This window comes from Micromonospora sp. NPDC049060 (assembly GCF_040649055.1).
GTDB lineage: Bacteria > Actinomycetota > Actinomycetes > Mycobacteriales > Micromonosporaceae > Micromonospora > Micromonospora reichwaldensis.
This window is the reverse complement of the sequence record NZ_JBEZEV010000052.1, coordinates 1-42,372: the sequence shown is the minus strand read 5'-3', so window position 1 is coordinate 42,372 and position 42,372 is coordinate 1. Positions and strand designations below refer to the sequence as shown.

Here is a 42,372-nt window from a genome sequence, read left to right as displayed (position 1 = left end):
CTCCTCGTCGCCGGCCAGTCGTTCCAGCTCCTCCGGCTCGGTCGCGGCGAACGCGGCCTCCAGCCGGTCCAGCTCGGCCAGCAGGCCCGCTTCCCCGACGCACTCGTCGTGCAGGGCGGACCAGGGTTCGCCGAGGACCTGCTCGGCCGCCCGGTCCACCGGCGTGCGCTCGTGCACCACGGCCGCGAAGAAGGCGAGCAGCCGCTCCGGGCCGAACCGGTCGACCAGGTGCCGGACCGCCAGGTAGGAGATGCCGTAGCTGCCGCTGACCCGGTCGGCCGGGGCGTCGTCGGCCGGGCTGAGGCTGTCGAGCCGGCCGTCCCAGCCGCCGCCGAGCAGGCGCCGCACCTCGTCCAGTCCCGCGTACCGGTCGATCGGCTCGCCGTCGGCGCCCGCGTACTCGGCCAGCCCCTCCACCAGCCACCAGGTGCCCTTGCCCGGGTAGCCCCGCTCGGGCAGGGACGCGGCGTGGGTCAGCTCGTGCCGGAGCAGGTCGTCCACCCCGCCGGGGACGAGCCCGTCGGCGTTGAGCACCACCTCGTGGTGGCCGCCGCCGACCGTGACCGCGTACCCGCCCGTCCACTTCGGCCGGCCGCCGCCGTACCAGCGCTGCCACTCGCCCCGGCCCGCGTAGAAGATCCGGTACCGGTCCGGCGTGCGGCCGCCCACGGCGTACGTGTCGGCGACCCGGGCGGCGGCCTCCGCCTGGGCCAGCAGGTCGGGCAGTTCCTTGCGCAGGGCGGGAGTGGTGGCCACGAGCGTACGCCGACCGACGGCCACGGCCAGTTCGCTGACCTCCCACGGCCGGGTGCCGGTCTCGGCGGACCGGGACGGCTCCACGGCGAGCAGCCGGGGCCGCTCCCCCGCCCGCCACCGGGTGCCGGTCAGCACACGACTGGTGCGGCAGTCCGGCGTGACGAAGCAGTAGCGGAACTCGACAAGCAACCGCCACTCGCCGGGCCTGCCCTCGACCGGCGTGGGCAGGCCGTTGGCGTCGGCCTGCCAGGCGGTCACCCGCAGCGCGCGCAGCGCGGCGTACCGGCGGCGCAGGTCCGGATGCGCGACCGGCTCCGCGACCGCCAGGAACCCGGCGCGGTCCCCGCCGAGCAGGGCGGCGGACTGCCGGGCCAGTTCCGCCGTCATCCGCTCGCCGAGCCGCCGGGCGGCCGCGGTGGCGGGGTCGTCGGCCGGTGCGGCGGACGCCCCCGGCCCCGGCGGGTCACCGGCGCGCACCAGGCCGGCCACCAGCGCCGCGGGCAGGCCGCAGGCCAGCAGCAGTACGACCACCGCCAGCGCCACCCCGAGCGGCCGGATCCGCCGCGACGGCCGCACGGTGCCCGCTGCCACCGGAACGGCCGACGCGGCCGGCTCGATCGTCCCGGCGGGGCCAGCGGGCTCGGCCCTCCCAGTGGGCGCGGCTTCCTCGGCGGGCTCGGCCCTCTCTACGGGCGCGGCCCTCTCGGCGGGCTCGGCGGGGCCAGCCGGCTCGGCCCTCCCGGCGGGCTCAGCCTCAACCTCGGACTCGGCCTCGACAATGGACTCGGCGCCGTCAGCCGGCTCGGCCTCGACCGTGGGCTCGGGGCCGTCAGCGGGCTCGGCGCCGTCAGCCGGCTCGACCTCGACCGTGGGGCCATCGCCGTCAGCGGACTCGGCGCCGCCAGTCGGCCCGGCCTCAACCGTGGGCCCGGCCCCGTCAGTGGGCTCAGCGCCGCCAGTGGGCTCGGCGCCGTCAACGGGCCCGGCGCCGTCAGCCGGCTCGGCCTCTTCTGTCGCGGCGGCCGGCGTGCCGTCCGTCACCGGTCGGCCGTCCGTTCCGGGCTGCCCGTCAGTCACCCGCCGAAGGGTACGACCATCGGGCCGGCCGGGCGACCACGGCCCGGCGAGCCGCGCCGCCTGGCAGGCCGGAGCGCGGCGGCGAACGGCGGCACGGCGACGGCGGCGCCCACCCGGACGGGCGTCGCCGCGTCCAGGGACCAGCCCCCCGGCCGCCGACGGCCGGCACGGCCAGGTCCAGCGGGAAGAGCGGCGGCAGGCCCAGGGCCGTCAGCTGCCGTCCGCGCGGGGCCAGGACCGGAACGCGCCGTCCAGCGCGGCGACCAGGTTGTCGAACGTGGCGCCTACGGCGCGGGGCATGCCGAAGCCGCCGGTCGCCTCCAGCGAGACGAACCCGTGCAGGGTGCTACGCAGCATCCGGGTCGCGTCGACGGCGTCGTCGCCGTCGAGCCCGTAGCCCCGCAGGGTGGCCCGGATCGCCCCGACGGCCCGCTCGCCGGCGGCGACGTGTTCCGGGTCGGCCGGGTCCGGCACCCGCTGGGTGGCCGGGTAGCGACCGGGGTGCCGGTGCGCGTACGCCCGGTAGGCGGCGGCGACGGCCCGCAGCGCGTCCCCGCCGGCCCGGCCCGCGGCGGCGGCGGTCAGTTCGTCGGCGAGCTCGGCGGTGGCCAGCGCGGAGAGCTTCTGAGCGAGCGCGTCGGCCCCCCGCACGTGCTTGTAGAGGCTCGGCAGCGCGACACCGAGCCGGTTGGCCAGCGCGGCGAGGGTGAGCTGGTCGGCGCCGACCTCGTCGGCGAGGCGGGCCGCCTCGCGCACCACGCTCGCCTGGGTCAGCCCGGCCCTAGGCACCGGTGACCGCCAGGAACTCGGCGAGCTGGGCGGCGGTGCGCGCCGGCTGGTCGGCGTGCGGGTAGTGGCCGGAGTCGTCGATCATCCGTGCCTCGGCGGTGGCGAAGAGCCGGCGGGCCGCCCGCGCCCCGGCACCCGGGTCGCGGAAGTCCGGGTCCTTCGTGCCCATCAGCACCAGCACCGGCTGCCGGACCTCGCGGGCGCGGGCCGTCCAGTGCGGGTCGGCCGGCGCGATCACGCCGCGCATCGCCGCCATCCGGCCGGGCTCGCGCAGGGTGGCGACCATCGCCCTGCGGTACGCGGCGTCGTCGGCCGGCCGCTCGCACGGAAAGAGCGTGCGGTGGAAGAGCCCGAACAGCCGGGGGCTGCGCAGCACGGCGGCCAGGGCCACCCGCATGAACGGGTTGAGCTTCGGCTCCTCGGCGAACGGGGCGAGCTGGACGACGCCGTTGACCAGCGCGGGATCGTCGGCGGCGGCGAAGACCACTGCCGCCGCGCTGGACGAGCTGCCGACGAGGGTGGCCGGTCCGCCGCCGAGGTCGCGGACCACCGCGAGCAGGTCGGCACCGACCTCCGCCGGGGCGTACGACGGCCAGCCGGCGCTGGACGCGCCGTGCCCCCGGACGTCCACCGCCGCCACCCGGTGCCCGGCCGCGACGAGCAGCGGGACCAGGTGGCGGAAGGAGCCGCGGTTCTCCCCCATGCCGTGCGAGAGGACGACGAGCGGCCCCTGCCCGTGCACCTCGTAGGCGATCCGCCCGCCGTCCCGCTCCACATAGCTAACTGTCATAACCTATAAGCTAATGCAGTTAGCCAACGCCGTCAAGGGCTTGATCTCACGCCGGGTTCAGGTCGCACGATCGGGTCATTCGCCCGCCCCCACGCGACGGGCTGGTCCGGGAACTGGAACGGGCCGGCGGGACGAGGGTCTCCGCCGGCCCGTACTGGGACCGCTGGGGGTGACGGTGGCCGATCCGGACGGCTACCGCCTGGTGCTGAGCACCCGGGGCTGGTCGAACGGCTGACCTACTTCTTCGACAGCACGGCCCGGCCGAAGAACATCAGGTTGGCCGGGCGCTCGGCGAGCCGGCGCATCAGGTAGCCGTACCAGTCCTCGCCGTAGGGCAGGTAGGTGCGCACGGTGTAGCCCTCGCCGGCCAGCCGGGCCTGCTCCTCCGGGCGGATGCCGTAGAGCATCTGGAACTCGAAGCGCTCGGGGCCACGGTCGAACCAGCGGGCCCGGTCCTCCCCGATGGCGATCAGGCGGGGGTCGTGGGTGGCCAGCATCGGGTAGCCGTCGCCGGACATGAGGATGTTCATGCACCGCACGTAGGATTTGTCCACCTCGCGCGCGGACTGGTAGGCCACCGACTCCGGCTCCTTGTACGCGCCCTTGCACAGCCGGACCCGGGAACCGGCCGTGGCCAGCTCGCGGCAGTCCGACTCCGTCCGCCGCAGGTACGCCTGGAGCACGGCCCCGGTCGACGGGTGGTCCTTGCGCAGCTTGGCGAGGATGTCGAGCGTCGAGTCGGTGGTGGTGTGGTCCTCCATGTCCAGGGTGACCGTGGTGCCCGCCTCCTCGGCGGCGGCGCAGATCGCCCGCGCGTTGTCGTAGGCGAGCTGCTCGTCGAACATCTGGCCCAGCGCCGACAGCTTGACGCTCACCTCGGCGGCCGGGGTGAGCCCCGCCTCGGCGAGCCGCCGGAGCAGCCCGACGTACTCGTCGCGGGTGGCGGTGGCCTGCTCGGGGGTGACGGTGTCCTCGCCGAGGTTGTCGAGGGTGACCGCGAGACCGTCGTCGACGAGTTCGCGGGTCGCGCGCAACGCGTCGTCGGTCTTGGCGCCGGCGACGAACCGGCGGACGAGGTCCCGCGTGAACGGGGCCGTCGCGACGAGCCGCTCGACCTGGGGTGACCGGGAGGCGGCGAGGATGACGGTACGGAGCATGGACCGAGCGTAACGCCCGCCGGTGGCCCCGCGCGGGGCAGCGGGCGCAGCCTCGGTCGCCAGGTCCCAACACCGTCACAGGCACCGACCGGGGGCGGACGGCGGTGGCCCCCATCGGTTACAACGATGACGTGGAACAACGCCCCCGCCGCCGACTCCGGTCGGCCTCCGTGCAGCTCGGCGCGCTCACCGTCCTCGCGCTCACCCTCTCCGGCTGCAACATGTCCTCGGACGACGACGATGACGACTGCGCCCTCGGCCCCGTGGGCGGCGGCGAGACGGTGGCCCTGGCGCTGCGGGCGCCCACGGTGACCGCCGGGCGCACCGCGCCGGAGCCGGCCGCCGCGGCGGTGCCCGACCGGGGCGGCTTCGGCACCCACCTCGCCTCCTGCGGCGGCTGAGGTGCGCCGGGAGTCGGTCACCCCCCGCCCGGACTGGGACGCCACGATCCGCTCCCAGGGCCTGGTGTACGTCGACACCGAGCTGCCCGACGGCGGCATCATGTCGTACTGGGACGAGACCGCCGCGTACGCGTTCGAGCTCGACGAGGTGCTGCGGCTGGAGGAGGCGACCGAGGAGCTGCACCGGATGTCGGTCGCCGCCGCCGAGCACGTCGTCGCGCGCAACCGCTACGCCGAGTTCGGCATCCCCGCCTGGGCGGCCGAGGCCGTGGCCCGGTCGCTGCGCGAGGCGCCGCCCACCCTCTACGGGCGCTTCGACCTCGCCTACGACGGCAGCTGGCCGCCGAAGATGCTGGAATACAACGCCGACACCCCCACCGCGCTGGTCGAGGCGAGCATCATCCAGTGGTACTGGCTGGAGCACACCCGGCCGGAGCTGGACCAGTGGAACAGCCTGCACGAGCGCCTCGTCGAGGCCTGGGCGAAGATCGGCGCGGGGCTGCACGACCGCCGGGTGCACGTGCTCTGGTCCAACGAGGAGGAGTCCGGCGAGGACCACATGACCGCCGGCTACCTCGCCGAGACCGCCCGCCAGGCCGGGCTGGAGGTCACGCTCCAGCCGATCCAGCGGCTCGGCTGGGACGGCCGCCGCTTCGTCGACGCGGCCGACCAGCCGGTCACCACCTGCTTCAAGCTCTACCCCTGGGAGTGGATGCTCGCCGAGCCGTACGGGCCGCTGGCGCTGGAGCCGGGCACCCCGACGACCTGGATCGAGCCGGCGTGGAAGCTGCTGCTGTCGAACAAGGCGCTGCTCGCCGTGCTCTGGGAGCTCTACCCCGGCCACGAGCTGCTGCTGCCGGCGTACCTCGACTCGCCGCGCGGCATGACCGAGTACGTGGCCAAGCCGCTGCTCGGCCGCGAGGGCGGCTCGGTGCGGATCGTCACCGGCGACACCGAGATCACCAACCCGGGGATCTACGGCGACGAGGGCTGGTGCTACCAGGAGTTCCGGGCGCTGCCGGAGTTCGCCGGCAACCGGGTGGTGCTGGGCAGCTGGATCGTCGACGGCGAGTCTGCCGGGGTGGGGGTGCGGGAGAGCGCGAGCCTCATCACCGACGGCTACGCGCGGTTCCTGCCGCACTACATCGACGCGCCACGGGTCCCCTGAGTCGTCTACGGTTGTGGGCGTGAACTTCGACGCGTACGCCCGGACCGGCGTTGACCTCGTCAACGCCCGCCTGGACGACCTCGACGACCTCCGGGCCCTCTTCCCCGACGACAACGCGTGGATGCGCGACGAGGTGGCGGAACGGGACCTCGCGACATTCCGGCGGGCGCAGAAGCGCTTGCGCGACGTCTTCGAGTACGGCACATCCGGGCGGGACGCCCAGGCGGTGACCGAGCTCAACGCGCTGCTGGAGGCGTTCCCGGTGCAGCCCCGCATCTCCGGGCACGACTCCAGCGACTGGCACATGCACGTGACCAGCCGGGGCGCCTCGGTGAGTGCCGAATACCTGGCCGGCGCCGCCTGGGGGCTGTCGGTCTGGCTCTGCGAGTACGGCAGCGCCCGGTTCGGGGTGTGTGCCGACGACCGCTGCGGCAACGTCTACCTGGACACCTCGTCCAACTGCTGCCGGCGGTTCTGCTCGGAACGCTGCGCCACCCGCTCGCACGTGGCCGCCCACCGCGCCCGCAAGCGCGCGGCCATCGGCGAGCAGGCCGGCGTGAGCAGCAAGGAATCGCTCAGCACGACCGTCTGACGCCGTACCCGGCCGGCGCCCTCGCGCCGGCCGGGCGCGGCGCGGCGGCACTCCGGGCGGCCACCGGGCACGGCGCGGCCTTCAGGCGTCTACCCGGCGCGGCGCGGCGTTCAGGCGTCTACCTGGCGCGGCGGTCAGGCGTCGACCGGGGACGGGGTGCCGAGGTGCTGGCGGGCGAACGCCAGCGACTCCCGTAGGTCGGCCTCCCGCACGGCGCGGCTCTTCGCGCCCCGGGTGGTGACCTCCACGGCGACCGAGCCGGTGAAGCCGCGCCCGGCCAGCGAGGAGAGCAGCTCGCCGCAGGGCTGGGTGCCGCGCCCCGGCACCAGGTGCTCGTCGCGGCCCTCGCCGGTGCCGTCGCCGAGGTGCACGTGGGCCAGGTTGGCCCCCATCCGGTCGGCCATCGCCAGCGAGTCGGTGTGCGAGGCGGCGCAGTGCGACAGGTCGAGCGTGTAGGAGTCGTACCCCGTCTCGGTCGGGTCCCAGCCCGGGACGTACGGCACGAACTGCCGCCCCGCCATCCGGACCGGGTACATGTTCTCGACCGGGAAGCGCAGGTCGGGGTGGTCGGCGGCGATCGCGGCGAGCCCGTCGGCGAAGTTGCGCGCGTAGTCCCGCTGCCAGGTGAACGGCGGGTGCACCACCACGGTGGGCGCCCCGAGCGTCGCCGCCAGCTCCGCGGAGCGGCGCAGCCGCTCCCACGGGTCGGGGCTCCACACCCGCTGCGTGACCAGCAGGCAGGGCGCGTGGACGGAGAGCACCGGGACGCCGTAGTGCTCGGCGAGCCCGCGCAGCGCGCCGGCGTCCTGGCTGACGGCGTCGGTCCAGACCATCACCTCGACGCCGTCGTAGCCGAGCGCGGCGGCCAACTGGAACGCCGCCGCGGTCCGCTCAGGGAAGACCGAGGACGTGGACAGGAGCACGGGGACGCGGGAAGTCACACCATCGAGGGTAGCCGGGGTCGATCGACACCTCGTGACGAGAGACCGCAAACCGCCCAGATCACACCGGACTGGCTATCGTTCGCGACTGCGGGGCTCGCAAGCTCACTCCTCGCGCTCACACCGAGCCGGCTTTCGTTCGCGACTGCGGGGCTCGCAAGCTCACTCCTCGCGCTCACACCGAGCCGCCTCTTACACCGGGCCGAGCTGGTCCAGGTGGCGCAGGATCACGCCCTCGCGCAGCGCCCAGGGGCAGATGTCCAGCGCGTCCACGTCCAGCTGGCGCAGCACGGCCTCGGCGACGACCGCCCCGGCGAGCAGCTGGTGGGCCCGGCCGGCGCTGACCCCCTCCAGCTCGACGAGCTGGGCCGGCGGGATGTGCCGGATGAAGCCGAGCACCTGGCGCAGCCCGGCGCGGGTGAGCCTGCGGGGCGCCCACAGTCCGGCGCCGGAGGGCGCCGCGCCGGCCAGCCGGGCCAGCGTCCGGAACGTCTTCGAGGTGGCCACCGGCCGCTCCCAGCCCACCGCGGTCAGCTGCGCGACGACCGGTTCCAGCAGCCCGTCGACGTACGCCCGCAGCTCGTCGACCGCCTCGGCCGGCGGCGGCGCCGCGCTGTCGGGGGCCACCCGGAGCCGGTCCCGGGTGAGCCGGCCGGCGCCGAGCGGCAGGGAGACCGCCACGGCCGGGTCCTCGTCGATGCCGGCCGCGAGCTCCAGCGAGCCGCCGCCGATGTCCAGCACCAGCAGCCGGCCCGCCGACCAGCCGAACCAGCGCCGCACCGCGAGGAAGGTCAGCCGCGCCTCGTCCGCACCCGGCAGCACCTCCAGGCGTACGTCGGTCTCGTCGCGCACCCGCGCCAGCACCTCGGCGGCGTTTGTGGCGTCGCGGACGGCGGAGGTGGCGAACGCGATCAGGTCCTCGGCTCCCAGCCCGGCGGCGGCCGCCTTGGCCATGCCGACCGCCTTGACCAGGCCGTCCGCGCCGGCCTCGGTGAGCGCGCCGTCCGGGCCGATCTGCTCGGCCAGCCGCAGCACGACCTTCTCCGAGTGCGCCGGCCAGGGGTGCGCCCCGTGATGGGCGTCGACCACCAGCAGATGCACCGTGTTGGAACCGACGTCGAGGACACCCAGTCGCATGCTGAAGACACTAGGGCCAACCGGATTGCGCGGCTCGGCGGACCGGCGGGGGCCCCGGGCGTACGCTGGGCCGGGTGACAGGCCAGATCGAACTCCGTGTGCTGGTGGACGACCCGGACGACCCCCGCAGCCGCGAGGTGCCCCTGGACTTTCCCCGGGAGTGGATCGAGTTCGCCGACCCGGCGGACGACAACCATCTCATCCGGGCCGACCTGACGTGGCTGCTCTCCCGCTGGACGTGCGTCTTCGGGCGGGGCTGCCACGGCATCGTCGCCGGTCGGGCCGCCGACGGCTGCTGCTCGCACGGCGCGTTCTTCACCGACTCCGACGACGAGCAGCGGGTCCGGGCCGCGGTGAAGCGGCTGACCCCGGCGACGTGGCAGCACTTCCGGCGCGGGTTCAAGAACTGGACCGAGAACGACACGATCGACGGCAAGAACTCCGCCCGCCGCACCGCCACCCAGGAGGCGGACGGGCCGTGCGTCTTCCTCAACGACGCCGGCTTCCCGGGCGGCGCCGGCTGCGCCCTGCACGCGCAGGCGCTGCGCGACGGGGTGCACCCGCTGGAATACAAGCCCGACGTCTGCTGGCAGCTGCCGATCCGCCGCGACCAGGAGTGGGTCAAGCGGCCGGACAACACGAAGGTGCTGGTCTCCACGCTCTCCGAGTTCGACCGGCGGGGCTGGGGTGCCGGCGGGCACGACCTGGACTGGTGGTGCACGTCCTCCACCGACGCGCACGTCGGCAGCGAGCCGATGTACGTCTCGTACGGCCCGGAGCTGACCGCACTCGTGGGCGCCCCCGCGTACGCGAAGCTGGCCGAGGTGTGCGGGGCACGCAGGCGGCAGGGCATGGTCGCCCCGCACCCCGCCGACGGCGCCTGACCGACCGACGACGACGGGGCCCGCGCGCGGCGCGGGCCCCGTCGTGCGTACGCCGGTCAGGGCTCGAACTTGTAGCCCAGACCCCGCACGGTGACGATGAAGCGCGGCGCGGACGGCTCCGGCTCGACCTTGGAGCGCAGCCGCTTGACGTGCACGTCGAGGGTCTTGGTGTCGCCGACGTAGTCGGCCCCCCAGACCCGGTCGATGAGCTGGCCCCGGGTGAGCACCCGGCCCGCGTTGCGCAGCAGCAGCTCCAGCAGCTCGAACTCCTTGAGCGGCAGCTGGACCGGGGCGCCGTCGACGGTCACCACGTGCCGTTCGATGTCCATCCGGACCGGGCCGGCGGCCAACGTCGGCCCGCCCGCCTCGGCGGCCTCGGCGCTCTGCCGCCGCAGCACCGCCCGGATCCGGGCGACCAGCTCCCGGGGCGAGTACGGCTTGGTCACGTAGTCGTCGGCGCCGATCTCCAGGCCGACCACCTTGTCGATCTCACTGTCCCGGGCGGTGACCATGATGATCGGCACGTGCGAGCGCTGCCGGAGCTGCCGGCACACCTCGGTGCCGGACATCTCGGGCAGCATCAGGTCGAGCAGCACGATGTCGGCGCCGGTCCGGTCGAACTCGGTGAGGGCGGCGGTCCCCGTCGCGGCGACGGACACCTCGAAACCCTCCTTGCGGAGCATGTACGACAGGGCGTCGGAGAACGACTCCTCGTCCTCGACCACCAGTACGCGGCTCAACGGGACTTCCTTTCCATGTGCTGTCAGGCCTGCCGGAGCTCGGCCGGACCGGCCTCGATCCCAGCGGGCGGCGGTGTCGCCAGGCCCTCGTCGGGGGGACGGGTGGGCAGCCGGAGGGTGAACGTCGATCCACCACCAAGAGTGCTCGACACCTCCACCCTTCCGCCATGGTTGCCGGCGATGTGTTTCACGATGGCCAGCCCGAGGCCGGTGCCGCCGGTCGACCGGGACCGGGCCTGGTCGGCCCGGTAGAACCGCTCGAAGATCCGGTCGACGTCGGTCGGGGCGATCCCGATGCCCTGGTCGGCGACGGAGATCTCCACGTGTTCGTCGGCGGCGCGGGCGGTGATCCGGACGGTGGTGTCCTCGCCCGAGTAGTTGACGGCGTTCTCCACCAGGTTCGACACGGCCGTGGCGAGCTGGGTGTCGCTGCCGTGGACGGTCAGGCCCCGTTCGGCGTCGACGGCCACCTCGATCCGGCGGGCGGCGGCGGAGGTGCGGGTCCGGTCGATCACCTCGGCGATCACCCAGTCGATCGCGACCGGCTCCGGGGGCGGCTGCGGCTCAGCGCCCTGGAGGCGGGTCAGCTCCAGCAACTCCTGCACCAGGCGGCCCAGCCGGGTCGACTCGTGCTGGATGCGCTCGGCGAACCGACGCGCGGCGACCAGGTCCTCGGAGAGGTCGGGCGCGCCCGCCCCGGCGGGCTCGGTGGCGTCCAGCAGCGCCTCGGCGAGGAGTTGCAGGGCCCCGATGGGGGTCTTGAGCTCGTGGCTGACGTTGGCGACGAAGTCGCGGCGGACCCGGGCCAGCCGGTGCGACTCGGTCACGTCCGAGGCCTCGACGGCGATGAAGCCCGCCCCGATCCCCATCGCCCGCAGGTGCACCCCGAGCGGGTTCACCCCGGCGTTGTCGCGGCCCCGCGGCAGGTCCAGCTCGATCTCGCGCCGCACGCCGGTGCGGCGGACCTGCCCGGCGAGCGTACGGATCAGCGGGTGGGCGGCGATCGAGCCCTGGGTGGCGCCGGTGCGGAGCAGCCCCATCGCGCGGGCGGCCGGGTTGACCAGGACGGGCAGGTCGTCGGGGTCGAGCACGACCACGCCGGCCCGCAGGGAGTCGATGGTCCGGCGGCCGATGCCGGACTGCGGATCCTCGGCTATCGGGAGCCTCCCGGAGGTGTGGGGGTAGCCGGACCGGCTCCCCGCCCGCGTGGCGCGTTCGCGCAGCGCCGGAACGAGCCGGGGCAGCAGCACCCCGGCGACCAGTCCGACCGCCAGCCCCACGGCCACCGCGACCGTCACCGCCCATTCCACCCGGCGATCGTAGGGTCATTGTTAACCTGGCAACCACCACAAATAGGATGAATCACCTTCGCTTCCGGCAAAGTTCACTCCCGCGTCCGGCGTCGTTCACCGAGGTTCACCTCGGGTCTCCCCACCCGACCTACCGTGGGCGGCGTACCTGCTCCCGGCCGGTCCGGGGGCGGCGCACCTGCTCCCGCCGGCCCGGGCCGGCGACCAGCGACCCTCGCATGCGCCACGGAGCCGGCGACCGTTGCGCCGGCCCCGGGCGGGGCGACCGACAACCAGCGACCACAGGACGTGACAATGCGCGACGAGTTCCGGGCTGACCTCCAGATCGTCAGCCAACTGCTGGTGGACATGGCGGAAGGGGTCCGGGCCGCGATGCGGCAGGCCACCCACGCCCTGCTCACCGCGGACCGCCGGGCGGCCGAGACGGTGATCGAGCGGGACGCCGAGATCGACGAGCTCTACCGGCACGTCGAGGAGCGGGTCTGCGACCTGCTCGCCCGGCAGGCCCCCGTCGCCTCCGACCTGCGCGCGATGATCACCGCGCTGCACGTCGCGGCCGACCTGGAGCGGATGGGCGACCTGGCCGACCACGTCGCCAAGACCGCCCTGCGCCGGCACCCCTCGCCGGCCGTTCCGGCGGAGCTGCGGCCGACCTTCACCGACATGGCCGCCATCGCCGACCGGATGGCCATCAAGATCGGCTCGGTGCTCGCCAAGCCCGACGCCGACCTCGCCGCCGAACTCGACGGCGACGACGACGCCATGGACGACCTGCACCGCAGCCTGTTCGGGCTGTTGCTCGGTGAGGACTGGCCGTACGGGGTGGAGACCGCCATCGACGCCACCCTGCTCGGCCGCTTCTACGAGCGCTTCGCCGACCACGCCGTCAACGCCGGCGAACACGTGGTCTACCTGATCACCGGCCAGACCACCCCCACAGCGGGCTGAGCGCACGGAAAGGGCCCCTTCCCACGCGCGTCGCGCCGGGAAGGGGCCCTTTCCGTGGCTACGTCAGCGGCCCTGGTTGGCCACCGCGGCGGCGGCTGCCTTGGCGGCGGTCGGGTCCAGGTACGTGCCGCCCAGGGTGAGCGGGCGCAGCTGCGGGTCCAGGTCGTAGCGCAGCGGGATGCCGGTGGGGATGTTCAGCTTGGCGATCGCCTCGTCGGAGATCTGGTCCAGGTGCTTCACCAGGGCGCGCAACGAGTTGCCGTGCGCGGCCACCAGCACCGTACGGCCGGCCAGGATGTCCGGCACTATCGAGTCGTACCAGTACGGCAGCATCCGCTCGACGACGTCCTTGAGACATTCGGTACGCGGCATCAGCTCGCCCGGCAGCAGCGCGTAACGCGGGTCGCCGACCTGCGAGAACTCGTCGTCGTCCGCGATCGGCGGCGGCGGGGTGTCGTACGAACGGCGCCAGAGCATGAACTGCTCCTCGCCGTACTCCTCCAGGGTCTGCTTCTTGTTCTTGCCCTGGAGGGCGCCGTAGTGCCGCTCGTTGAGCCGCCACGACCGGCGCACGGCGATCCAGTGCCGGTCGGCGGCGTTGAGCGCCAGCTCGGCGGTGCGGATCGCGCGGCGCATCACGCTGGTGTGCACCACGTCCGGCAGCAGGTCGTGCTCGCGCAGCAGTTCGCCGCCGCGGCGCGCCTCGGTCTCGCCCTTCTCGGTCAGGTCGACGTCGACCCAGCCGGTGAAGAGGTTCTTGGCGTTCCAGTCGCTCTCGCCGTGCCGCAGCAGGACCAGCGTCCCGACGGTGGGCCCCTCGCTAGCAGTCATGCCGATCATCCTGCCGCACGCCGCCGGGCGACGCGCGGGCGGTGGTCGTGACGACCACCACGTGGAAAATGCGCTGCCCGGAGATCCGGCCTGACACTAGGTTGTAAGGTGCAACAATCAAGACGGTCATTACGGGCGGGGACGCCGACGTGCGGACGATGCGGGGTTGGTTCCGGGACACCACCGGCGGCCTGCCAGTCAGCTTCTGGTACCTGTGGGCCGGCACCCTGATCAACCGGCTCGGCTCGTTCGTCCTGGTCTTCCTGGCCATCTACCTGACCCAGGAGCGCGGCTTCTCCGCGTCGCAGGCGGGGCTGGTGCTCGGCCTGTGGGGCGTCGGCGGCGCGCTCGGCACCACCGCCGGCGGCACGCTGAGCGACCGCTGGGGCCGCCGGCCCACCCTGCTCACCGCGCATCTCGGCGCGGCCGCCATGATGCTCGCCCTCGGCTTCGCCCGGGAACTGTGGGCCGTGGCGCTCGGCGCCCTACTGCTCGGCATGTTCGCCGAGGCGGCCCGACCCGCGTTCGGCGCGATGGTGATCGACGTGGTGCCGGAGAAGGACCGGCTGCGCGCCTTCTCGCTGAACTACTGGGCGATCAACCTCGGCTTCGCCAGCGCGGCGATCCTCGCCGGCCTCGCCGCCGAGGCCGGCTTCCTGCTGCTCTTCGTGGTCGACGCGACCACCACCGTGATCACCGCACTGGTCATCTTCCTCAAGGTCGGCGAGACCCGGCGGGCCCCCGCCGTCGGGGGCGGCCACCGGGGCGCCGGCGCCCCGGTCGGGGCGTTGCGCACCATCCTGCGCGACCGGGTCTTCCTCGGCTTCGTGACGCTCAACCTGTTCGCCGCGCTGGTCTTCCTCCAGCACATCTCGATGCTGCCGATCGCCATGGGCGACTCCGGGCTCAGCCCCACCACCTACGGCTCGGTCATCGCGCTCAACGGGGTGCTGATCGTGGTCGGCCAACTCTTCGTACCCCGGCTGATCAGGGGCCGGAGCCGGTCACACGTGCTCGCCCTGGCCTCGGTGGTGATGGGCGTCGGGTTCGGGCTCACCGCCTTCGCCGACACCGCCTGGTTCTACGGCCTGACCGTGCTGGTCTGGACCGTCGGCGAGATGCTCAACTCGCCGTCCAACGCCACCCTGATCGCCGAACTCTCCCCCGCCGAGCTGCGCGGCCGCTACCAGGGCGTCTTCTCGCTCTCCTGGCAGGGGGCCGCCGCGGTCGCGCCGGTCCTCGGCGGCCTGGTCCGGGAGCAGGCCGGCAACGCCCAGCTCTGGTTCGGCTGCGCCGCCATCGGCGGGCTGATGGCGCTCGCCCACCTGATCTCCGGCCCGGCCCGGGAGCGGCGGGCCACGCTGTTGCGGGCCACCACCGGTCCCGTCGTGCCGGTGGTGGCGATCCGCCCGCCCGCCCCGCAGGCCGCCGAGGCGGCGGCGACAGCCCCCGCCGAGCAGGCGGCGACGGCCCCCGCCGAGCCGGTCGGTCCGGCAGGGGGCGACGGCCTGCCGGACAAGGGCCCGCGACGGCCGGTCGACCCGGCACAGGGCGACGGCCTGCCGGACAGGGGCCCTGGGCGGCCGGTCGACCCGGCACAGGGCGACGGCCTGCCGGACAGGGGCCCTGGGCGGGCGCCGGAGCCGACGGGAGCGCGGTGACCAGCGACACGCTGGCGCGGCAGCCCTCGGGTTCCTACGGTCGAGGACGCTTCGGTTAGGAAACAGAACTGTCAGGAGGACGGGTGCGGGCCCTGCGCCGCTGGCTGGACGACACCGCAGGCGGGCTGCCCGCCACCTTCTGGTACCTCTGGGCCGGCCTGCTGATCAACCGGCCGGCGCGTTCGCGATGCTCTTCCTGTCGCTCTATTTGACCGCGGCGCGGGGAGCGAGCGAGGCGCTCGCCGGGACGGTCGTCGGGGCGTACGGGCTGGGCGGGGCGGGCGGCGTGCTGCTCGGCGGGGTGCTGGCCGACCGGTGGGGGCGGCGGTCCACCCTGCTCGCCGCCCACCTGGCCACCGCCGGACTGATGGTCGGGCTGGCCTTCAGCCGGCACCTGGTGATGATCGCGGCGCTCGCCGCCCTGGTCGGGGTGGCCCACTCGATGCCCAGCCCCGCCTTCGTGGCGGCGATCGTCGACGTGGTGCCCGAGCGGCGGCGCTCCCGCGCCTTCAACCTCCAGTTCTGGGCGTTCAACCTGGGCATGGCCGTCGCCTCGCTGCTGGCCGGCCTGCTCGCCGAGGCGAGCTTCGTCGCGCTCTTCCTGGTCGACGCCGCCGCCACCGCGCTCGCGGCGGCGGTCATCGCCTGGAAGGTCCCGGAGACACTCCCCCGCCGCGCCGCCAAGGCTCCCCCGATCTTGGACACTTCCCGCTCCGAGCGGACGGAAAGTGTCCAAGATCCTCGGCTGGCACCGGTCCACGACAGCGGAGCGGTGACGCGGCGGGCGGGGCGAGGGCAGCGCATGGGGCGGGAGCGGCAGCCGGGGTTGCACACGGCGCTGACCGACCGCACCTTCCTCACCTTCGTGGGCCTGACCTTCGTGTTGGCCGTGCTGACCATGCAGACGTCGACGATCATGCCCCTGGCGATGCGGTCGGACGGCCTGCGCCCGTCGGCGTACGGCACGGTGGTGGCGCTCGGCGGAGTCCTGATCGTGCTCGGGCAGCTCTTCGTGCCGCGGCTGATCGAACGGCACCGCAAGGACCGCGTCCTGGCCGTCTCCACCGCGCTGCTGGCGCTCGGCTTCGCCACCCTCGCGTTCGCCGACGACGTGGCGGTCTACCTGGCCGCGGCGGTGGTCTGGACGGTCGGCCAGATGCTCGCCGCGCCGCCCAACGCGCAGATCAACGCCGACCTCGCCCCGCTCGAGCTGCGGGCCCGCTACCAGTCGGTGTTCTACCTGGCCTTCCCGGCGGCGTCGTTCGTGGCGCCCACCCTGGGCGGGGTCAGCCTCCAGTACCTCGGGGACCGGCACTGGCTCATCGTCGGCGGGCTCGGGCTGCTGGCCGCCGGCTGCCATCTGCTCGCCGGCCCACCCCGCGAACGCCGCGTAGCCGCCCTCCGCCAGCTCTCCACGCCCCTTCCCCCATCCCCGACCTCCACCGTGTCCTCGGTGCGGTGATCATCAGGTTGGCGGTGCCCTTGGGAGATCGACATCGCCGCCGACATCATGATCAACGCCGGCGGCGTGCGGGGAGGGGTGGCAGGGGGTGGGACAGCAGAACGCCCACCGCGACTCGTGATCGCGATGGGCGTTCGCACCGTATGACCGGCGGCGGCGGGCGAAGCCCACCCCCGTAGGCGTCGCCCGCTCGCGCCGCCGGTCCAAACAGGTGGCCACCGTCCCCCAACGGTGTTGTTCCACCCGTCCCCTGCGCCTCACTCGGTGCACGGATCTGATCGATCCACCGCTCCCCCGAACGGTTCCAAGCGTGGCGCGGTGCAATAAAGTTAGTTCGCCCGGGATTACGAAGACAACCTGGAGGGGCTGTCTCGCCGGTCACAGCTCCGGTGTCCCACCGGGAGTACCGTCACTTCGGGCCTCGGTGGTGGCCAACAGCGCTTACCCGTCGCCCATTCCCCCAAACACGTCAGGCGTCCTCACGATCGGGCGACTCCGTACGGAAGAAGTTGCTCGGCCGGCCGTCACGTAGCTGCTCCTGGTAGATCAGGTTCAGCTTCCGCTCGTCGAAGGTCCGGAACCACTCGTCCCAGGTGATCTCACGTACCCGGCTGCTCTCGCGGTAACCGGGCATGTTGAAGGTGAGCACGCCGACCCGCCCCTCCCGCTCGGTCCCCGCGATCGTCGCCGGTGCGGCGCCGCGCTCCTGCGCCCAGTTGCGGATCACGTCGTGGTTGGTGGTCACCAGGCTTCGGCCGGGGCGCTCCGGCCGGTCGGCGGTGGACGAGATGAGCTGCGAGGAGCGCACCGACCGCGAGGTGCTCCGCCCGGTCCGGACACCGGTCGCCGTACCGCCGCGCGTCGTGCCCGCCCGCGACGACGCCGACGCGGACGCGCGGGCCGCCGTGGACTTCCGGGCCGCCGACGTGGTCTTCTTCGCCGGGGCCGCCTTCGCGGCGGCCTTCCTGGCCGGAGCCCGCTTCGCCGACGGAGCCGTCTTCCTCGCCGCCGTCTTCTTCGCCGCCGGAGCCCTCTTCGCCGCAGCCGTCTTCTTCGCCGCCGGGGCCGTCTTCTTCGCCGCAGGTGCCTTCTTCGCCGCCGGGGCCGTCTTCTTCGCCGCAGGTGCCTTCTTCGCCGCCGGGGCCGTCTTCTTCGCCGCTGCCTTCTTCGCAGCCGCCTTCTTCGCCGGAGCGGCCTTGTTCGCCGCCCGGCCCGACGCCGACTTCTTCGTGGCGGCGGCCCGTCCGGCGGACGCCCGCGTCCCCGTCGCCCGACCGGCGGGCCCGGTGCTGCGACGCGCGGCACCGCCCGAGGGGCGCTCCGCCCGCAGGGTCTTCGCCAGCGTCTTCACCAGTTCCGGCTTGCGCAGGGCGGAGATGCCGGAGACCCCGCGCTTGCGCAGTTGCCCCCGGATCTCGTCCACCTTCATCCCGGAGATCTCGGATTCGGAGATCGACGGGGTGTTCGGGGTCTGGTTGCCCGGCTGCCGTTTCGTCCTGGTCGCAGTCCCGCCGCGACCTGAGCTGTTCCGCTGAGCCATGGGACGCTCACGCTCCTCGACAGTTGGTCCTCGGCGCGCGGCGGGTCCCAGTGCCGCACCGCGCGGTGCGGCATACCCGTCAGGACCGGTCCGAACCTCCGACCGGGGCACCCGTGGTCCAGGCCCGGGCGATGAGCGCGGCCAGGACCATCCCGGCGAGCACGACCCGAGGCGGTCGCCGGCGACACTCCCGGTCGGCCCGGCGGCACCGGTACGGCCCGACGGCCTCCGACTGCCCGACGGTACCCAGGCTGCCCGACGGCATCCAACTGCCGACGGCACCGGGCTGCCCGGCAGCGCCCGACTGCCGACGACGTCCGAAAGCCCGACGGCGCCCGACTGCCCGACGGCGCTCCACTACCCGTCCGCGCCCGACTGCCCGACGGCGCTCCACTACCCGGCCGCGCCCGACTGCCGACGGCATCGGAAAGCCCGACGGCGCTCGACTACCCAGCAGCGCCCGACTGCCCGGCTGCCCGGCAGCGCCCGACTACCCGGCAGCGCCCGGCTGCCCGGCCGTGCCCGACTGCCCGGCCGTGCCCGGGGACGGCTCGAAGAGGTGGGCGAACGCCGCGAGGTTGGCGGTGGACTCGCCCCGCTTGACCCGCCACTCCCACTCCCGCCGGATCGAGCTGCCGAAGCCGATCTCCAGCATCGTGTCGAAGGACTCGTCGGCGTACGTCAGCACCGCGCCCAGGAGCCGGTCCAGCTCGTCGGCGTCGATCCCGGCCGGGTTGACGCGACCGGTCAGGTAGACGTCGCCGACCGCGTCGACGGAGAACGACACGCCGTACATGCGGGCGTTGCGCTGCAACAGCCAGGCCCACAGCTCCTCGCGCCGCTCGTCCGGCTGGCGCATCACGAACGCCTCGATCCGCAGCGCGTGCTCGCCGAGGATGAGGTTGCAGACCGTCTTCAGCTTGTGGGTGCCCGGCAGCGTGACCGCGTACGAGCCCGGGCCGGTCGACTCCCAGGCCAGCTCCCGTTCGTCGCAGACCGACTCGATCAGGGCCGCAAGATCACTCTTCCCGCTCATCGGATCCACTCTACGGCCGGCACCGCCCCGGCACCGGACGACGACGGTCGGCACGACAGCAGCCGGCACGACAGCAACCGGCACCAGGCAACGACGGCCGGCGACAACGGCCAACGCGACAACGGCGGGCACCAGGCAACAGCGGCGGGCACCAGGCGACAGCGGCCGGCGACGACGGCCGGCACGAGAGCGGCCCGAACCAGGCGACGACGGCTAGCACGAGAGCGGCTGCCCAGGCGACGACGGCCGGCACCAGGCAATGGGGGTCGGCGCGCGACCGCGGGCCGGCAGGCAGGCGCGCGAGCGGTCACCAGGAGCAGGACATCGCCGGGCCGCAGGCCAGCTCGGAGGCGAGCCGGGCCCGGTGCGCGGCGATCGCCTCGCCGTAGACGGTGAGCAGCCCGGAGGCGGTGCGGTGCCAGGAGAAGTTGCGGGCGTGCCGCGCGGCGCCCCGGGCCAGCTCGGCGCGGTGGGGCCGGTCCGGCAGCAGGCGGCCCAGCGTACGGGCCCAGTCGGCCGGGTCGTGGCCGTCGATCAGCACGCCGCTGACCTGGTCCCGCACGGCGGTCACGAGGCCGCCGACGGCGGCGGCCACCACCGGCGTACCGCAGGCCTGTGCCTCCAGCGCGACCAGGCCGAAGGACTCGTTGTACGACGGCACCGCGACCAGGTCGGCGGCCCGGTACAGGGCGGGCAGGTCGTCACCGGTCTGCGGGGGCAGGAAACACACCCGGTCGGCGACGCCGAGCGTGCCGGCCAGCTCCATCAGGGCGGTCGGCCGGTCCAGCCCGCTGCCGCTGGGGCCCCCGCAGATCACCACGGTCACCTCGTCGGCGAGGACCGGGTCGCGCTCGCGCAGCGCGGCCACCGCGCGGATGAGCACGTCCGGGGCCTTCAGCGGCTGGATGCGGCCGACGAAGGCCACCACGTAGCCGGTGGCGGGCAGCCCGAGCCGGCGGCGGGCCTCGACGGTGACGCGGTCGCGGTTGCCCGGGGCCGGGCGGAACCGGTCCAGGTCCACGCCGGGCTCGACCACGGCGACGCGGGCCGGATCGGCGTCGTACCGGTCGATGAGGTCACGGGCCTCGACCGTCGTGTTGGCGACCAGCCGGTCGGCCTCGCTGACCACCTGTTCCTCGCCGATGACGCGGGCCTTCGGTTCGGGCCGGTCCCCGGCGGCGAGCTGGGCGTTCTTGACCTTCGCCAGCGTGTGCGCGGTGTGTACCAGCGGCACCCCCCAGCGCTCCTTGGCCAGCCAGCCGACCTGGCCGGAGAGCCAGTAGTGGGAGTGGATCAGGTCGTAGTGGCCCGGGGGCCGGGACGCCTCGGTGCGGAGCACGCCGGCGGTGAAGGCGCAGAGCTGCCCCGGCAGCTCCTCCTTGGTGAGCCCTTCGAGGGGGCCGGAGGTGACGTGCCGGACGTGCACGCCGGGCGCCGTCTCGACCACCGGGGGCAGGTCGCCGGAGGTGGCCCGGGTGAAGATCTCCACCTCGACGTCCGCCTCGGCCAGCCGCCGGGCGACCTCCAGGATGTAGACGTTCATGCCGCCGGCGTCGCCGGTGCCCGGCTGGTGCAGGGGGGAGGTGTGCACCGAGAGCGTCGCGATCCGTCGGGGGCGGGGCCACGGGCGCGCACCGCGCTGACGACCCACACCGGTGTGCAACTCCGCCACGTCCGCTCCCCTTTGTCACGGTTTATGCCGTCCGCACGCCCGGCGCCCTTCGGACAACGTCCCCGGCCGATGTCATCTTCCCCATCGGGCACCCGAAATGCGCCGGGGCGGCGCCCGGGCGTGACGGACCTCATCACCACGCCGCCGGCACCCGCCCCGGTGGCCCGGGGGAGAATGGCCGGATGACCTCTGTCGCCGTCGTCACCGGAGCTTCCAGCGGAATCGGGGCGGCCACCGCCCGCCGGCTCGCCGCCGAGGGGTTCCACGTCCTCGCCGCCGCGCGGCGTACCGACCGGTTGGCCGCCCTGGTGGCCGAGATCGAGGCCGCGGGGGGCGCGGCCACCGCCGTGGCCTGCGACGTCACCTCCGACGAGTCGGTGGCCGGCCTGGCCGGTGCGGCGGCGGCCCTGGGCCCGGTCACCCTCCTGGTCAACAACGCCGGCGGCGCGCGCGGCCTGGACCCGGTCGAGTCCGGGTCGGTCGGCGACTGGCAGTGGATGTACGACGTCAACGTGCTCGGCACGCTGCGCGTCACCCAGGCGCTGCTGCCCGCCCTGGAGGCGTCCGGGGCCGGCACCATCGTGGTCGTCTCCTCGACCGCCGGCTTCACGGTGTACGAGGGCGGGGGCGGCTACGCCGCGGCGAAGCACGCGCAGACGGCGATCGCCGGCACGCTGCGGCTGGAACTCTGCGGTCGACCCGTGCGCGTGATCGAGATCGACCCGGGCATGGTCCGCACCGACGAGTTCGGGCTGGTCCGCTTCGCGGGGGACGCCGAGCGGGCGGCGGCGGTCTACGCCGGGGTCGCCGAGCCGCTGGTCGCCGAGGACGTCGCCGACTGCGTCGCCTGGTGCGCGACGCGCCCGCAGCACGTCAACGTGGACCGCCTCGTCGTACGGCCGCTGGCCCAGGCCGCCCAGCACAAGGTGCACCGGGTCGGCTGAGCCGGCCCCAACGGTCGCGGACGATGGCGGGCACGGCGCGGCACCGGCCGCTGGGCGTGGTGACCCGGGGGACGACGAACCCGAACCGGCTCCGCCGGGTGGACAACTGGATCGTCGAGACCTGCGGGGAGGCGCTGCGCGAGGCGGCCGACCCGCTGGTGGTGGACCTCGGCTACGGCGCCAGCCCGGTGACCGCCGTCGAACTGCGCGCCCGGCTCGCCACCGCGGTCCGCCCCGACGTGCGGGTCGTCGGGCTGGAGATCGATCCGGTACGCGTCGCCGCCGCCCAGCCGTCCGCCGACCCGCCCCGGCTCACCTTCGCCCGGGGCGGGTTCGAGCTGGCCGGGCTGCGGCCCGCCCTGGTCCGCGCGTTCAACGTCCTGCGCCAGTACGACGAGCGCGAGGTCACCGACGCCTGGCGCACCATGACCGCCGGGCTGGCCCCGGGCGGGCTGCTGGTCGAGGGCACCTGCGACGAGTTGGGGCGGCTCGGCGGCTGGCTGCTGATCGACGCCGACGGCCCCCGTACGCTCACCCTCGCCGCGAAGCTCACCACCCTGGACACCCCGGCGGAGCTGGCCGAGCGGCTGCCCAAGGCGCTGATCCACCGCAACGTCCCCGGCGAGCGGATCCACGACCTAATCCGGGCGCTCGACGACGCCTGGCACGCCGCCGCCGGCTACGCCCCGTACGGCCCGCGCCAACGCTGGCTGCGCGCGGTCGCCGCGGTGCGTGCGGCAGGTTGGCCGGTCCTGGACGGCCCCCGCCGCTGGCGCCACGGCGAACTCACCCTCCCCTGGCCCGAGATCGCCCCCACCTGACGGCTGCCCGGCGGCGGGTCAGATGGTGCAGTTGACGAGGACCGGTTCGGGGTGCAGGGTCACGCCGAAGCGGTCGTGGACGCCGTCGCGGATCTCCCGGGCCAGCTCGACCAGGGACGCGGTGCTGGCGGTGCCGCTGCGGTTGGTCAGGGCGAGGGTGTGCTTGCTGGAGATGGCGACGCCCTCGGGCCCCGGGTGGCCCTTGCCGAAGCCGGCCCGGTCGATCAGCCAGGCGGCGCTGACCTTGACCATGTCCCCGGGGCAGGGCCAGGACGGCGGCTCGCCGAGGTCGGCGGCGCGCTCGCGCAGCAGCTCGTACGCGGCGGCGTCGAGCACGGGGTTGGTGAAGAACGAGCCGACGGAGCGGGTGTCCGGGTCGGTCGCGTCGAGCACCATGCCCTTGCCGGCGCGCAGCCGCAGGACCGTGGCCCGGGCGTCGGCCAGCGGCACCCGCTCCCCCACCTGCACCCCGAGCGACCGGGCCAGTTCCGCGTAGCGCACGGGGCCGGACAGCGGCGAGCGGGCGAGCCGGAAGTCGACGGAGAGCACCACCCAGCGGTCGCTGTACTTGAAGATGCTGGACCGGTACGCGAACCCGCAGTCGGCGGCGTCGATCCGCCCGACGGTCCCCTCGACCCGGTCGTGGACTCCGACGCCGACGATGGTCTCGGCGACCTCCTGGCCGTACGCGCCGACGTTCTGGATGGGGGTGGCGCCGGTCGAGCCGGGGATGCCGGAGAGGCACTCCAGGCCGGACCAGCCGTTGGCGACGGTGGTGGCGACCAGCTCGTCCCAGGGCTCGCCGGCCTCGACGCGTACGGTGACGGCGTCGGCGTCCTCGGCGACCACCCGCACGCCCCGGGAGCGCACCAGGACGACGGTGCCGGGGAAGCCCGCGTCCCCGATCACGACGTTGCTGCCCCCGGCGAGGAGCAGGACCTGCTCGTCGCGGCCGGCCGCCTCCCGCACGGCCCGCACGATCGCGTCGGCGTCGGTGCCGGCGACGACACGGCCGGCGGGACCGCCCAGGCGTAGGGTGGTGTATCGCGCCAGGTCGCACGTCGTGGCGGGTTCGGTTCCGGTTGTCGGCTGGGCGTAGACGTCTGACACGCCTTTCACCCTAGGCTGAGGGGTAGCCGTGGCGCCCACTGGTGGCCCGGTCACCCCCGGGAGGATGGCGATGAGCAGACTGCACGCAACGAAGGACTTCTGGTTGGGAGCGCTCCGGGCGGAGGGCCCGGCGTTCGCCGCCGCCGTGGCGGAAGCCCCGCCGGAGACACCGGTGCTGTCCTGTCCCGGCTGGACGGTCGCCGACCTGACCCTGCACCTCACCTCCCTCTACCGCTGGGTGCACTCGGTCGCGGGCACCGGCGCGGCCACCCCGTCGCCCGGCGGGTCCGAGCCGGTCGAGCTGGAGCCGGGCGTCACCCCGCTCCAACTCTGGCAGCAGGCGTACGACCGGCTGATGACCCTCTTCGACGGCCTCGACCCGGAGGCCCCGGCGTGGAACTGGGCGCCGCAGCCGAAGAAGGCGGGCTTCTGGCCGCGCCGGATGGCGCACGAGACCGCGGTGCATCGGTGGGACGCCCAGCTCGCCATCGCGGCGGGCGAGCCGGTCGAGGCGAAGCTCGCCGCCGACGGGGTGAGCGAGATCCTGGACACCTGGCTGCCGGCCGGTCGGCGCCGCACGGCTGGCCAGTGGCGCGGGGTGGTGCAGATCTCCGCGGTCGACGCCGGTCAGGAGTGGTTCCTGCGGCTGCGCGGCGAGGGCGTGGCGCTGCTCGACACGGCCACCATCTTCGACCACGACGACCACCACGCGCGGGCGCAGGTCAGCGGCACCGCGAGCGACCTGCTGCTGGCGCTCTGGGGCCGGGTCGGCCTCGACACGCTTGACGTGGCCGGCGACCGGGCCCTGCTGGAGGGCCTCCGCGTCGGCTGATCCACCGCCGCGCGGAGCCGGGCCCCGAGGGCTCCGCGCAGTCCCACCGCACGTGAGAGCGCAGTCCCACCGCACGTGAGAAGAGAGTGGCCGCCCCGGCACAGGCGGCCACTCTCTTTGCGTCCGATCTCGATCGGCAACCAGCGGAGAGCGCTCTCTTGACACCGGACCGGACCAACCACCACCCTGTCGTGAGAGCGCTCTCTCAGCTCTGCTCCACCACCTGCCTCACCACCTCAGACGACCTGAGAGGGGTCCGACCGATATGGGTGTCTTTCCGCGCCGCCGCCTGGCGGCGGTGGCCCTCGTCGCCGCCACCGCGCTGTTCGCCACCGCCGGCTGCGCCGGCGACGAACCCGCCAAGGACGGCAAGATCACGTTGACCGTGGACGTGTTCAGCCAGTTCGGCTATGAAGAGCTCTACAAGGAGTACATGGCCAGCCACCCGAACGTGAAGATCGTCGAGCGTGGCACCGGCACCAATCTCGACGACTACTCGCCGAAGCTGACCCAGTGGCTCGCCGCCGGCAAGGGCGCGGGCGACGTCGTCGCCATCGAAGAGGGGTTGATGGTCGAGTACAAGGCCAACCCCGACAACTTCGTCAACCTGCTCGACCACGGCGGGGCCGAACTCCAGGGCAACTTCCTGGAGTGGAAGTGGAAGGGCGGGATGACCCAGGACGGCAAGCTGATCGGCCTGGGCACCGACGTCGGCGGCATGGCCATGTGCTACCGCACGGACCTGTTCGCCAAGGCCGGCCTGCCCACCGACCGCGAGGCCGTGTCGAAGCTCTGGCCGACCTGGCAGGACTACGTCAAGGTCGGTGAGCAGTTCAAGGCGAAGAACACCGGCGCCTCGTTCCTGGACGCCGCGACCAACATCTTCAACACGATCGTGCTCCAGACGGCCGGCAACGCGCAGGGCTACCACTACTACGACACCAGCGGAAACCTGGTGGTGGACAGCAACCCGGCGGTCCGGCAGGCCTGGGACACCACCATGGACATCATCGACTCCGGCCTCTCCGGCAAGTACGGCTCCTGGTCCGAGGAGTGGGTGTCCGCCTTCAAGCAGGCCAAGTTCGCCACCATCGCCTGCCCGGCCTGGATGACGGGCGTCATCGAGGGCAACGCCGGCGCCGAGGCCAAGGGCAAGTGGGACATCGCCCGGGTGCCCGGCAACGGCGGCAACTGGGGCGGCTCGTGGCTCGCCGTGCCGACCCAGAGCAAGCACCGCGCCGAGGCGATCGAGCTGGCGAAGTTCCTGACCAGCGCCAAGGGCCAGATCGGGGCGTTCAAGGCCAAGGGCCCGCTGCCCTCCTCGCCGCAGGCGCTGGCCGACCCCGCGATCGTCGACGCCAAGAACGCGTACTTCTCCGACGCCCCCGTCGGGCAGATCTTCGGCGAGGGCGCCAAGACGCTGAAGCCCGTCTACATGGGGCCGAAGAACCAGGCCGTCCGCACCGAGGTCGAGAACGCCGTCCGGACGGTGGAACTGGGTCAGCGCAAGCCCGAACAGGGCTGGACGGACGCGGTCAACAACGCGAAGAAGGCCGCCGCCAAGTAGCCCGAGCCGGAGTGCGGGCGGGAGGGCGCCGGGGGCGCCGGTCCCGCCCGCACCCGGGAAAGGAGTGGTCCGGGCATGACCGTCCAGCTCGACCCGCGCCCGCCGGTCGCACCGGCGCCCCGCACCGGTCGACGCACACCGGCGATGCGGTTCAGCCGCCTCGACACGAAGTACTCGCCCTACCTGTTCATCGCCCCGTTCTTCGTGCTCTTCGGGGTGTTCGGGGCGTACCCGCTGATCTACACGTTCTGGGTCTCCCTGCACGACTGGGACCTGCTCGGCAGCAACCACCCGTTCGTCGGGCTGGAGAACTACAGCCGGCTGCTGGAGGACCCCGACTTCTGGCACTCCGTCGTCAACACCCTCGGCATCTTCGTCATCTCCACCGTCCCGCAGCTGCTGGCCGCGCTCTGGCTGGCCAACCTGCTCAACCGGCAACTGCGGGCCCGGACGACGTTCCGGATGGCGGTGCTGATCCCGAACATCACGTCGACGGCGGCGGTCGCGATCGTCTTCGGGGTGCTCTTCGGCCGCGAGTTCGGCATGGTCAACTGGCTGCTCGACCTGGTCGGGATCGACGCGATCGAGTGGAAGTCGAACCGGTTCGCGTCCTGGGTGGCCATCTCCACGATGGTCGACTGGCGGTGGACCGGCTACAACGCGCTGATCTTCCTGGCCGCGATGCAGGCCATCCCGCGCGACCTCTACGAGTCGGCCGCCATCGACGGGGCCGGCCGGGCCCGCCAGTTCTGGTCGATCACCGTGCCGCTGCTCAAGCCGACGATCATCTTCACCGTCATCATCTCCACCATCGGCGGGCTCCAGCTCTTCACCGAGCCCCGGCTGTTCCACTCCGGAACCAACCCGATCCGGGGCGGCACGCTACGGGAGTCGCAGACCGTGACCATGTACATGTTCGAGAACGCCTTCGCGCCCCACTACAACTTCGGCTACGGCTCGGCGGTGGCGTGGCTGCTCTTCGCCCTGATCGCGGTCGTCGCGGCGATCAACGTGCTGCTCCTGCGCCGGCTCGGCGACGCGAAGCCCCCGAAGGATCACGCGAAGTCGAAGGAGGGAGCGCGATGAGCCGCCTCTGGGCCGCCAGCCGGCTCACCTACGCCGCGCTGATCGCCGCCGGGGTCCTGTCGATCTTCCCGATCTACTGGATGTTCGTGGTGGCGAGCCGCTCCAACGACGCGATGGGCCAACTGCCACCACCGGTCACCCCCGGCGGCAACTTCGGCGCGAACGTGTCCCGGCTGCTGAACAACACCGACGCGTACTTCGTCGCCGGCCTGGTCAACTCGGCGATCGTGGCGGTCACGGTCACCGTCTCGGTGGTCTTCTTCTCCACGCTGGCCGGGTTCGCCTTCGCCAAGCTGCGGTTCCGGGGTCGCAACGCGCTGCTCATGGTGATCATCGCGACGATGATGGTGCCCACCCAGCTCGGCGTCATCCCGCTCTACCTGCTGATGACGAAGCTCAACTGGAACGACCGGCTGCCGGCGGTGATCGTACCGGCCCTGGTCACCGGCTTCGGGGTGTTCATGATGCGGCAGTACGCGGGCCAGGCGGTCAGCAACGAGCTGATCGAGGCGGCCCGGGTGGACGGCTGCAACACCGCGCGGATCTACTGGAACGTCGTGCTGCCGGCACTGCGCCCGGCCGCCGCCGTGCTGGGTCTGCTCACGTTCATGACCACCTGGAACGACTTCCTGTGGCCGTACGCTGTCCTCAACGACCCGGAGAATCCCACCGTGCAGCTCGCCCTGCGCACGCTGTCCGACGGGTACTACACGGACATGTCCCAGGTGTTCACGGGAACGGCCATCGCCACCCTCCCGCTGTTGCTGGTCTTCGTCCTGTTCGGCCGCCAGATCATCGGCGGCATCATGGAAGGTGCGGTCAAGGCGTGAGCACTCTGCGATTCCCCGACAACTTCGTCTGGGGGGCGGCCACCGCCGCGTACCAGATCGAGGGCGCGGCCACCGACGACGGTCGCGGCCCGTCGATCTGGGACACCTTCAGCCGTACGCCGGGCAAGGTCCACCACGGCCACACCGGCGACGTCGCCTGCGACCACTACCACCGGTACGCCGACGACGTGGCGCTGATGGCGGAGCTGGGGCTGAAGGCGTACCGCTTCTCGGTGGCCTGGCCCCGCATCCAGCCGGACGGCACCGGCCCGGTCAACCCGCGCGGCCTGGACTTCTACGACCGGCTGACCGACACGCTGCTGGCCCGGGGCATCGACCCGATCGTCACCCTCTACCACTGGGACCTCCCCCAGGCCCTCCAGGACCGGGGCGGCTGGACCAACCGCGAGACCGCCGAGCACTTCGCCACGTACGCCACGGCGGTGCACACCCGGCTCGGCGACCGGATCCGCACCTGGACGACCCTCAACGAGCCGTGGTGCTCGGCCTACCTCGGCTACGGCAACGGGGTGCACGCCCCCGGCGAGCAGGACGCGGGCGCGGCCTTCACCGCCGTACACCATCTGCTGCTCGGGCACGGCCTGGCGGCCCGGGCGCTGCGCGCGGCCGGCGCGCAGACCGTCGGGATCACGGTCAACCCGGCCGACGTACGCGCAGCCGACCCGGACAGCACCGCGGACGCGGCGGCGGTCCGCCTCGTCGACGGCCTGCACAACCGGATCTTCCTCGACCCGCTGCTGCGTGCGGCCTACCCCGACGACGTGCTGGAGCACGTGGCCCGCATCGTCGAGCCGACGTTCATCCGCGACGGCGACGAGAAGCTGATCGCCGCCCCGATCGACCTGCTCGGCGTCAACTACTACGCCCCCACCTACGTCGCCGGCCGGCCGGACGGCGGGGGCGGCAGCGCCTACCCGGGCACCGAGGGCGCGGTGGAGTTCCTCCCGCCGACCGGGCCGCTGACCGACATGGGGTGGATGATCGAACCGGCCGGGCTGACCCGGCTGCTGGAACGCATCGCCACGGACTACCCCGGCGTGCCGCTGATGGTCACCGAGAACGGCGCGGCGTTCCCCGACAAGGCCGACGCCGACGGTGCCGGGCAGGTGATGGACGCGGACCGCATCGCCTACCTCGACGGGCACCTGCGCGCCGTGCACGAAGCGATCTCCCGGGGCGTGGACCTCCGGGGCTATCTCGTATGGTCGTTACTGGACAACTTCGAGTGGGCCGAGGGCTACCGTCGACGGTTCGGGATCATCCACGTCGACTACCTGACCCAGCGCCGCACACCGAAGTCCAGCGCCCGGTGGTACCAGGAGGTGATCTCCCGGAACGGGCTGTGACGAGGCGGTGGTAACGGGGATGACGACGGCGCAGCGGCCGACGCTGGAGGCGGTGGCCCGGCGGGCGGGGGTCTCACGGGCGACCGTGTCCCGGGTGGTGAACGGCTCCACCACGGTCGCCGAGCCCATCCGGGACGCGGTCCGCCGGGCGGTGGCCGAGCTGGGGTACGTGCCGAACCTGGCCGCCCGCAGCCTGGTCACCCAGCGGACCGACTCCATCGCCCTGGTGATGCCGGAGGCCGCCACCCGGGTCTTCTCCGACGACCAGGTCTTCCCCGGCATCATCCGGGGCGCGGCGCAGGAGTTGGAGGCGGCCGACAAGCAGCTCGTGCTGATGTTGGCCGGCTCCCCCGCCGGGCACGACCGGGTCGAGCGCTACACGACCGGCCGGCACGTCGACGGGGTGCTCTTCGCCTCCCTGCACGGCGAGGACCCGCTGCCCGGCCGGCTCGCCCGGCTGGGCATTCCCGTCGTGTGCAGCGGCCGGCCGCTCGACGGCGGCGACGTGCCCTACGTCGACGTCGACCACGTCGGCGGGGTGGCCACGGCGATCCGGCATCTGCTGGACACCGGGCGCCGACGCATCGCCACCATCGCCGGCCCACAGGACATGGTGGGCGGCATCGAGCGCCTCGTCGGCTACCGGAACACGATCGCCGAGGCCGGGCTGCCGGAGCTGGTGGCGACCGGCGACTTCACCCGCGAGTCCGGGGCGACGGCGATGCGGCAGCTCCTCGCCGAGCACCCCGACCTGGACGCGGTCTTCGCCGCCTCCGACCTGATGGCGCACGCAGCCCTGCGTACGCTGCGCGAGGCGGGGCGGCGGGTGCCGGACGACGTGGCGGTGATCGGCTTCGACGACATCGAGACGGCCGCGTACACCGACCCGCCGCTGACCACCGTCCGCCAGCCGATCGTGCAGCTGGGCCGGCAGATGACCCGGCTGCTGCTGCGGCTGGCCGCCGGCGAGGCGATCGAACCCCTGGTGCTCCCCACCGAACTGATCGTCCGCGAGTCGGCCTAAGGTGTAAGGAAGGGCCCCTTCCTAACGCCTCCCGACGGGTGCCGGAGTTAATCCGTGGAGGCGCGGTGCGGGCGCCGGTAGCGTCGCGCGCGTGACCGTGAACCTGATCCGCGTGCCCGCCCTCTCCGACGCCGCCGAGTACGCGTACGCGGCCACGGTCGAGCCACCGGCCCGGCTCGTTTACACCGCCGGCGCCTGCCCGCTCGACGCCGACGGCCGGACGGTCTCGCCCGGCGACCCCGTCGGCCAGGCCCGGCAGGTGATGGCCAACCTGGAGACCGCCCTCGCGGCGGCCGGCGCCCGGCTCACCGACGTCGTCAAGACCACCGTGTACGTGGCGTCGTCCCGCCAGGAGGACCTGGTGGCCGCGTGGGAGGTGGTCCGCGACGCGTTCGGCGATTACGACCCGCCCAGCACCCTGCTCGGGGTGGCCGTGCTGGGCTACTCCGACCAGCTCGTCGAGGTCGAGGCCGTCGCCGCCGTACGCGGGGAGGTCTGACATGCGGATCCGGACCGCCCGCCCCGACGACGCGCCCGCCGTGGTGGCGCTGCGCGCGCTCGTGTACCCCTACCTGGTGCGCGGCGTCGAGTCGACCCGGAAGATGATCGCCCAGCCCCCGCCCGGCGAGCAGTGGACCGCGTACGTGGTCGAGGTGGACGACACGGTGGTCGGCTGGGTGTCGGCGTACCGCAACGACCAGACCTCCGAGCGCGACGTCGGGGAGGTCGCCATCCTGCACGTGCACCCGGAGCACCGGGGCCGGGGCGCCGGCACCGCGCTGCTGGCCGCCGCGCTGGAGCACCTGCGCGACATCGGGGTGCGCCGGGTGCGTACCTGGGCGCTGCCGGAGTCGCTGCCGTTCGCCCGCCGGCACGGGTTCACGCCGAGCCGGGAGCTGCGCTACTCGGCGCTCGACCTGCGGCCGGCCCCGCCGATGCCGGGGCCACCGCCGGGCGTACGTCTGCTCCCGCTGACCGACGTCGAGCCGCGCCGGGTCTACCTGGTCAACCTGGCGGCGGCGGCCGACGAGCCGGGGGACGTGCCCGTCGACTCGATGAGCTACGAGACCTGGCGCTCCGAGGTCTGGGACAACCTGGGCCTGGACCGCGCGGCAAGCATGGTGGCGGAGTCCGGCGGCGAGCTGGTGGCCCTCAGCCTCGTCAAGCGCGACGGCGACCGGATGTGGTCGGACTACACCGGCACGCTGCCGACGCACCGGGGGCGAGGGCTGGCCCGCCTGGTCAAGACGGCGGCGCTGCACCGGGCCGCTGCCGGCGGGGTACGCACCGCCTACACCTCGAACGACGAGGCGAACGCGCCGATGCTGGCGATCAACGTCGGGCTCGGCTACCGCCCGGTCGGTTCGAGCTGGTCCTGCCTGCGCGAGCTCGCCTGACGGTTCGGGGTCAGCCGGCGGCCCGCCCCGAGGTCCAGGGTCAGCCGGCGGCCCGCACCCGCTGGGCGACCGCCAGGGTCTCGGCGCCGAAGAGCACCAGCCGGGCCTCGGTGACGTGCGCCGGGGTGGCCGAGCTGAGCACCGACAGGGCCTGCCGGACGGCGTCCTCGACCGGCCAGCCGTAGACGCCGGCCGAGATCAGCGGAAACGCCACGCTCGTCGCGCCCAGCTCGTCGGCGACCCGCAGGCTGTTCGCGTAGCAGTCGTGCAGCAGCGGCGAGCGGTCCTCGTCGGTCGACCAGACCGGCCCGACCGTGTGCACGACCCAGCGGGCCGGCAGGTCGCCCGCGGTGGTGGCCACCGCCTGGCCGGTCGGCAGGCCGCGGCCGTACCGGGAGGCGCGCAGCGCCCGGCACTCGTCGAGGATGGCCGGCCCGCCCCGCCGGTGGATGGCGCCGTCCACTCCCCCGCCGCCGAGCAGCGACGAGTTGGCGGCGTTGACGATCACGTCCACCCGCTGCGTCGTGATGTCGCCCCCGACCAGGGTTATCTCCACGTCAGCCCTCCGTGACGGACTGGCCGAGCGAGCGGCGGGCCAGCAGGGTCGCCCCGGCGACGGCAGCCGGCATGACGAGCACCGCGCCGAGCGGGATCAGGAAGCAGACGAAGACCGCCACGCCGAAGCCGAGCGTGGTCGGCCGGTCCGCCTTGAGGTGCGCCCGCCGCTCCGGCAGCCGCATCCCGCGCCGGTAGAAGGGGGCGCCGACCAGTTCCACGGCGAGCAGCCAGCCCCCGACCGCCGCGCCGATCACCGGCACCACGGTCTGGCCGACCACCGGGATGAAGCCGGCGGCGAAGAGCGGGATGCCGAAGAGGATCGACAAGCCCACCAGCCGTACGGAGTCGGCGAGGCTGCGCCGCAGCGACGGCCAGAACGGCACGTCGACCGCGCCGGGCGTGCCACCGAGACGCTCCTCGACCCGTTCGGAGATCTTCTCGTAGAACGGGTCGCCGATGACCAGGGTGACGGCGGTGAAGGTGACCACCGCGAGCAGGCCGCCGATGCCGAGGAAGGCCAGTCCGGCGACCACTCGGACGAGGCTGCGCGAGGTGGTCGACCAGTCGTCGGCGAACGGGGTGACCAGTGCGGCCAGGTCCTCGACGAAGTACGCCAGGGTGGCGAACGCGGTCACGAAGAGCGCGCCCGAGATCAACGCCGGGATGACGCCGAGCAGCATCAGCCCGGGGCTGCGGACGTAGAGACCGAGGCCGCGCAGGAGCAGGCCCACGCCGGTGAAGAACCGGCTGGCGGCACCGGTCACGGGCGCGGCGATGGCGGGTGCGTTCACGACCGCAGAGCCTAGTGGGCACGGGCGACCGGGCAGGATGGACGGGTGCGGGCGGCCCGGTTGATCTCGTTGGTCCTGCTGCTCCAGGCGCGGGAGACGATGACCGCGGCGGAGCTGGCGCGGGAGCTGGAGGTCTCCGAGCGGACCGTCTACCGGGACGTGCTGGCGCTCTCCGCCGCCGGGGTGCCGGTCTACGCCGACCGGGGCCGCGCCGGCGGCTACCGGCTGCTCGGCGGCTACCGGACCCGGCTGACCGGGCTGACCCGCGACGAGGCGGAGGCGCTCTTCCTGGCCGGGCTGCCCGGGCCGGCGGGCGACATGGGGCTCGCCGACGCGGTGGCCTCGGCCGAGCTGAAGGTGCTCGCCGCGCTCCCACCGAGCCTGCGCGACGCGCCGGTGCGCACCGGGCAGCGCTTCCACCTGGACGTGCCGGGCTGGTTCCGGGAGGCCGGGCCACCGCCGTGGCTGGCCGAGCTGGCCGGCGCGGTGTGGCGGGACCGGACCGTCGAGCTGCGCTACCGGCGCGGCGACCGCGAGGTCGAACGCGAGGCGCACCCGTACGGGCTGGTCCTCAAGAGCGGGGTCTGGTATCTCGTCGGCCGGGTCGGCGGCGCGTACCGCACGTACCGGGTCGACCGGGTCACCCACGTCGGGGTCCAGACCGCGACCTTCGACCGGGACGCCGGCTTCGACCTGGCCGGCTACTGGCGGGAGCAGGCCGAGGAGTTCCTGCGCGGCATGCTCCGGGCCGAGGTCACGGTGCGGCTGAGCCCCGTCGGCCTGCGCCGGCTCCGCTTCGTCGCCGACGCCCCCTTCGCGTACGAGGAGGCGCTCGCCGCGGCCGGCGAGCCCGACGGGCAGGGGTGGGTGGTGACCCGCCTGCCCGTCGAGTCCGTCGACGTCGCGTACCCCCAGTTGCTGTCTCTGGGGCCGGAGGTGGAGGTGCTCGACCCGCCGGACCTGCGGGAGCTGATGGTCGACGCCGCCAGGCGGTCCGCCGCGGTCTACCGGGTGGCGCCCGGTCAGCGGTAGCCGGTCACGTCGGCCGGTCTGTCCTTCTCCACCACCTCGGTGATGTAGCGGAACCCGTCCGGCCGGCTGCCGTCGACGTCGGTGAACCCGTACACCTGGGACAGCGCGCCGGCCGAGACGGACGCCTGGTTCCAGCGGGCCCGGTCCTCGTCGGCGGCGAGCGCGGCGACCGCGCGCCCGACGAAGGCCGGGGTCTCCGAGATGAGGAAGTGCGGATCCTTGGCGGCGCCGTCGCGCCAGTTCTCCTCGGTGACCCCGAAGTGCTCCAGCATCGCCTCGGACCGGATCCAGCCCGGTGTCAGCGCCACGGCGGTGCCGCCGTGCGGCTTCAGCTCGTGCCCCCAGACGTACGCGAGCCGGTTGACCGACGTCTTCGCGAGGTCGTAGAAGACCGACAGCCGGTAGTGGTCGTCGTTGTACGCCTTCGTGCCGTCGCCGACCTCGACGACCAGCCCGCCGGGGCGGCGGACCATCAGCGGCAGCGCGAAGTGCGCGGTGACGATGTGCGTGTCGATCGCCAGGCGCAGGCTGCGGAAGCCGGCCTCCAGCGGCTGCTCCCAGACCGGCTTCTCCCAGGTGGTCAGGGGGTCGCCGCCCCAGATGTCGTTGACCAGCACGTCGAGTCGGCCCTGCTCGGCGTCGATCCTGGCGACGAGGTCGCGGACCTGCTCGGGGACGAGGTGGTCGACCCGGACCGCGATGCCGGTGCCGCCGGCGGCGGTGACCAGCTCGGCGGTCTCCTCGATGGTCTCCGGGCGGTCCATCTCGGAGCGGCCGGCCCGGCTGCTGCGGCCGGTGGCGTAGACCGTGGCGCCGGCGGCGCCGAGCTGCACCGCGATCTGCCGGCCGGCGCCCCGTGTCGCCCCGGCGACGAGCGCGATCTTTCCTGTCAGCGGTTTCGTCATGCGGCGAGCCTGTCAGCGATACCTGACAGCCGAAGTCCGGTTTCGCGAAGCCGTGTCGTCCGGCATGCTCGCCGGCATGCACCTGCTGCTCTCCGGGATCGTCGGCTCGGTCGCGTACGGGCTGGCCGGGCCGGGCTCCGACGTCGACCGGATCGGCGTCTTCGCCGCGCCCACCGTCGCCTTCCACGGGCTGCGCCCGCCCCGCGAGTCGGTGGTGACCACCGATCCCGACATCACCCTGCACGAGGCGGCGAAGTGGTGCCGCCTGGCGCTGAGCGGCAACCCGACCGCCACCGAGCTGGCCTGGTTGCCGGAGGACTGCTACGAGACCCGTACGGATTTCGGCGACCGGCTGGTCGCCATCCGCTCGGCGTTCCTCAGCGCGCCCCGCGTCCGCGACGCCTACCTGGGCTACGCCGGCCAGCAGTTCCGCAAGCTGGAGTCCCGGGGCGACGGCACGTTCTCGGCCGACACCCGGCGGCGCACCGCCAAGCACGCCCGGCACCTGGCGCGGCTGGTGCACCAGGGCCGGCTGCTCTACGCCACCGGCGTGCTGGAGATCCGGCTCGCCGACCCGCAGTGGTTCCGCAGCTTCGGCGAGCGGGTGGCCGGCGGCGCGTTGGCCGAGGCACGGGCCCTGATCGCCGAGGCGGAACGCGACTTCGACCGGATCCGTACCCCGCTGCCGGACCGCCCGGACGAGGCGGCCGTGGAACGCTGGCTGCTCGACGTGCGCGCCGCCCACCTGCCGCCAGGTCCCGCCACGCCCTGACCCACCCGCCCCCGGTCCGGGTCACTGCACGTCGAACTCGTTGCCCTCCGGGTCGGCCATCGTGGTGTGCACGCTGCCGAAGTCGGCCACCTCGCGCAGCACGGTGGCGCCGAGGCCCTCCAGCCGCCTCACCGTCGCCTCCCGCTCGGCGGGGCCGACGTGCAGGTCGACGTGGAGCCGGTTCTTGACCTGCTTGCGCTCGGGAACGTGGTGGAACAGCAGCCGGCGGCCCAGCCCGGTGCCGCTGGCCGGATCGACCGGGTCGTCGGGGTGGCGCACGGCGGCCAACTGCCGCCACGCCTTGCGGCCGTCGATCTCGAGGTACGCCTCCGGCCCGATCGCGCCGCCGGCTAGCAGGCGCTCGATCAGCACGCCGTTGTCCTCGATCGCGTAATCCAGGGCGGTGGCCCAGAACCGGGCCTGCGCGTTCGGGTCGGCGCAGTCGACGACGAGCTTCCATTCCACGGCCATGGCGTCCTCCTCGGTGTCCGGCGACCGCGAGCGCGGCCCGCCTCCGTAACCAGTTATAGTGGTTACGTGATCGACGCCGCAAGCGGACTCACCCTGACCTCGCCGGAGGGCACCCGCTACCTCTTCGACCCCGGTGCGCTCTGCCTGGAGTTCCTGACCACCGGCGGCCCGGGCGCGCTGGCCCGTTACGACGTGCTGCACCGCCCCGGCGACCTCGCCGACTGGCTGGCGCTGTCCCGGTTGCGCCTCGACCCGGCGCGGGTGGAGGTGACCGCCGACGAGTTGGCCGCCGCCCGACGGCTACGGGACGCGCTGTGGCGGCTGGTCTGCGTACGCACCGGGGCCCGGCCACCGGCCGCCGATCCGGCCGACTTCGACGCCACGCCCGACGACCTCGCCACCCTCAACCGGCTGGCGGCCGGCGCCCCGCTGGCACCGCAGCTCACCGCCGACGGGACCCGCCGCTGGGCGCTGCCGGCCCGCGGCGGGCAGGCCCTCGCCACCATCGCCCGGGACGCCGTCGACCTCTTCACCGGCCCGCACCGCGACCGCGTCCGCGAATGCGCCACGCACGACTGCTACCTGGTCTTCGTGGACACCTCGCGCCCCGGCCGGCGGCGCTGGTGCGCGATGGAGCGCTGCGGCAACCGGCACAAGGTCCGCTCGCTGCGGGCCCGCCGCGCCGCCGACTGACCCCGCGCGGGGCTCAGTCCGCCAGGCGTACGCGGACCCGACGGTTGGCCCGCCCCTTGCTCTCCACCTTGACCACCTGCACCTTGCCGATCTGCGCGGTGGAGGCGACGTGCGTGCCGCCGTCGGCCTGGACGTCCAGCCCGACGATGTCGACGATCCGCACCTCCTGCTCCTCCGGCGGGATCAGGTTCGACTGGGTACGGATGATGTCGGGCAGGGCGAGCGCCTCGTCGCGGGGCAGCACCCGCACGGCCACCGCCCGGTCGGCGGCGACCTCGGCGTTGACCAGCTCCTCGATGCGGCTCTTGAAGTCGGACGGCACCTCGGGCAGGTTGAAGTCCATCCGGGCCTCGCCCGGTTCCATGTTGCCGCCCGTGACGAGCGCGCCGAAGTCGCGGAACACCACCCCGCAGAGCACGTGCAGCCCGGAGTGGGTCCGCATCAGCCGGGTGCGCCGGTCGTCCTCGACCGCGCCGGTGACCGCCGTGCCGGCTGGCGGCAACGGGTCGCCCTCGACCGGGATCAGCCAGAGGTCGTCGCCCTTGCGGGTGCCGGCGATCCGGGTCTGCACCCCCTGCCAGAGCAGTACGCCGTGGTCCGGCGGCTGCCCGCCGCCGCCCGGATAGAACGCCGACCGGTCCAGCACGATGCCCCGCTCGGGATCGGCGTGCAGCACCGTGCACTCCCACTCCCGCAGTGTCGGATCGGCGAGGTCCAACCGGTGCGTACGACCGTGGTGTGTGACGCCCATGTCAGGGCACGTTACTCGTTGAGGAAGGCGGATATCCGGCTTCGCAGGTCGGCGCGTTCCGTCCAGAGGACGCCGGGCCGGTCGTACACGTGCAGGGTGGCCCGGGGCAGCGCGGCGGCGAGCTGCTCGGCGACCTCGACCGGGTGCAGGTCGTCGCCGGCACAGCCGATCACCAGGGCCGGCGCGGTGACGGCGGCCAGCGCACCGGCGTCGCGCAGGGGTGCCTGCTCGGGCAGGCTCGCCAGTCCCGGGGCGAGCCCGTCGCGCAGGAGCTGGTCGAGGCGCTGGCGCAGGTAGGCCCAGCCGGCAGGCGTGTTGCGTACGGCGGGCGGCAGCTCGGCCTGGACCACGTCGGCCACGGCGGCGGCGTCGCCGCTCTCCACGGCCTCGAACAGCGCGGTCAGCCGGGCCCGGGCGACCTCGCCGCGCGGCCGGTCGAGCGCCGCGGGCAGGAAGACGACGAGTCGCTCGAAGCGTTCGGGGCTCTCGGCGAGCAGCCGGCAGAGCGCGCCCGCGCCGAGGCTGGCACCGAAGGCCCGGGTGGCGCCGCCGAGGTCGGCGACCGCGCGCAGGTCGCGGGCGAGGTCCAGGTAGCTCCACGGGCCGGGCGGCGCGTCGGAGCGGCCGTGCCCGCGGAACTGGAAGAACAGCTTGCGGCCCGTCACCCCGCTGCCGAAGGGCCGGGTGGTGGCGATGCCGTTGCCCAGCCCGTGGGCGAACACCGTGACCGGGTCACCCGCGCCGGTGACGAGCTGCTCCAGGCGTACGCCGTGCGGCGTGGCGACCAGCTCGGTGTCCGGCTCCGGCAGGGCCGGTCGGCCGGTACGCGGGGCGCCCGGACCCGGCCCCCAGGTGCGGGGCCCGCCGTCCGGTGGGGGCGGCCAGCGGAAACCCCTCACCAGAAGCCTTTGCCGTCGCTCAGGTCGCGCAGCCCCACCCGGACGTCGAGCAGGTAGATCAGGCCGGCGGCGATGCCGACGAGCCCGAAGAGACTGATCGGGCCGAAGCCGAGCAGGGTCAGCACCAGGCAGACGGCGAGGATCGCGATCCAGCCGCCCTTGGGCAGGGTGCCGATGGCGGAGAAGGCGTCGGAACGCTGGGTGATGGCGTGCACCAGGGCGATGCCCTGCACGATCAACGCGAAGACGAGCAGGATCAGCTCGATCACGTAGCGAACATCGAAGGCGAAGAGCGGCGCGGCGTAGGCCATGTCGGCAAGCTTATGCCGGTGACCCCGGATACGTCCGACAGGACGCATCCGGGGTCACCGGCGGAACGAACTACTCGGCGGCCGGGCGGGTCCGCTTGGTGGCCCGGGGCAGCTTCGCCGACGGGGTGGCGGCCGGCTCGGCGGCGGCCTTGGCGGCCTTGGTGGCCCGGGTCGTCGCCTTCTTCGCGGCGGCCGGCTTGGCCTCCAGCACCTCGGCCACGTCGGCCGGGGTCGGCACCTCGTCGGTCACGGCCGGGGCCGGCACGTCGGTGGTGACGGACCGCACGGTGGCCGGCTTCGCGACGGCCTCGGCCGGCTCGGTCTCGGCCCCGGTCGCCTCGATGTCGGCGTTCACGGTCTCGGCGGCCTCCAGCACGCCGGCCCCGACGACCCGCTCACCCCGGGCGACAAGCGCGACGTACGCGGCCTGCGCCCGCTCCTGCGCGGCCTGGGCGCCGGCGACCACCACGGCGGCGTTGCGGGTGGCCAGCGCACGGAGCCGGTCGAGGTCGGCGACCTCGCGCAGCCGCTCCAGGTCGGCGACCTCACGCAGCTTGTTCAGGTCGGCGGCCTCGCGCAGGCGCTTCAGGTCCAGCTCGGCCGGGACGGCCTTCTCGCGCAGGCCCTCGGCGGTCAGGTTCGCCGTACGCAGCGTGTCGTTGGCCTTCTGACGCAGCTCGACGCCGGTGACGACGGCCTTGCCACCCAGGTCGGCGACGACCTTGGTGCCGAGGTCGGTCACCACGGCGGGGAGCTTGCGCAGCTGCTGGAGGGCGAGCTCGCCCGCGCCCGCGGCGGCGTAGATCGGGGCCGGGATGCGGTTGGTCTTCGGCTGGGTCATCACTTCTCCTCTTCGGCCGCGTCGGCGGCCTTCCGGGCCGCGTCGCGGGCGGCCTTCTTCTCGGGGGTGTCGATCGGTGCGGGGGCGGGGCCGGCCTCGGTGACGGCCACCGACTCCAGCACGGCCTCGGTCGGGGTGCCCTCCGGTGTGGTGGGGCCCGTGGCGGCGAGGTTGGCCAGGTCGGGCGCGGCCTCGACGGGATCCGGCGTGCCCGCGCCGGCGGCGGCGTCGGTGCCGGCGGTGGGCGCCGCGCCGGTGGCCGCCGCGGTCGCCTCGGCGAGCCGCGCGTTCTCCCGGCGGAACGTCTCGTAGATCTGGGTGAGCGACTGCTTCTGCGCCATGGTCAGGTCGGGGTCGACGGAGATGGCCGCGAGCACGCCCTGGCCCTCCTTGTCGTCGAGCAGCCCGGCCCGCAGGTACATCGCGGGGGTGGAGACGCGCAGCGCGCTGGCCAGCTGCTGGAGCACCTCCGCGCTCGGCTTGCGCAGACCGCGCTCGATCTGACTGAGGTACGGGTTGCTGACCCCCGCCTGCTCGGCGAGCTGCCGCAGTGAGATCTTCGCGTTGCGGCGCAGGTCGCGAATGAACCCGCCGACGTCGGGAAGGTCCTTACCAGTGGCCATGGCCCGACGCTAACGCGCCCTGCTAGCTCCTGCAAGCAGAACGCTAACCAGAGTTAGCGACGTCTCATCCCGCCGCCCCGGGCACGCCCGCCCAGGGTGCGGCGGACCGGTCGCCGTCGGTAAACCGGTGGCGTCGCAGGGCGCCGATCGTCACGATCGAGCCCGTGCTCGCCGACCTGTGGCCCCTGTACGGCCTCACCATCTCCACGCCACGACTTGAGCTTCGTCTGCCCCGCGAGGAGGAACTGGCGGAACTCGCGCATCTCGCGGGCCGGGGCGTGCACCGCCCGGACGAACGCCCGTTCCTGACGCCGTGGACCGATGGCGGCCCGGAGGATCGGGCGCGCGCCGTGTTGCAGGGGCACTGGGGCCGGCTCGGCGAATGGAGTGACTCGGCGTGGCGGCTCGGGCTCGGCGTCTTCCGGCTCGGGCATCCGCTCGGCGTGGTCACGCTCGGCGCACGCGACTTCCGGGTCGTCCGGCAGGTCACGACGTCGTCGTGGCTCGGGATCGAACACCAGGGCAGGGGCTACGGCACCGAGGCCCGCGCCGGCCTGCTCACGCTGGCCTTCGACCACCTCGGCGCCGATACCGCGCTCACCGAGGTCTTCCAGGACAACCACTCGTCCCAGGGGGTCTCCCGCAAGCTCGGCTACGAGCACGACGGCGTCTCCGTCGACGCCCGCGGTGACGAGGCCCTCGTGTCCGATCGCCTACGGCTCACCCGCGCGAAGTGGCGCCGGCAGGAGCGGCCGGCGGCGACGGTCCACGGCGTGGCGGCCTGCCTGCCGATGTTCGGCCTCTGACCGGGATTCCCGCACCACCCGGCGGTCGCGCCCGGGACCGCTCGCCCGACGCCCGCGCCGACACAAGGCGGTTGCGCCCCGGTCTCCCGGTGCGTACCTTGCCGCAGTGACCAAGATCGAGGTGAACGGCGCCCTGCTCGCGTACGACGACACCGGCAGCGGCACGCCCGTCGTCCTGCTGCACGCCGGCATCGCGGACCGGCGGATGTGGCGGGAGCAGGTCGGCCCGCTGGCCGCGCGGCACCGGGTGATCGCCCTCGACCTGCGCGGCTACGGGGACTCCGAGCTGCCGCCGACCCCGTTCGCCCACCACGACGACGTGGCCGGGCTCCTCGACGCGCTCGACCTCCCCCGGGCCGCCCTGGTCGGCTGCTCGTTCGGCGGCGCCGTCGCCATCGACACCGCGCTGGCCCACCCGGAGCGGGTGAGCGCGCTCGCCCTCCTCGGCACCGCCGCCTCCGGCCACGAATGGTCGGACGAGGCGAACGACCTCTGGGAGAGCCTGGTGGGCGAGGTCGACCCGGAGGACTTCGCCGCCAGCGCCGCCGGCGAGGTGCGCTTCTGGGTGGTCGGCCCGGGCCGCGAGCCCGCCGACGTCGACCCGGAGCTGCTCGCCTTCGCCCGCGAGATGGACCAGCGGGCGCTCGCCGCCGAGTTGGCGCTCAGCGCGGTCGACGTCGCCGAACTCGACCCGCCCGCGATCGGCCGCCTCGGCGAGCTGCGGATGCCCGTCCTGGTCGGCGCCGGCGCGGCCGACGTGCCCGACATCAGCCGCCTCGCCGACCGGATCGCCGCCGAGGCGCCCGACGCTGTCCGCCTGCCCGACGTGCCCGACGCCGGCCACCTGCTGCCGCTGGAGCGACCCGCCCCGGTCAACGCCGCCCTGCTCGACTTCCTGCCCTGACACCCGCCCCGTCGTCCGCCTTCGCTGCGGGCGCGCTCCCGGCGGAATCTCCCTGCCCGAGGCCGCCCGCGCGGGGGCGGCGCAGCTGCCTCCCGAGGCCCGGACGGACTTCCTGCACGGCTTCGGCGCGGCCGCCGGGGAGGGC

General features: G+C 73.8%; 41 protein-coding genes and 4 pseudogenes. 23 read left to right on the top strand and 22 right to left on the bottom strand.

Annotation, left to right across the window (positions count from 1 at the left end; genetic code table 11):
* From AB0B83_RS19140 to AB0B83_RS19130, 3 genes are all read right to left on the bottom strand, one after another.
* Positions 1–1,347 (bottom strand): hypothetical protein (locus tag AB0B83_RS19140; protein WP_357579317.1); only part of this gene is annotated, 1,347 nt, incomplete at its 3' end.
* Positions 1,348–2,043: 696 nt separating this feature from the next.
* Complete coding sequence (locus tag AB0B83_RS19135) at positions 2,044–2,622, bottom strand: WHG domain-containing protein (protein WP_357579316.1); 579 nt, start codon at positions 2,620–2,622, stop codon at positions 2,044–2,046.
* On the bottom strand, positions 2,615–3,412 hold the full coding sequence (locus tag AB0B83_RS19130) for an alpha/beta hydrolase (protein ID WP_357579315.1): 798 nt from the start codon (positions 3,410–3,412) through the stop codon (positions 2,615–2,617). Before AB0B83_RS19130 ends, AB0B83_RS19135 begins: the two co-directional genes overlap by 8 nt.
* A gap of 113 nt (positions 3,413–3,525) precedes the next feature.
* Here AB0B83_RS19130 and AB0B83_RS19125 point away from each other — a divergent pair.
* Positions 3,526–3,647 (top strand): annotated as a pseudogene (locus AB0B83_RS19125) (VOC family protein); the annotation flags it as partial.
* A 1-nt stretch (position 3,648) separates the two neighbouring features.
* Here the strand turns inward: AB0B83_RS19125 and AB0B83_RS19120 are convergent.
* Complete coding sequence (locus AB0B83_RS19120) at positions 3,649–4,569, bottom strand: proline dehydrogenase family protein (RefSeq protein ID WP_311413165.1); 921 nt, start codon at positions 4,567–4,569, stop codon at positions 3,649–3,651.
* A gap of 131 nt (positions 4,570–4,700) precedes the next feature.
* Between AB0B83_RS19120 and AB0B83_RS19115 the strand changes: the two genes are divergently transcribed.
* The 3 genes from AB0B83_RS19115 to AB0B83_RS19105 are packed head-to-tail and all read left to right on the top strand — an operon-like array spanning position 4,701 to position 6,730.
* Positions 4,701–4,970: a hypothetical protein gene (locus AB0B83_RS19115; protein ID WP_225852019.1), complete on the top strand. Its 270-nt coding sequence runs from the start codon at positions 4,701–4,703 to the stop codon at positions 4,968–4,970.
* Position 4,971: 1 nt separating this feature from the next.
* Positions 4,972–6,138 carry a glutathionylspermidine synthase family protein gene (locus AB0B83_RS19110; protein ID WP_357579314.1) on the top strand — a complete coding sequence of 389 codons (1,167 nt, stop codon included), beginning with the start codon at positions 4,972–4,974 and terminating at the stop codon, positions 6,136–6,138.
* Positions 6,139–6,157: 19 nt separating this feature from the next.
* Positions 6,158–6,730 carry a CGNR zinc finger domain-containing protein gene (locus tag AB0B83_RS19105; RefSeq protein ID WP_132230792.1) on the top strand — a complete coding sequence of 191 codons (573 nt, stop codon included), beginning with the start codon at positions 6,158–6,160 and terminating at the stop codon, positions 6,728–6,730.
* A 134-nt stretch (positions 6,731–6,864) separates the two neighbouring features.
* On the opposite strand, the gene AB0B83_RS19100 is transcribed toward AB0B83_RS19105, so the two are convergent.
* The gene (locus AB0B83_RS19100; protein ID WP_207913771.1) at positions 6,865–7,671 is read right to left on the bottom strand and encodes a sugar phosphate isomerase/epimerase; all 807 of its coding nucleotides are present in this window, start codon (positions 7,669–7,671) and stop codon (positions 6,865–6,867) included.
* Between the two features lie 192 nt (positions 7,672–7,863).
* On the bottom strand, positions 7,864–8,808 hold the full coding sequence (locus AB0B83_RS19095) for a Ppx/GppA phosphatase family protein (RefSeq protein ID WP_357579313.1): 945 nt from the start codon (positions 8,806–8,808) through the stop codon (positions 7,864–7,866).
* 74 nt (positions 8,809–8,882) lie between these two features.
* Between AB0B83_RS19095 and AB0B83_RS19090 the strand changes: the two genes are divergently transcribed.
* Positions 8,883–9,692: a hypothetical protein gene (locus tag AB0B83_RS19090; protein WP_132230790.1), complete on the top strand. Its 810-nt coding sequence runs from the start codon at positions 8,883–8,885 to the stop codon at positions 9,690–9,692.
* A gap of 56 nt (positions 9,693–9,748) precedes the next feature.
* Here AB0B83_RS19090 and AB0B83_RS19085 read toward each other — a convergent pair whose 3' ends face one another.
* A complete protein-coding gene (locus AB0B83_RS19085) occupies positions 9,749–10,432 on the bottom strand; it encodes a response regulator transcription factor (protein WP_311413169.1) in 684 nt (227 codons plus the stop codon).
* 23 nt (positions 10,433–10,455) lie between these two features.
* The gene (locus tag AB0B83_RS19080) at positions 10,456–11,742 is read right to left on the bottom strand and encodes an ATP-binding protein (protein WP_357579312.1); all 1,287 of its coding nucleotides are present in this window, start codon (positions 11,740–11,742) and stop codon (positions 10,456–10,458) included.
* 294 nt (positions 11,743–12,036) lie between these two features.
* Between AB0B83_RS19080 and phoU the strand changes: the two genes are divergently transcribed.
* Entirely contained in the window at positions 12,037–12,690 is a 654-nt protein-coding gene (phoU, locus tag AB0B83_RS19075) for a phosphate signaling complex protein PhoU (RefSeq protein WP_132230787.1), read from the top strand.
* Between the two features lie 63 nt (positions 12,691–12,753).
* On the opposite strand, the gene AB0B83_RS19070 is transcribed toward phoU, so the two are convergent.
* Positions 12,754–13,521 (bottom strand): phosphoglyceromutase, encoded by a 768-nt coding sequence (locus AB0B83_RS19070; RefSeq protein ID WP_151453377.1) that lies wholly within the window; start codon positions 13,519–13,521, stop codon positions 12,754–12,756.
* Positions 13,522–13,670: 149 nt separating this feature from the next.
* Between AB0B83_RS19070 and AB0B83_RS19065 the strand changes: the two are divergent.
* A pseudogene (locus tag AB0B83_RS19065) lies at positions 13,671–14,978 on the top strand (MFS transporter); the annotation flags it as partial.
* Positions 14,979–15,265: 287 nt separating this feature from the next.
* Positions 15,266–16,644 (top strand): annotated as a pseudogene (locus tag AB0B83_RS19060) (MFS transporter).
* Between the two features lie 469 nt (positions 16,645–17,113).
* Here AB0B83_RS19060 and AB0B83_RS19055 read toward each other — a convergent pair.
* From AB0B83_RS19055 to mshA, 3 genes are all read right to left on the bottom strand, one after another.
* A complete protein-coding gene (locus AB0B83_RS19055) occupies positions 17,114–18,073 on the bottom strand; it encodes a hypothetical protein (protein WP_357579320.1) in 960 nt (319 codons plus the stop codon).
* Between the two features lie 601 nt (positions 18,074–18,674).
* Positions 18,675–19,220 carry a YbjN domain-containing protein gene (locus tag AB0B83_RS19050; RefSeq protein ID WP_357579311.1) on the bottom strand — a complete coding sequence of 182 codons (546 nt, stop codon included), beginning with the start codon at positions 19,218–19,220 and terminating at the stop codon, positions 18,675–18,677.
* 307 nt (positions 19,221–19,527) lie between these two features.
* Positions 19,528–20,892: a D-inositol-3-phosphate glycosyltransferase gene (mshA, locus tag AB0B83_RS19045; RefSeq protein WP_357579310.1), complete on the bottom strand. Its 1,365-nt coding sequence runs from the start codon at positions 20,890–20,892 to the stop codon at positions 19,528–19,530.
* 182 nt (positions 20,893–21,074) lie between these two features.
* Between mshA and AB0B83_RS19040 the strand changes: the two genes are divergently transcribed.
* Together AB0B83_RS19040 and AB0B83_RS19035 are read left to right on the top strand one after the other, a co-directional pair.
* A complete protein-coding gene (locus AB0B83_RS19040) occupies positions 21,075–21,836 on the top strand; it encodes an SDR family NAD(P)-dependent oxidoreductase (RefSeq protein ID WP_132230781.1) in 762 nt (253 codons plus the stop codon).
* A 23-nt stretch (positions 21,837–21,859) separates the two neighbouring features.
* On the top strand, positions 21,860–22,657 hold the full coding sequence (locus AB0B83_RS19035) for a class I SAM-dependent methyltransferase (RefSeq protein ID WP_357579309.1): 798 nt from the start codon (positions 21,860–21,862) through the stop codon (positions 22,655–22,657).
* Positions 22,658–22,675: 18 nt separating this feature from the next.
* Here the strand turns inward: AB0B83_RS19035 and AB0B83_RS19030 are convergent, their stop codons facing one another.
* On the bottom strand, positions 22,676–23,767 hold the full coding sequence (locus tag AB0B83_RS19030; RefSeq protein ID WP_357579308.1) for a UDP-N-acetylmuramate dehydrogenase: 1,092 nt from the start codon (positions 23,765–23,767) through the stop codon (positions 22,676–22,678).
* 70 nt (positions 23,768–23,837) lie between these two features.
* On the opposite strand from AB0B83_RS19030, the gene AB0B83_RS19025 reads away from it, so the two are divergent.
* The 8 genes from AB0B83_RS19025 (at position 23,838) to AB0B83_RS18990 (ending at position 31,870) form a co-directional block, all read left to right on the top strand.
* Entirely contained in the window at positions 23,838–24,599 is a 762-nt protein-coding gene (locus AB0B83_RS19025; RefSeq protein WP_357579307.1) for a maleylpyruvate isomerase family mycothiol-dependent enzyme, read from the top strand.
* Positions 24,600–24,864: 265 nt separating this feature from the next.
* Positions 24,865–26,166, top strand: a complete 1,302-nt coding sequence (locus AB0B83_RS19020; protein ID WP_357579306.1) for an extracellular solute-binding protein — start codon at positions 24,865–24,867, stop codon at positions 26,164–26,166.
* A gap of 75 nt (positions 26,167–26,241) precedes the next feature.
* On the top strand, positions 26,242–27,252 hold the full coding sequence (locus AB0B83_RS19015) for a sugar ABC transporter permease (RefSeq protein ID WP_357579305.1): 1,011 nt from the start codon (positions 26,242–26,244) through the stop codon (positions 27,250–27,252).
* Positions 27,249–28,082 (top strand): carbohydrate ABC transporter permease, encoded by an 834-nt coding sequence (locus tag AB0B83_RS19010; RefSeq protein ID WP_357579304.1) that lies wholly within the window; start codon positions 27,249–27,251, stop codon positions 28,080–28,082. The genes AB0B83_RS19015 and AB0B83_RS19010 overlap by 4 nt, the downstream gene beginning before the upstream one ends.
* The gene (locus tag AB0B83_RS19005; RefSeq protein ID WP_357579303.1) at positions 28,079–29,449 is read left to right on the top strand and encodes a GH1 family beta-glucosidase; all 1,371 of its coding nucleotides are present in this window, start codon (positions 28,079–28,081) and stop codon (positions 29,447–29,449) included. The genes AB0B83_RS19010 and AB0B83_RS19005 overlap by 4 nt, the downstream gene beginning before the upstream one ends.
* 19 nt (positions 29,450–29,468) lie before the next feature.
* Positions 29,469–30,473 (top strand): LacI family DNA-binding transcriptional regulator, encoded by a 1,005-nt coding sequence (locus AB0B83_RS19000; RefSeq protein WP_357579302.1) that lies wholly within the window; start codon positions 29,469–29,471, stop codon positions 30,471–30,473.
* A 97-nt stretch (positions 30,474–30,570) separates the two neighbouring features.
* Positions 30,571–30,972 carry a RidA family protein gene (locus tag AB0B83_RS18995; protein WP_357579319.1) on the top strand — a complete coding sequence of 134 codons (402 nt, stop codon included), beginning with the start codon at positions 30,571–30,573 and terminating at the stop codon, positions 30,970–30,972.
* Position 30,973: 1 nt separating this feature from the next.
* Positions 30,974–31,870, top strand: coding sequence for a GNAT family N-acetyltransferase (locus AB0B83_RS18990; RefSeq protein WP_357579301.1), 897 nt, complete (start codon positions 30,974–30,976; stop codon positions 31,868–31,870).
* A 40-nt stretch (positions 31,871–31,910) separates the two neighbouring features.
* On the opposite strand, the gene AB0B83_RS18985 is transcribed toward AB0B83_RS18990, so the two are convergent.
* Positions 31,911–32,426 (bottom strand): O-acetyl-ADP-ribose deacetylase, encoded by a 516-nt coding sequence (locus tag AB0B83_RS18985; RefSeq protein ID WP_357579300.1) that lies wholly within the window; start codon positions 32,424–32,426, stop codon positions 31,911–31,913.
* Between the two features lies 1 nt (position 32,427).
* Positions 32,428–33,219 (bottom strand): EI24 domain-containing protein, encoded by a 792-nt coding sequence (locus AB0B83_RS18980; protein WP_357579299.1) that lies wholly within the window; start codon positions 33,217–33,219, stop codon positions 32,428–32,430.
* Positions 33,220–33,264: 45 nt separating this feature from the next.
* Between AB0B83_RS18980 and AB0B83_RS18975 the strand changes: the two genes are divergently transcribed.
* Entirely contained in the window at positions 33,265–34,251 is a 987-nt protein-coding gene (locus tag AB0B83_RS18975; RefSeq protein WP_357579298.1) for a YafY family protein, read from the top strand.
* Here the strand turns inward: AB0B83_RS18975 and AB0B83_RS18970 are convergent.
* On the bottom strand, positions 34,242–35,156 hold the full coding sequence (locus AB0B83_RS18970; protein ID WP_357579297.1) for an SDR family oxidoreductase: 915 nt from the start codon (positions 35,154–35,156) through the stop codon (positions 34,242–34,244). The two genes, AB0B83_RS18975 and AB0B83_RS18970, sit on opposite strands and share 10 nt — an antisense overlap.
* A gap of 76 nt (positions 35,157–35,232) precedes the next feature.
* Between AB0B83_RS18970 and AB0B83_RS18965 the strand changes: the two genes are divergently transcribed.
* Positions 35,233–35,928, top strand: a complete 696-nt coding sequence (locus AB0B83_RS18965; protein ID WP_357579318.1) for a nucleotidyltransferase domain-containing protein — start codon at positions 35,233–35,235, stop codon at positions 35,926–35,928.
* Positions 35,929–35,949: 21 nt separating this feature from the next.
* Here the strand turns inward: AB0B83_RS18965 and AB0B83_RS18960 are convergent, their stop codons facing one another.
* Positions 35,950–36,399 (bottom strand): VOC family protein, encoded by a 450-nt coding sequence (locus AB0B83_RS18960; protein WP_357579296.1) that lies wholly within the window; start codon positions 36,397–36,399, stop codon positions 35,950–35,952.
* A 66-nt stretch (positions 36,400–36,465) separates the two neighbouring features.
* Here AB0B83_RS18960 and AB0B83_RS18955 point away from each other — a divergent pair, with 66 nt between their 5' ends.
* Positions 36,466–37,092, top strand: a complete 627-nt coding sequence (locus AB0B83_RS18955; RefSeq protein WP_357579295.1) for an ABATE domain-containing protein — start codon at positions 36,466–36,468, stop codon at positions 37,090–37,092.
* 13 nt (positions 37,093–37,105) lie between these two features.
* On the opposite strand, the gene AB0B83_RS18950 is transcribed toward AB0B83_RS18955, so the two are convergent.
* From AB0B83_RS18950 to AB0B83_RS18930, 5 genes and pseudogenes are all read right to left on the bottom strand, one after another.
* A complete protein-coding gene (locus AB0B83_RS18950) occupies positions 37,106–37,843 on the bottom strand; it encodes an alanyl-tRNA editing protein (RefSeq protein ID WP_357579294.1) in 738 nt (245 codons plus the stop codon).
* Positions 37,844–37,854: 11 nt separating this feature from the next.
* Positions 37,855–38,742 carry an alpha/beta hydrolase gene (locus AB0B83_RS18945; protein WP_357579293.1) on the bottom strand — a complete coding sequence of 296 codons (888 nt, stop codon included), beginning with the start codon at positions 38,740–38,742 and terminating at the stop codon, positions 37,855–37,857.
* Positions 38,739–39,053, bottom strand: a complete 315-nt coding sequence (locus tag AB0B83_RS18940) for a DUF2516 family protein (RefSeq protein ID WP_357579292.1) — start codon at positions 39,051–39,053, stop codon at positions 38,739–38,741. The genes AB0B83_RS18945 and AB0B83_RS18940 overlap by 4 nt, the downstream gene beginning before the upstream one ends.
* Before the next feature lie 70 nt (positions 39,054–39,123).
* Positions 39,124–39,897 carry a hypothetical protein gene (locus AB0B83_RS18935; protein WP_357579291.1) on the bottom strand — a complete coding sequence of 258 codons (774 nt, stop codon included), beginning with the start codon at positions 39,895–39,897 and terminating at the stop codon, positions 39,124–39,126.
* 125 nt (positions 39,898–40,022) lie between these two features.
* Positions 40,023–40,517 (bottom strand): annotated as a pseudogene (locus tag AB0B83_RS18930) (helix-turn-helix transcriptional regulator); the annotation flags it as partial.
* A 164-nt stretch (positions 40,518–40,681) separates the two neighbouring features.
* Here AB0B83_RS18930 and AB0B83_RS18925 point away from each other — a divergent pair.
* Together AB0B83_RS18925 and AB0B83_RS18920 are read left to right on the top strand one after the other, a co-directional pair.
* Positions 40,682–41,323 (top strand): GNAT family N-acetyltransferase, encoded by a 642-nt coding sequence (locus AB0B83_RS18925; RefSeq protein WP_357579290.1) that lies wholly within the window; start codon positions 40,682–40,684, stop codon positions 41,321–41,323.
* A gap of 106 nt (positions 41,324–41,429) precedes the next feature.
* The gene (locus AB0B83_RS18920; RefSeq protein WP_357579289.1) at positions 41,430–42,227 is read left to right on the top strand and encodes an alpha/beta hydrolase; all 798 of its coding nucleotides are present in this window, start codon (positions 41,430–41,432) and stop codon (positions 42,225–42,227) included.
* Positions 42,228–42,372 lie beyond the last annotated feature (145 nt).

What these genes read in the sequence shown, in the direction of transcription:
- AB0B83_RS19130 (WP_357579315.1), bottom strand. Translation starts at nt 3,412, where the DNA reads ATGACAGTTAGCTATGTGGAGCGGGACGGCGGGCGGATCGCCTACGAG.
- AB0B83_RS19120 (WP_311413165.1), bottom strand. Translation starts at nt 4,569, where the DNA reads ATGCTCCGTACCGTCATCCTCGCCGCCTCCCGGTCACCCCAGGTCGAG.
- AB0B83_RS19095 (WP_357579313.1), bottom strand. Translation starts at nt 8,808, where the DNA reads ATGCGACTGGGTGTCCTCGACGTCGGTTCCAACACGGTGCATCTGCTG.
- phoU (WP_132230787.1), top strand. Translation starts at nt 12,037, where the DNA reads ATGCGCGACGAGTTCCGGGCTGACCTCCAGATCGTCAGCCAACTGCTG.
- AB0B83_RS19070 (WP_151453377.1), bottom strand. Translation starts at nt 13,521, where the DNA reads ATGACTGCTAGCGAGGGGCCCACCGTCGGGACGCTGGTCCTGCTGCGG.
- AB0B83_RS19055 (WP_357579320.1), bottom strand. Translation starts at nt 18,073, where the DNA reads ATGAAGGTGGACGAGATCCGGGGGCAACTGCGCAAGCGCGGGGTCTCC.
- AB0B83_RS19050 (WP_357579311.1), bottom strand. Translation starts at nt 19,220, where the DNA reads ATGAGCGGGAAGAGTGATCTTGCGGCCCTGATCGAGTCGGTCTGCGAC.
- AB0B83_RS19040 (WP_132230781.1), top strand. Translation starts at nt 21,075, where the DNA reads ATGACCTCTGTCGCCGTCGTCACCGGAGCTTCCAGCGGAATCGGGGCG.
- AB0B83_RS19035 (WP_357579309.1), top strand. Translation starts at nt 21,860, where the DNA reads ATGGCGGGCACGGCGCGGCACCGGCCGCTGGGCGTGGTGACCCGGGGG.
- AB0B83_RS19025 (WP_357579307.1), top strand. Translation starts at nt 23,838, where the DNA reads ATGAGCAGACTGCACGCAACGAAGGACTTCTGGTTGGGAGCGCTCCGG.
- AB0B83_RS19020 (WP_357579306.1), top strand. Translation starts at nt 24,865, where the DNA reads ATGGGTGTCTTTCCGCGCCGCCGCCTGGCGGCGGTGGCCCTCGTCGCC.
- AB0B83_RS19015 (WP_357579305.1), top strand. Translation starts at nt 26,242, where the DNA reads ATGACCGTCCAGCTCGACCCGCGCCCGCCGGTCGCACCGGCGCCCCGC.
- AB0B83_RS19010 (WP_357579304.1), top strand. Translation starts at nt 27,249, where the DNA reads ATGAGCCGCCTCTGGGCCGCCAGCCGGCTCACCTACGCCGCGCTGATC.
- AB0B83_RS19000 (WP_357579302.1), top strand. Translation starts at nt 29,469, where the DNA reads ATGACGACGGCGCAGCGGCCGACGCTGGAGGCGGTGGCCCGGCGGGCG.
- AB0B83_RS18990 (WP_357579301.1), top strand. Translation starts at nt 30,974, where the DNA reads ATGCGGATCCGGACCGCCCGCCCCGACGACGCGCCCGCCGTGGTGGCG.
- AB0B83_RS18970 (WP_357579297.1), bottom strand. Translation starts at nt 35,156, where the DNA reads ATGACGAAACCGCTGACAGGAAAGATCGCGCTCGTCGCCGGGGCGACA.
- AB0B83_RS18965 (WP_357579318.1), top strand. Translation starts at nt 35,233, where the DNA reads ATGCACCTGCTGCTCTCCGGGATCGTCGGCTCGGTCGCGTACGGGCTG.
- AB0B83_RS18960 (WP_357579296.1), bottom strand. Translation starts at nt 36,399, where the DNA reads ATGGCCGTGGAATGGAAGCTCGTCGTCGACTGCGCCGACCCGAACGCG.
- AB0B83_RS18950 (WP_357579294.1), bottom strand. Translation starts at nt 37,843, where the DNA reads ATGGGCGTCACACACCACGGTCGTACGCACCGGTTGGACCTCGCCGAT.
- AB0B83_RS18940 (WP_357579292.1), bottom strand. Translation starts at nt 39,053, where the DNA reads ATGGCCTACGCCGCGCCGCTCTTCGCCTTCGATGTTCGCTACGTGATC.